The sequence below is a fragment of the Arthrobacter sp. NPDC058288 genome (assembly GCF_042880995.1).
Classification (GTDB): domain Bacteria; phylum Actinomycetota; class Actinomycetes; order Actinomycetales; family Micrococcaceae; genus Arthrobacter.
Map to the genome: position 1 here is coordinate 1 of NZ_JBHVYH010000010.1, position 55458 is coordinate 55458.

The following is a 55458-nucleotide window of genomic DNA, read 5'->3' on the forward strand; positions in this document are numbered from 1 at the left end:
CGGACAGTTGAGGCCCTTGAGCAAGGGCCTCAACTGTCCGTTCGCGCCTAATGGTTCTTCCGTTGCCGGGCCGCCGCCCCGGATTTCGGGGTGCCTGTTGCGGAGGGCGTGGCAGCCCGGCGAACGGAAATCTTTTCGGTTACCGCAGGATCAGGCGGCGACGAGTTCCGCGTCCTCCACAGGTTCCTCGGAACGGTCCCGGGCCTCGTGCAGGAAGCGGGCGTAGGCCGGCAGCGTCAGGAACGTGGGGAATGCGTCGGCCAGGGTGACTTCCTCGAAGATGTCCCGTGCGTCGGCAAAGCGGTCGCCCTCGAAGCGTTCCAGCCTGGCGAATTCCTCGTCCAGGAGGTCCTCCACCCACTCGCGGGTAATGATTTCGCCGTGGTCGGTGATGGCGCGGGAGAAGATCCACTGCCATAGCTGCGAGCGGGAGATTTCAGCGGTGGCGGCGTCCTCCATCAGGTTGTGGATGGCCACGGCACCGTTTCCGCGCAGCCAGGACTCGATGTAGCGGATGCCCACCTCGATGTTATTCCGGATGCCCTGCTCGGTGATGGTGCCTTTTGTGGAGGCGATGTCCAGCAGCGCGCGGTCGTCCGGGATGACATCCTCGCGGAGGCGGTCCAGCTGGTTGGGCTTTTCGCCGAGAACGGCGTCGAACACTTCGCGGCAGACGGGAACCAGGTCCGGGTGCGCCACCCAGGAACCGTCAAAGCCGTCATTGGCCTCGCGGGTCTTGTCCGCGCGGACCTTTTCGAAGGCGATGGCGTTGGCTTCTTCGTCCTTGCGGTTGGGGACGGCCGCGGCCATGCCGCCGATCGCCATGGCGCCGCGCTTGTGGCAGGCGCGGACCAGCTGCTCCGTGTAGGCGCGCATGAAGGGGGCCGTCATGGTCACCTGCACGCGGTCCGGCAGGACGAAACGCGGGCCGCGGGTGCGGAAGTTCTTGATCATGGAGAAGATGTAGTCCCAGCGGCCGGCGTTCAGGCCCGCCGCGTGGTCGCGGAGTTCGTAGAGGATCTCTTCCATTTCGAAGGAGGCCGTGATGGTCTCGATCAGCACGGTCGCGCGGATGGTGCCCTGCGGGATGCCCAACAGGTCCTGGGCGAGGATGAAGATGTCGTTCCACAGGCGTGCTTCGAGGTGGTTCTCGATCTTCGGCAGGTAGAAGTACGGGCCCTTGCCCTGGGCGAGCAGGCGGCGGGCGTTGTGGAAGAAGTACAGGCCGAAGTCCACGATGCCGCCGGCGATGGGTTCGCCGTCGATGAGCATGTGCTTTTCGGGCAGGTGCCAGCCGCGGGGACGGACCACGATGGTGGGCAGTTCGCCGGCCGGGCGGAGCTTGTAGTCCTTGCCCTCGGGGGAGGTGAAGTCGATCCGGCGTTCCAGCGCGTCCGTCAGGTTGAGCTGGCCCTGGATGACGTTGCGCCACGACGGCGTGGAGGAGTCTTCCATGTCCGCCAGCCACACCTTGGCGCCGGAGTTCAGTGCGTTGATGGTCATCTTCTTGTCCACCGGGCCGGTGATTTCGACACGGCGGTCCTCCAGGCCCGGAGCAGGCGGGGCAACGCGCCAGTTCGGATCATTGCGCACGGACTCGGTCTCGCGGAGGAACCGCGGGTCCTGGCCCTTGGCGATCTGCTGGCGGCGGTCCCGGCGGCCCTGCAGCAGCTCCTGCCGCCGCTCCGTGGTGGCCCGGTGCAGCTTGGCCACAAACGCCAAAGCATCCGGAGTAAGAACCTCGCCCTGCCGGCAAATCGGCTGTGCGGTCAGCGTGATCCCGTTGATGGTGAAGTTGTCAGTGAAGCTGTTCATTTCGGTCTCCTGGTGCAAGGCCCAACTGAGTCGCAGTAGGTGTCGTTTTGAGCCTTCAAAACGACACCTACTGCTATCTAGTTGGGGAAGAATTAGTGGAACTGGCCCTCTTCGGTCGATCCGACCAAGGCGAGGGTGGATGCGTTCGGGTTGAGCGCAGTTGCGATGTCGTCGAAGTAGCCGGTGCCGACTTCGCGCTGGTGCTTGGTCGCGGTGTAGCCGCGGGACTCGGAGGCGAATTCCTTTTCCTGCAGCTCGACGTAGGCGCTCATGCCTTCACGGGCGTAGCCGTGGGCGAGGTCGAACATCGAGTAGTTCAGGGCGTGGAATCCGGCCAGGGTGATGAACTGGAACGTGAAGCCCATGGCGCCGAGTTCACGCTGGAACTTGGCGATGGTGGCGTCGTCCAGGTGCTTGCGCCAGTTGAATGACGGCGAGCAGTTGTAGGAGAGCATCTGGTCCGGGAACTCGGCCTTGACGGCTTCGGCGAACTTCTTGGCAAGTTCGAGGTCCGGGGTGCCCGTCTCCATCCAGATGAGGTCGGAGTACGGGGCATAGGCCTTGGCGCGGGCGATGCAGGGTTCGATGCCGTTGCGGACCTTGTAGAAGCCTTCCGGGGTGCGGACCGGCTGTCCGCCTTCGCGGAGGATGAATTCCTGGTCGCGCTCGTCGACGTCGGAGGTGATCAGGGTTGCTGCCTCGGCGTCGGTGCGGGCGATGACCACGGACGGCGTGCCGGCGACGTCGGCGGCCAGGCGGGCCGCGTTCAGGGTGCGCACGTGCTGCTGGGTGGGGATGAGCACCTTGCCGCCGAGGTGGCCGCACTTCTTCTCCGAAGCGAGCTGGTCCTCCCAGTGAACGCCTGAGGCGCCGGCCTGGATCATGGATTTCATGAGTTCGTAGGCGTTCAGCGGGCCGCCGAAGCCGGCCTCGGCGTCAGCCACGATCGGCACCATCCAGTCCTCGACGGTCTGGATGCCTTCGGAGAACTCGATCTGGTCGGCGCGGAGGAGGGCGTTGTTGATGCGGCGGACCACCGTGGGAACGGAGTTGGCCGGGTAGAGCGACTGGTCCGGGTAGGTGTGGCCGGAGTTGTTGGCGTCCGCGGCAACCTGCCAGCCGGAGAGGTAGATGGCGCGGAGCCCGGCCTTGACCTGCTGCACGGCCTGGTTGCCGGTCAGGGCGCCGAGGGCGTTGGTGTAGCCGCCGGTCTTGTGCTCTTCGGTCAGCTGCTTCCACAGCTTCTCGGAGCCGCGGCGGGCCAGGGTGTGCTCTTCGGAGACGCGGCCGCGGAGGCGGACGACATCCGTTGCCTTGTAGTCACGGGTCACACCTTCCCAGCGCGGGTTGGCGGCCCACTCGAGCTCCAGTGCGGCGGCCTGCTGCTCGGGCGTCTGCTGGGTGGGCTCAAATGCTGCAGTCATCTTTGTCTCCTTGTTTGTGCTCCGGGGTGTCCTGGCCGGCCCCGCCCTGCGCCTTTGCAGTGGGGGACCGGCTGGACCGGTGCGGTGTTTCTTTCCGTGAGATCTACTTTTCTGCACTTTCAAGAGGGTTACTAGATGAAAACCATGGAAAGAAATGCGTTTCTTCGCGTATGCTCAATAAATGTCGCCTACGAGCTGGAACCGCAAAGCTGCCACCCCGCCGTCGTCCCCTGCCACCCCCGAACTGGACGTCATCAGCCTGGGCCGCCGCGTCCGCCACCTGCGAAAAGCAGCGGCAATGACACTCGATGACCTCAGTGCCGCCGTCGGGACCGCGCCAAGCCAGCTGAGCCTGATCGAGAACGGGAAGCGGGAGCCCAAACTGGGGCTGCTGCAGCAGCTGGCAGCCGCGCTGAATGTCAGCATCGACCAGCTGCTCGGAGCGGAGCCGCCCAACCGGCGGGCGGCCCTGGAGATTGAGCTGGAGCGTTACCAGCGCAGCCCCCTCTACGAGTCCCTGAACCTGCCCAAAATCCGCATCAGCTCGCGGCTTCCGATGGATGTGCTGGAGTCCATGGTGGGCCTGCAGCATGAGCTGGAGCGCAGGCTCAACGAACAGGTGGCGACGCCGGAGGAGGCCCGCCGCGCCAACGCGGAGCTGCGGGCCATGATGCGCGAACGCAACAACTACTTCCCTGAATATGAGGCGGAGGCGCAGAAGGTCCTGGCGTCGGTGGGGCACAAGAACGGCCCCCTGTCCCATCACGTCATTGCCGACATCGCCGGGCACCTCGGTTTCAGCCTCCACCATGTGGGCGATCTGCCGCATTCCACCCGCTCCGTGACGGATCTTAAGAATCGCCGAATTTACCTGACGCAGAATCAGCGCTCGGATCATGACCCCCGTTCGGTGCTGCTGCAGGCGCTGGGCCACTACGTCCTGGGCCATCAGACGCCGTCGAACTACGGGGACTTCCTGATGCAGCGCGTGGCCACGAACTACTTCGCCGCCGCGCTGATGCTGCCCGAGCAGGCCACCGTGGAGTTCCTGCAGAAAGCCAAGCAGGCCAAGGAAATCGCCGTGGAGGACATCCGCGACGCCTTTGCGGTGTCCTACGAGACCGCAGCGCACCGGTTCACCAACCTGGCCACCCAGCACTTGGACATCCGCACGCACTTCCAGAAGACGCACAAGAGCGGCATCATCTACAAGGCGTACGAGAACGACGGCGTGACGTTCCCGCAGGATCATACCGGCGCCATTGAAGGCCAGCCGTCGTGCAAGAACTGGACGTCGCGGGTGGTGTTTGATGTGCCGGACAAGTTCAGCGCGTACAACCAGTACACGGATACACCGGCGGGGACCTACTGGTGCACGGCACGGACCGAGCGTTCGGCCAACGGCGAATTCTCACTCTCCGTAGGCGTCCCCTACGCGCAGGTGAAGTGGTTCCGCGGCCGGGACACGACCGAACGGTCCAAGTCCACCTGCCCGGACGAGAACTGCTGCCGCCGTCCGCCGGTCTCGCTGACGTCCGAGTGGGCGGGCAACGCCTGGCCGTCGGCGCGGGCGCACTCACACCTGCTCGCCGCGATGCCGCCGGGAGCCTTCCCCGGCGTGGACGAGACCGAGGTCTACTCGTTCCTGCAGGCGCACTCGGGGAGCTGAACAAACCCCGGGAGGCGTGGGGGCCCTACCCGTGCAGGTCCCGATAGGCGGCAGCGGCTGCCGGGTGCAACGGCAGCCCGGCCGTGTTGATCAGGGATTCCGGGCTCAGGAACTGGACTCCCAGGCTGGAACGGGGGATTAGTTCCTCGGCATGGTCCACCAGCAGTTCGACGGTTCTCTTCACCGTCCGCTCGTCCAGGTCACTGCGGCACAGGAGCAGGTTCGCCACACCCACCGCCCAGACAGCCGGAATGCCTTCGTAGGCGCCTTCCGGAATCAGCACCCGGTCGTAGAACGCGCCGTACTTGGTCCGCAGCACCGGCAGCAGGGGCGAGAGGTCCAGGAATCCGAGCCCCACCTCTTGGTGGGTGGCGGCAATGGCGGCCGTAGGCACACCGCCGGACCAGAACAGCGCGTCAACCGATCCGTCCTGCAGCGCCGCAAGCCCCGCATTGAGTCCGAGGTTCAGAACGGTGACCGTCTTGTCGGCCCCGGCAGTGGGCGTGCCGCCCACAGCCACGGATGCCAGCCCGGCGGCCTCCAACAGGCGAGGAGTGGTGAGTGACGTCCCTGAACCGGGCTCGCCGACAGCAACGGTCCTGCCAGCCAGTTCCGTGAGGCCACGTATGCCGCTGGTCTTCCGGACGACGCAGTGGACGTAGTTTTCGTACACCCTTCCCAAAGCCGTGATGCGAATGTCCGACGTGCCATTCGCCGGCATCTTCTGCGCGGCGGCATCCGCCAGCGCGACGGCGAAGGTCGCTTGCCCGGTCAGGAGCTGCTGCAGGTTGTCCAGGCTGCCCCCGGTGGTCAGGGCTGAGGCGCTGCCGGCCACGTCGTGGCGCTGGAGCGACTCTGCCAGCAGCGTTGCGAATTCAAGGTAGAAGCCTCCAGACTCACCGCCGGCAACCGTCACGGTGCGCGGCTTGTCCTCAGCCGTGCAGGCGTTGAGGGCCGGGACGAACAGCCCGGCCAGCGCGGCAGCCAGACCGGCCTTGAAGGCTGATCTCCGTGACGGAAGGGCTTCGCTCAGCTCAGCCATGCCGGTCATGAAAGGGCCTCCGGCTCCTGGAATGCCGCGGCACGCGGAAATTCGATGCGAGCGATCAGGCCATGCGGTGAAGCCTCCGCCAGCAGCAGGCGGCCCCCGTTGGCTGCCGCCAGTTTGTCCACAATGGTCATGCCCAAGCCGTTGCCGCGGATTTCCCGGTGCTGCGGGGAGCGCCAAAACCGGCTTGTGGCAGCAGCCCGTTCCTCAGCGGAAAGCCCGGGGCCGGCGTCGGAGACCTCTACGGCAACCGCGTCCGGGCGTACGCGGACGGCCACGGATATCCGGGCGCCGGCGGCGTATTTGATGGCGTTGTTGATCAGTTCCCCCACCATCTGGGCCAGTTCTGCGGCATTGCAGGCGATGTGCACCGCCGGGTCCGGCGGACCCTCCAGCAGGATCGATGAGCCGTTGCGCCGCGCCGCAGGTCCTGCCCGTTCGGTTTCTTCCTGCAGCACAGGGTATGGGTCAATGAGGGCGGGGAGCCCGTGCGAAGCGGGACCCGGGCCTCCGGCGGAATCTTCGAAAGCCCGGTGCTCGGCCGTCGCCAGCTTCAAGACCCCGTCCAGGATCCCCTCCACTCGTTCGAGTTCCGCCAGGACTCCGGCCGCCGCATTGTGTTCCCGGGCTGTCTGCAGTTCAAGCTGCAGCAGGTCGATCCTCAAGCGCAGGGCGCCGACGGGATTGCGCAACTGATGGGACGTGTCGGCGATCAGCTGGCGCTGGGATTCGATGCTGTCACTGACGGTCCGGGCCATCCTGGTGAAGGAACGGCTCAGTTCCCGCAGTTCCGGTGGTCCGTCCTCAGGGAGCTGACCGGCCCGGCCTGTTGCCTCGAGTTCCGTTACCGCCGAATTAAGGCGGTGTACCGGACGCAGCACCCAGCGCGTCACGCGGGCCGCGCCGAGGAGGAGCACTGCGGCGAGGGCGGCCGCCGCCACTCCGACGAGAAGCCACCGTTCCCGCAGTTTCTGCCGGGCAGCATCCAGGTTGACCTCCAGGACCGCCTCGCCAAGAACCTGGCTCGCGCTGCCGAACGAGCGTGAGATTACCTGGGAGCCGGTTCCGAAAGGCTGGATCGGACTGAGGGTGGTGTCGCTAAGGTTCAGCTTTGCCCGGGCAACAGCATCACGGACGTCTGCCCTGTCCTCGCTCAGGCCCCCCGAGCGCAGGGTGCCCTGCTGGAGGCCGATCAGCACCCCCTCACCGTAGAGTTCCGAGTATCTGTCCATCTCCGCCTGCAGCTGCGTGGATTCCCCGTCGGTCGCGGCGTCGAACGCCACCTGCGCCAGCCTGTTGAGGGCGGCTGCCCTGTTGATCTGGAGTTCCTGGGTGAGCTCCCGGCTGGCGGAGGTCAGGAGGGCGGTGGAAGCGAAGATGACGATCAGGACGGACAGCACGCTCAGGATTCCGAGGACACGCAGCTTCACGCAGGATCCGCCTCGACCCTATAGCCCACTCCGCGCACGTTGATGATGAACCCGGGGAGTTGGAGCTTGGCCCGCAGGCCCGTCAGATGCACGTCAAGGGATCGGGAGGAGGCCAGGAAGGCGTCCCCCCACAGCGCATCCAGGATCTGCTCCCTGGTGACCACTGAGCCTGCATGGCCGGCCAGGAGGGCGAGGAGGTCGAATTCAGTGGCGGTCAGAGGCAGAACCCTGGGGCCGATGGAGGCCACGCGCCGTTCGAGGTCCACCTCGAGTTCCCCCAGCACAATGCTCCGCTGCCTGCTGTCCCTTGCGCGGCCCGCACGCCTTGTCACGGCTTCGATGCGGGCCAGCAGCTCCACCAGTTTCACCGGCTTGACGAGGTAGTCATCAGCACCTGACCGCAGGCCAAGGACCACGCTGCGCTCGTCGTCACGGGCGGTGAGGATCAGGATCGGAACCGGTGTGACCTGGCGAAGCTTCCGCAGCACGTCGAGGCCGTCCATGTCCGGAAGTCCCAGGTCCAGCAGGATGACCTCGAACCGCCGGTGTTCCAGGAGCGCATCGGCCCCGCGGGCAACCCGGAAGGAGGTGTGTCCGGCGGATACCACCGCCGCATCGAGGGCGGATGCCATCGCGTCGTCGTCCTCGACGATGAGCACATCCATTGCCTGTTCCTGTTCGTTGACGGGGCAGCTGCTATCTGCCCGCTGTGGAGATTATCCCTTGTCCCGGCGAAACCTAAGGAAGTGTTAGGAATTCCCGCTCCACGTTGGTTGTGGGGTGGATCACCCATAACTTGGATGGGTCCTCGCTTTCGGAGGACCGTCAATGTCGAGGAGGAACCATGAGCAATGTTGCCATGGACAGCACAAAAGTACGCCCGGAACGGTTGCCGGGAGCACCGTCAAGCGAGGTTCAGCGATGAGCACCCAGCAAGCAGAAGTCCGGAGTGAGTCAGCCCAGACCCGCCGCGCCGTGAGCAACATCCTCAAGGGCTCCGCCGGCAACCTGGTGGAGTGGTACGACCTCTACGTCTACACAGTCTTTGCCGCCTACTTCCAGTCCCATTTCTTCAATTCCAAGGACGAGCTGCAGGCCGGCCTGGAAGCGATGGCCGTCTTTTCGACGTCGTTCCTCATGCGCCCCATCGGCGCCTGGTTCTTCGGCCGCTACGCGGACCGCAAGGGCCGCAAGGCCGCGCTGACGCTCAGCGTGACGCTGATGTCCGCCGGATCCTTCGCCATTGCGATCCTCCCCACCACGCAGCAGATCGGCGTCTGGGCCTTGTTGCTGCTGATCCTGGTGCGCCTCATCCAGGGCTTCTCCGTGGGCGGCGAATACGGCACCAGCGCCACCTACATGTCCGAGGCCGCCACGTCCAAGCGCCGCGGCTTCTTCTCGAGCTTCCAGTACGTCACCCTGATCGGCGGCCAGATGATGGCCCTGCTGGTCCTCGTCATCCTGCAGAACGTCATGCCGAAGGGCGACCTGACTGAATGGGGCTGGCGCATTCCCTTTGCCATCGGCGGCGTAGCTGCGCTGGTGGTCCTGTGGCTGCGGCGCTCGATGGAGGAAACCGTATCGGCGGAGCAGGTCGAAGCTGCCAAGATCCCGGCTGTTGCGGGCGTGGCACAGCCTGGCACCATGAAGCTGCTGTTCACGCAGTACTGGAAGCCGCTGCTGATCTGCATCGGCGTCACCCTCGGCGGCACCGTGGCGTTCTACACGTACACCAACTTCATCCTGAAGTTCATGAACGATACGTCAGGCATTGCCAAGACCGACACCTCGGTCATCAACTTCTGGGCCCTCTTCATCTTCATGCTGCTCCAGCCCGTCTACGGCATCATCTCGGACAAGGTGGGCCGCAAGCCGCTGTTGCTGTGGTTCGGCATCACCGGCGTCCTCTTCACCTGGCCGCTGCTCTCCACCCTGGCCGGCACCAAGGACCCGTTCACGGCGTTCCTGCTCATGATGGGCGGCCTGCTGATCGTTGGCGGCTACACGTCCATCAATGCACTCGTGAAGGCGGAGCTGTTCCCCGCGTCCATCCGCGCGCTCGGCGTCGGGCTGGGCTACGCGATCGCCAACTCGCTCTTCGGCGGAACCGTCCCGCTGATCGGCGCCGCATTCCAGAAGGCCGAGCGGGTGGATCTGTTCTTCACCTATGTCACGGTGGCCATCGCCATCTCACTGGTGGTCTACATCTTCGCGTTGAAGAACAAGAAGTCCACCCATCTGGATCACGAACAGGGCCACGCCTGGTCGCAGACCCGCAAGGACGACGACAAGGACAAGGACCTCCTCAACGTCTGATCCCGGTAGTACGGCGGCGGTAAGAGTACGACGGCGGGTGCCCACCCGCCGTCGTCCCCTCACCACCCCAGGACGCTCTCTCAGATCCTGCAGGAAAAACCCGGACGCTCTCTCACTTTCTTGTGGAAAGTGAGAGAGCGTCTCGGGTTTTCTTGGATTAATTGAGAGAGCGTTCAGCTGGGAGCGGGTCCCCGGGGCGGCGGGCCGCCGTCGTTGGCTGAGAAGCCGGCGGCTTGGAACCTGGGAGGCACCCCAAGGTGGGCGGACTATATTGGCCCTGTCAGCTCATCGGACCCGATCGCGGGAGTGTGCACTCATGGCCAAGGAACTCGCCACCCAGCTCGTTGAACAACTGCAGGCTGCCGGTGTGCAGCGAATCTACGGCATCGTGGGCGACAGCCTCAACCCGATTGTCGACGCCGTCCGCAAGACGGGCGGCTCCCAGCAGGGCGGCATCGACTGGATCCACGTCCGGCACGAGGAAGCGGCCGCATTCGCCGCTGCTGCGGAAGCCCAGCTGACCGGAAAGCTGGCCGTGTGTGCCGGCTCGTGCGGGCCCGGCAACTTGCACCTGATCAACGGCCTGTACGACGCCAACCGCTCCGGGGCGCCCGTCCTGGCCATCGCCTCGCATATTCCGAGCAAGCAGATCGGCAGCGGCTACTTCCAGGAAACCCACCCGGACCGGCTCTTCAACGAGTGCTCGGTCTATTCGGAACTCGTCAGCACTGCAGAGCAGGCGCCGCGTGTCATGCACAGCGCCATCCAGCACGCCGTCGGCCTCGGGGGAGTCGCCGTCGTTACCCTTCCCGGCGACATCGCCGGTCTGGAGGCCACCGGCGAAACGCCGCTGCCCGCGACTTTCCGGCGCGCCACGCTCACTCCGGACGCCGCGAGCGTCCGGGAACTCGCCGATGCCATCAACGCGGCGGACAAGGTCGCCATCTTTGCCGGCGCGGGAACGCAGGGCGCCCACGATGAAGTGGTGGCCCTCGCGGAACTCATCGGGGCCCCGATCGGCCACTCGCTGCGGGGCAAGGACTTCATGCAGTACGACAACCCCTACGACATCGGCATGACCGGGCTGCTGGGGTACGGCGCCGCGGCGGAGGGCATCGAAGACGCAGACCTGCTGATCCTGCTCGGCACCGACTTTCCGTACGACCAGTTCCTTCCGGGCACCCGGACCGCCCAGGTGGACCGGGCCGCGCACAAGCTGGGGAGGAGGACCGACGTCGACATCGCCGTCCATGGCGACGTGCTGCCCACGCTCTCCGCATTGAAACCTTTGCTGACTCCCAAGAAGAGCCGCCGCTTCCTCAGCCAGATGCTCAAGAAGCACGACCGGCTCATGAACAAGGCCGTGGGCGCCTACACCCGCAAAGTGGAAAAGAAGCAGCCCATCCACCCGGAGTATGCGGCCTCGATACTGGACCAGGTGGCGGCGGAGAACGCCATTTTCACCGCGGACACCGGTATGTGCAACGTCTGGACTGCGCGCTACATCAACCCGCTGGGCACGCGCAGGCTGATCGGATCGTACCTGCACGGCTCCATGGCCAACGCCCTGCCGCACGCGATCGGCGCGCAGCTGGCCTATCCCGGCCGTCAGGTCATTTCGGTGTCCGGTGACGGCGGCTTGTCCATGCTGCTGGGCGAGTTGATCACGGTCGCGGCGCACCGGCTGCCGGTGAACGTGGTGGTCTTCAACAACTCCACGCTGGGCATGGTCAAGCTGGAGATGCTCGTTGACGGGCTGCCCGATTTCGGCGTGGACGTGCCCGACGCCGACTACGCCGCGGTTGCCCGCGCGCTGGGCTTCCACGCTTTCCGCGTCACCGATCCAGCCCGGATCGAGGACGCCTACCGGGAGGCGTTCGCCCACCCCGGGCCGTCGCTGGTGGAGCTCATCACGGATCCGAAGGCGTTGTCCATCCCGCCAAAAATCACCGGCTCGCAGGTCCTTGGCTTCGCAACTGCCATGTCGAAGGTGGTCCTGAACCGCGGCGCCGGCGAAGCCGTCAGCATGGCCCGCAGCAACCTGCGGAATATTCCGCGGCGCTAGGTCGACGACGACGACGACGGGCGGCGGCCGTCGTCCGCTCGCTATGTGGGTGGAGAGCCGCCGCGCTCAGCCGCCAGCAGGGCAGCGGTTCGTTCAATCAGTCCGTAAGGAACCGGCTTGCCCAGCGGGAATTTCAACGTTCCCTTGGCTGAGCGGTACGGGTCGATGTCAGCCTGGAAAGCGGGGTCGCCTGACGGCACCGGATACACCGAAATATGGTGCGCCCAGCCCGCGAAATACACCACGTATTTGCCGTTCAAGGTGATGGTGGGGATGCCGTAGCTGATCATCTCGCCGGACTCCGGGACAGCCGCGTGGCACGTGCGCCGGATCTCCTCAAAGATGCCCTGCACCTCGTCAGGGAACGACGCGATGTACTCCTCGACGGTGTTGAATTGCTGCGCCATCTAGCGGTCCTCCGTCATGTCACGAGGATACGCCGGTGCCGGAAGTGAGAGAGCGTTGCTGAAATCGTTGCAAAAACTGCGGGCCGCGTGGGAGGGCGAGACCAAAACGACGGCAAACCGTGACCCTGCGGGCATCGTGCTGCAGCGGGCAGGCTGGTTGACTGAAGGGGACAGGCGGATTCCCGCCGAGTGCCGGCATGGCATTTCCAAGGGGGAAACATGAAAACGTTCCGCGTGGCCCGGCTCGCGACGGCAGGTGCGCTGGCGGCGCTCACCGCGTGCTCGGCGTCGACTCCGGAGATCCTGAAGGCCGACGGCGTGCAGCGGGTAGCGGTGGACGGCGCGGCGTACGCCGCTGAACTGCGCTCCTTCCGCACATCCGCTTTCGGGCTCGGCGAAGCCCTGCTGGCCGACGGCGGCGACGGCGCCCACGGGAACGTGGTGTCCTCGCCCGGGAGCCTGCTGATAGCCCTCGCCATGCTCCGCGCCGGTGCTTCGGGCGAGACGGCCGCGGAGATGGACGCTGTCCTGAAACTTCCCGCGGAGAACCGCGACGAGGCGATGAACGCGCTGCTGAGCTCACTCGAGAAGTTCGACGGCGACCCCGGCGCGGTGGATGAGGACAACCCGCCGCGGAAACCCGTGATGCATGCCGCCAACGGACTGTTCGTGGACAAGGACGTCCCCACGGGCGAGGCATTCCTGGACACCCTGGCCCGGCACTACGGAACCGGTGTGTATCCCGTGGACTTCAGCAACGAGGGTGCAACGAAGTCAGCCATCGATGCCTGGGTGAACAGGAACACAGGCGGCCGGATCAAGGAAGCCCCCGCAAAGTACGATCCGGACAACTCGTTCAGCCTGCTCAATTCCCTGTACTTCGCGTCCGCCTGGAGCGCGCCTTTCGACCCGAATGACACCTCGGATCTGCCCTTCACCACGGCCACCGGCGAGGAAATCGAAGCACCGGCAATGCACAACGAGCTGGAGATGAAGTACGCCGAAGGGGCCGGGTGGCAGGCCGTGGACCTGCCTTACGCCGACGGTTTCGTCATGCGCCTGGTACTACCGGACCGGGGCGCCGAGGCCACATTCGGTGCCGCAGCGCTCACGGACATCGCGGACACGCTGGACAGCGCACCGCTGGAAACCGTGCAGATCCAGCTGCCCCGCTGGGACCACAAGTGCAGCTTCGACCTGCGCAAGGTCTTTGAATCGCTCGGCCTCCGTAAGACCCTCACCACCACCGAGGACTTCAACAACATCCAACCCAAGATGATGATCACCCAGGCCGCGCAGGCAGCCAACATCACTGTTGCCGAAAAGGGCACCGTCGCCGCGGCGGTTACGCAGATCAACGGAGCTGTCACCAGTGCGCCGCCGCAGCCAGAACGGACCATCACCTTCGACCGGCCGTTCCACTACCAGATCGTGCACATGGAATCCGGGCTGCCGCTCTTCATGGGGACGGTGGCCGACCCCCGCTCGTAACACCACGCCAACACAACGCTCTCTCACATCCTGCGGCTTACAACACGACGCTCTCTCACTTTCTTGAGGAAAGTGAGAGAGCGTCGTGGATTTTCGCACAAGAAGTGAGAGAGGGTTGTGAAGGGCCGGCGGGGGTTAGCGCGGGCCGCCCTGCCAGAGGGCATCGAACGGGGCGCCCGAGGCCACCCGGTTGCGGATCCCGGCGGTCACAAAAGCCTTCGCCGTCCGTGCAGCCTCAAGCGGGGTGGCACCCTTGGCCAGCTCTGCCGTCACTGCGGCGGCGAGGGAACAACCGGCACCGGACACAGCTACTTCGCCCACCTTGGGGGCGGAGAGAATTTCCAGGGTGTCGCCGTCGTAGTAGACGTCGACGGCGTCGGGCCCGGCCAGGCGCACGCCGCCCTTGGCCAGCACCGTGGCGCCGCTCAGCTCGTGAATGCGGATGGCGGCGGCTGTGAGGGACTCGACATCGGTGATTTCCAGGCCGGACAGCGACTCGGCCTCGAAATGGTTGGGTGTGACAAACGTGGCCAGCGGCAGGATCTGCGCCTTCAGTGCCTGGTCCGTGTCCAGTGCATGGCCCGGTTCCTGGCCCTTGCAGATCAGCACCGGGTCCAGCACCACGTTGGCGAAGCCGCCGTCAGCCAGCACGGACGCCACGGTCGAAATAGTGGCAGGGCTGCCCAGCATGCCGATCTTCACAGTGTCCAGCACGGACGGCGCGCCGGACGCGGCGCCGTACGCCGCCGTCGTCGCCTCCAGCTGGTCCGCGATGACCTGCTGGTCCACCGGGACAAAACGGTGGTTCCAGTTGTCGTTCGGGTTGAAGGAAACGATGCAGGTCAGGTTGGCGATGCCAAAGACACCCAGTTCCTGGAACGTCTTCAGGTCCGCCTGTGCACCGGCACCGCCCGTCGCCTCGGAACCGGCAATGGCCAGGGCGACGGCGGGATAGGTGTCAGCAGCAACAGAAGTCATCCACCCATACTGCCACTGGGCCCAAGAACGCCGCATTGTGCGGATGACCAATATGACTAAACCAGGCCTGCTACGGGACGTCGGGTGCGTATGCCGGCGGCCCGCCGTCGTCGTACTGCCTGGCAAGCTTCCATACAGCAAGGCGGCCCACCGCAGCCGACGTTCCCATCGCAGCCGCTGCGAACAAGTCCGGCGGAGAGCCGAACCCTCCAAACGGGGCTCCCAAGGCAACGCCTAGCAGCCCGAAGGCGGCCACGTGAAGCCACTGCCTGCTGACCGGCCGCATCAGCAGGCCAAGCGGCAAGGCCAAGGCCCAGCCGATGACTACCGCGGGGATGGCACCGACCACGAGGGCCGCGATCAGCAGGAAGGGGAAGTCTACGGCGCTCGGGGGCAGGAACAGAGTGCGTACGCTAAAGACCAGGCAGAACGTCACATGCGTCACGAGGATGCCGAGCCACACCGCGCCCGGCCCCAGCACCACGCGCTGCGGCCGGCTCATGCCCGCCGCCCGGTAATCTCCTGGAGGGCCCTGCCCAGCTCGGCATACCGGAAGGCGAACCCGGCGTCCAGCAGTTTCCGCGGCTGGACCCAGCGGCTCTTGAGGACCAGTTCCGTCTCGGTGCGGATCATCACGGCGCCGAGCTCCAGCAGCCAGCCGGGCGTCGGCAGGCCGAACGGCACACCATAGGCACGGCGTACCAGGCGCATCAGTTCCCGGTTGTCCACGACCTCGGGTGAGGCCACGTTGACTGGTCCCGTCAGGTCCGTCCGCTGGTGCACAAACAGCGCGCTGCGGTAGAGGTCCTCCACATGGACCCAGCTGAACTTCTGGCTGCCGCTGCCCATGTGCCCGCCGAGTCCAAGCCTCGCGAGAGCCGCGAAGGGCCGCATCACCCCGCCTCCCGGACCGAACACGATGGAGATCCGGAGCGGGACCTTGCGCGTGAGGGGCGTTTTGGCGGCGGCCAGGGCGGACTCCCAGGCCCGGGCGACCTCAACGGAGAACCCGTGGCCCAGCTCGCCGTCGTGCTCCGACTGGGGCGAGTCTTCCGCGTGGCGGTAGATGGTGCCGGTGCTGGCGTTGAGCCAGGTCGCCGGGGGAGCGGAACAGCGGGCCACGGCGCGGCCTAGTTCCGCCGTCGTGGACACCCGGGAGTCCAGGATTTGCGCCTTGTTCCGTTGGCTGTAGCGGCAGTCCACCGAACGTCCGGCGAGGTTCACCAGCAGTTCGGCGCCGTCAAGTGCCCGGGTGAGTCCGTCGTCGTCGCCCCAGCGGACTGTGTCAGCGCCGGTGCGGCCGACGGCGCGCACCTGCCAGCCGTCCTGCTCGAAGCGCGTCCGAAAATAGCCGCCGATGAAGCCGGAAGCGCCGGCCAGGACCACGGTCTTTCTGTTGTTCATGATTCCCCCCAATGATCGTTGCTGGCTCTGGTTGCCGCCGTCGTTGGTGCCCGGCTAGTCCCGGACGCTTCGGCTCAGGCTGAGGACATCGTCCAGGACCTTGCTGACGCCGGGAATCCTGGCGAGGGAAAGCCCGCGTGCAATCAGCGGCGCCACACCGTCGATCAGCTTCCGGGTGCGGCGGCGGTCCTCGGACGAGTCGTAGACCCAGAAGAGTGCCACACCCATGTAGCCGAGCCACAGCAGTTCCGGAAGGTCCGCGCGGAATTTCCTCGGAACCGCCGGGCTTGCGCCCTCCACGATGTGCCGGAAGATGGCCAGCGAGGCGTCGCGGGCGGCCGAGGACTCGCCGGAGAACGGGTTAACGGGCGACGCCGGCCGGATCGCCGTGGCAATGAATTCGGCACCGAAGCGGTGGTACGGCTCCATAACGTCGAGTCCGGCGTGCAGCGTCGCCTTGAGCCTGCCACTGAGGTCCTTGATGCCCTCGACGGCTTCGGCAGCCTTCGCCGCGTGCTCGGCCTGGACCTGGACGTAGAGCTCCTGAACCAGTTCGTCCTTGGATGCGAAGTAGTAATAGGCGTTCCCCACGGACACTCCGGCCTCGGTGGCGATGGCGCGCATGGTGGTCTTCTCGAAGCCGACCTCGCGGAACATGCGCAGGGCCACGTCCGCCACCAACTGCCGGGTCTGTTCGCTCTTGCTTGCCATGGGATAGCCGTCTTCCAGTTTTTGAACGTGTTCAAGCAGTGTGCCACGAAAACTGAACGTGTTCAAATCTGTTGCTGAATCCGCTGAAGTGGACCCTCCATCACCCGGTGGTGCGACAATGGAACACGGTTTCGGCGGCAGCACGCTGCGGGAACCTCTCCCAGTGCTAATACAGCCGGCCGCCGCAGCGGATCTCCTCCGCTACTTTTCCGGGCAGCCGCGCGAACCACTCCGAATGGATCACCCATGACTTCCGCCAAGACTTTCCCCGCCTCCGCGGCGCCGAAATTCGCCTCGATCGGTTCCCCCTATTTCGGCATCCTGCTGGCCGTCATGGCGGTGGTGCTGATCCTGTCCAACATCGGGGCATCAAAGGGCGTGGCGATCGGCCCGATCATCACCGACGGCGGCTTCTTCCTCTTTCCGCTGGCCTACATCCTGGGCGACGTCATCAGCGAGGTCTACGGGTTCAAGGTGGCGCGCAAGGCAATCATCACCACGTTTGCGCTGTCCGTGTTCGCCTCAGCCTGCTACTGGGTGATCATCGCGCTTCCCGGCTTTGACGACGAGTACGGTGCCTCCAAGCAGGCCGCACTCGAAGGTGCGCTGGGACCGGTTCCGCAGATCGTGCTGGCTTCCCTGCTGGCGTTCCTGGCCGGCCAGACCATCAACTCCTGGATCCTGGTGAAAATGAAGGCCCGCACGGGCGAGAAATCCCTGTGGGCAAGGATCATGGGCTCGTCAGTGGCCGGTGAGTTCGTGGACACCCTCATCTTCTGCAGCATTGCGGCGTCCGTCATCGGCATCACGGACGCCGGCAGCTTCGTCAACTACGTGCTGGTGGGCTTCCTTTACAAGACCCTGGTGGAGTTCCTCTTTGTCCCCGTGACTGCGTCCGCCATCGGCTGGATCAAGAAGCGCGAACCGAGCTACGGCGCGTAGCGGCCCCGGAGCCGCCCGCGCCGGTAATGCCAGCGGCAGCCAGCGGCGTCAGCCCTTCAGCGTGGAGTCGAGGAGGGCCCGCAGCTCGCGGTAGTGGCGCTCCGTGGCCTCGGCGTGGAATGCAGAGGTGTCGGCCATCGAATAGCCGTGGGAGGCCCCGGAGTAGATCTCGTTCGTAGCCTCGAGGCCCGCGGTGCGGAGCACCTCGCCCAGGCGCGCCACGGCGTCGGCATCCATGCTCTGATCATGATCGGCGTGGCCGAACACGAACCGGGCCGAGGCGTTGCCGAGTCCCAGATGGGGACTGTCAGCTGCGTCTGTGGCAAGTCCGCCGCCGTGGAAACCCGCGCATGCTGCGACCACCTCAGGATGGGCGGTGGCCGTGCGCACCGCGAGCCGGGCACCCATGCAGTAGCCGAAGGTGCCGATCGGGCCCGGTGCGACGCCGTCGAGTGTTCGCAGCGCGGCAACCCACGCGTCAATGTCCGGCTGCGCCTTGTCCGTAGTGAGGCGTCCGACCCGCGGGAACGCCGCTTTGCCGGCGGCAGCCCGGCCCTCCGGGGTGGTCATGTCCGTGCGCGGTTGGATTTCCGCGGCCGTCCCTTCGCGGTAGAAGGCGTTCGGCGCAAGGACTACGTAACCCCAGTCAGCTATGCGCTGCGCCATCTCCTGGATGCGGGGACGCAGACCGAAGGCGTCCATGTAGAGGATGACACCCGGCCACGGGCCCGGGCCGTTGGAGGGGCGGGCGACAAGGGCCTCGGCTGTTCCGTCTGCGGCTGGGATCTCGATGAGCATCCGGCCAGCCTATCCGAAGGGCCTAGGAGTAGTACCGGCCCAGGGTCTCGGCCTTGAAGTCGAAGAAGTTGCCGGCCTCGATGGCGAGCCGGGCGTCGTCCACCATCTTCACCACGAAGCGCTCGTTGTGGATTGAGATCAGCGTGGCCGAGACCATCTCCTTGGCCTTGAACAGGTGGTGGATGTAGGCCCGGGAGTAGTTCAGGCAGGCGTAGCAGTCGCAGCCTTCCTGCAGCGGGCCGAAGTCGCGCTTGTACTTGGCGCCGGAGAGGTTGAACCGACCCTCCGGGTGGTAGAACGCGGAATTCCGGGCCACCCGGGTGGGGGAGACACAGTCGAAGGTGTCTGCGCCGTTCTCGATCGCGGTGAAGATGTCATCCGGCTCGGAGATGCCCAGCAGGTGCCGCGGCTTGTTCTCCGGCAGTTCCTCGTTGCACCACCGCACGATCGTGCCCAGGTTCTCTTTCTCGAGCGCCCCGCCGATGCCGAAGCCGTCGAAGTTCATGGCGCCGAGGTCCCGGCAGGCCTGGCGGCGCAGGTCCTCGTACTGGGCGCCCTGGATCACACCGAACAGCGCCTGGTACGGCTTCCCCGCGCGGGACGCGGTCAGCCGGAAGTGCTCGGTGATGCAGCGTTCGGCCCAGCGCCGGGTGCGCTCCAGGGACTCCTCCTGGTAGCCGCGGGAATTCTGCAGGGTGGTCAACTCATCGAAGGCGAACATGATGTCCGCGCCGATCTGATGCTGGACGTTCATGGAGATTTCGGGGCTGAAGCGGTGCCTGTCCCCGTTGAGGTGGCTCTTGAACCACACGCCTTCCTCGTCCACGTGCGCCAGCCGTTCCTTGCCGGGCGCCACGGCGTCGTCCGGCCCGGAAGTGTCCACCGACTTCATGTCGATGACTTTCTTGAAGCCGGAGCCGAGGCTCATCACCTGGAAACCGCCGGAGTCCGTAAACGTGGGCCCGCGCCAATTCATGAAGGCTCCCAGGCCGCCGGCTTCGTCCAGGATCTCCGCCCCCGGCTGGAGGTACAGGTGGTAGGCGTTGGCCAGCACCGCCTGGGCGCCGAGTTCGGCGACGGACTCGGGCAACACCGATTTCACCGTGGCCTTGGTGCCCACGGCGATGAACGCCGGCGTCTGGATCTCGCCGTGCGGGGTGCTGATGGTACCGGTGCGGCCGAGGAACTCTCCGCCGTTGGCGGCCACCTGCTCCGGAGTCGGTGAGCACGTCTCGCTCAGCCGTTTGCCCACGGTGAAGGAGAACTCGGACTGCAGGGCTGCGGCGTCCGGCTCGACAGGCGGGAGTGACGGTTCAGTATTGTCAGTATTGGCTGGCACGGTTCAAGTGTGCCAGCTTGGCCTCGGGAAACTTAGCCGGCGGTCAGTGCACCGGGTCCGATGTGGGATAGTTCTCAGCCCGCCAGGTGTCCCAGCTGTTGCGGATTTCCTCCAGCCGGTGCGCTCCCAGATCGTAGGTGGACACGATCACCATGGACCCGCCGTCGGGCCTTATTTCGGCAATGGGCGGCTGGTCGGCAACGACCAGCAGGCCGTCGCCGTGCTCGGCGTAGCTGTGCACGGTGAGCCCCACCTGGTGGTTGGTCCGGTACCAGACCTTGCCGGAGATCTCCTCCCCGGTCGCAAGAGTCAGCGAATAGGGCTCGCCCGGCTTGGGGAGGTCCCCCAGGCCAAGCTTGTCGATTGCCGAACCTTCTCCTCCCGGAACGGAAAAGAACGCCGTGCGGCGTTTGCCGTGCGGGTGGTGTTCCAGTGCGAAGCGGAGCTGCTGGAGGAACGTCAGCCAGCTTTGGGTGATGTCCTCGTCCCAGGCAGCCCACTCGGAATTGTGGTCCAGGGCGGCCCGGGTCACGCTCACCTCGGTGCCGGCGGGGACGGGTTTCAGGGTGAACTCGTCCCCGCCGTCCACGGTGAGGCTGGTGTGGTCCCGGCCTTCCACCACGGTGTCCTTAAAGTAGATCTCGTTGATTTCGGCGGCAAGGTCGTCCGCCTCCCAGCCGTGCCACTGGGCAACTTTGGCCGGTTCACGCAGCATTGTCCAAACCTGCTGCGCATCGGAGTTGATCACAACGCTCAGATTGTTCGTCATGTGGCGAATCTACAACTCCCGGCGCCGCCCGGGTAGGGCCTAACGGGAACGGGTCAACGACCAGGGCCAACTGGCCTCAGGCCCGCACGGACTCCAGTTCGTTGCCGATCCGGCGTTCCAGTTCCTTCAGCCCGATGGTTTCCGAGCCGCCGTGCGCCCGCAGGAACATCAGGGCCTCCAGCCGCAGCAGCCGCCATTCGCGTTCGGCGTCCGGGTTCGAGTTGTCGATGGCCCGGAAGATTTCCTTGTCATACAGATTGGGTTCGTTCAGCGAGCGCTGGCGGACCTTGGCATTCATCCGGGCCTTGAACGGGTCCGTTTCCATCGCGTCCGGGGCGCGGAGGAGCTTCTCGTAGACCTCGGCACGTTCCTCCTGCCCGGTCTGGCGGCAGATGTAGCTGGACAGGGCAAGTGCCGCCTCGACGGACGTCCAGCGGCCCGGGTTGCCATCGAAGGGCAGCACGTTGAGCAGGTCTGCCACGGCGAGGGCACCTTCGGCATCCCTGAGTGCGACGAAAAGTTCGTGGGCGAGGTCGTTCAGGTCCTTGAGGCAGCTACCCGACTTGGTGTTGATGCCCTTGGCCAGGCGGTCGCTCAGCAGCATCACGCCCATCGCGTCCGGATGGGCGGACGCAACCGCCTCCACCACCGATTCGGGTGTTCCCGAAGGTTCCGGTATCAGCGCCAGCTCTTCCTCAGTCGGACCGGCCGCCGTGGCAGCCGCGGCCGGCGTGGTGGCGGGAAGGGGAGGTACGACGACGGCGGGAACCGCCGGCGCGGCGTCCTCCCCGGCGGAGTCTGCCCGGGCGGCGGGGGGTTCAACGAGCTTAAGCGGGGTGTCGGCGTCGGGCTCTTCGGAAACCGCCGTCTCTTCGCCGCCGTCGTTGACTGCGGTGCTGCCGGTGGAGGTTGCTTCCAAGGCCGCGCCGGTGCCCGCCACCAGCACTGTTGAGCCGGCGGCGATGCGGAGGATCCCGCCGCCGGTGAGCGTTGCGAGGACAACGGCCGGGGTGCCGAAGTCGTCGTCCTCAACGAGTACGCTCTGGACTTCGGCGGACCGTTCGCCGTCGGGTAGGAGCAGCAGGTGGCCGGTCTGCAGAGAGCCAGCCTGGAGCTCGCTGTAGTGCTGGGCGGCTGGGCGGTGGGTCATCGGGAGTCCTTAAGTTCTCTTGCGGTCCGCCCTACAGTCTACAAAGGAGCCTGCCTGAAATCGGGGACGCCCGGGATCCTTCGAGCGTCCCCGCTGACGCCGCGGGGCTTAGTTGCCGACTCCCGCGAACGCGAGTGCCTGCCGGACCAGCGCGCCGCGACCGCCGCTGAATTCCAGCTGCACGTCAGGGCTCAAGACCTCTTCGGGGGTCATCCAGGTGAGCTCCAAGGCGTCCTGGCGGGGCTCACATTCGCCCGTGACCGGAATGATGTAGGCCAGCGAAACGGCATGCTGGCGGTCGTCGGTGAACCCCGTGTGGGACGGCGCCGGGAAGTACTCGGCGACGGTGAACGGCACCGGGCTGATGGGCAGCTGCGGGAATGCCAGGGGGCCGAGGTCCTTCTCCATGTGACGGAGCAGGGCGGCGCGGATGGTTTCGCGGTACAGGACGCGGCCGGAGACGAGGGAGCGGATCATGGTTCCGTCCTCGTCGGCCTGCAGCAGCGTGCCGACTTCGTTCACGAACCCCAGCGGATCAAGGCGGACGGGTACGGCTTCCACGTAAACCATGGGAAGCCGGCCCCTGGCTTCGAAGAGGTCCTCATCGGACAGCCAGCCGGGATTCGGGTCAGGAGTGCGCACGTTCATGCTTAAGTTCTACCCCATCCCTGCCAGAACCCCGCGCTGGACCGCCCTTCAGTGACGGGAAGCAACCCAGAGCGCCTGGGCGTCCGCCGCTGCGGCGTCCGGATTGGCCACATGCAGAGTCCGCCCGAATGCCTCTTCCGTCATGGTCACTTTGATGCCCGCTGCGGCCAGACGGTCCCGCAGAACCGGCAGCTCGCCCGTGTACTCAAAGCCCAGACCCGGCCGGGCGGCGCCCTCGACGGGGCGCACCATCAGCACCCCGCCGTTCTTGGCGGTGAAATCCACGGTTTCGTCGTCATCCGGCACCGGCCGGAGCCGCGCGCCCATGTTCCGCAGGGTCTGTGCCGCCGCAGCGGCGTCCGGCGTGAACCAGACCTCGACGACGGCGAGTCCCGGATCGGCGTCCGCGCACTGGGCGCCGTGGGCGGCTTTGTCCGCGAAGAAGCTGAAACCGTCCTGGCCCGTGATCCGGCAGGAGGCGCCGTGATCCGCGTCGATAAGCTCGGCCGGGGTGGTCCCGTCCTCCACGGAGGCCAGGTTGGTCCGCCGGGCGAATTCGGCGAGGTCGCCCACCTCGACGCCGAACGACGTCGTGCCATCTTCGGCGGAGCCGGCTTCGGCGGGGTGCAGCGCCAGGCGGCCCGAACCGGCGTCGTACTCTTTCCAGGGACCGTCGTCGACGGTCTTCACCATTCCCAGCGCCGTGAGGAGATGCTCCCAATGGTCCGGGCGGGAAGTGAAATGGATGGGGCGGACACGCAGCATTGGATCTCCAAGGAGTAGGAATGACGGTGGCAATGCCATGATGCCACGCCTTGTTTAAGGAAAGCCGGAGGGCAGAATGTTGCCATGGCCATCGAACTTGAGGAACTGCTGGTGAAGGACGCTGCCGAATGGCGCAGTTGGCTGGAGCAGCACCACGACACGAGCCCGGGGGTTTGGCTGGTGCTGCACAAGAAGGGCGGCAACACCACCGAGCTGGACTATGAAGCGGCACTGCAGGAGGCCCTGTGCTTCGGGTGGATCGACGGACAGGGAAAAAGGCGCGACGACGACAGTTCCTTCCAGCGGATGACGCGCCGCGGACCGAAGAGCGTGTGGTCGGCGCGGAACGTGGAACGCATCGGAAAGCTCGAAGCAGCAGGCAGGATGACGGAGGCCGGCCGGGCCGCGGTCGAGGCCGCCAAAGCGGATGGCCGCTGGGAAGCTGCGTATACCGGGCAGGCGTCCGCGGAAGTGCCTGCGGACCTTGCGGCTGCCATCGCCGCCGAACCGCGGGCGCAGGCCATGTTCGACGTGCTGACCTCGGTGAACCGCTTTGCCTTGATCTACCGCACCAACTCGGTCAAGCAGGCCGCCACCCGGGAACGGAAGATTGCCGGGTTCGTGGAGATGCTGGCACGCGGCGAGACTCCGTATCCGCAGAAGAAGCGCCCCGCCGGGTAACGTGCAACCTCCCGCGGGTCAGGCGCTGGCGTCCTCGTCCACGGGGAAGGCCACGGCCTCGCCCACCACGCGCAGGCAGAGCTCCATGCCCGGCCGCGCGATGGAGGCGTTCCAGTGCCGGATGGTGATCACTTCGCCGCCGCCCGGGAATCGGTGGTCCGGGACGGCCCCGGCTGCCAGTTCCGGGGGCACGGCCAGCTTCAGGCGCACGGTGGTTTCCGGGCCGAAGTAGTCCGTGTCGACCACCACACCGCGGATGGGGCCGTCTTCGGCGATGCGGATCTGCTCGGGCCGCAGCATGAGCTGCACGCGGCCCTGGGCCGGGGGCCTGCGCACCGGAATGCCGCCGAGCGAGCACGTGGCCAGCGAGCCCTCCATCCACGCGTCCAGGATGACGGCGTCGCCCAGGAACTCCGCCGTGGCACGGTCCGCCGGGCGGGTGTAGACCACGAAAGGATTGCCGATCTGGGCCAGCCTGCCCCCGCGCATCACGGCCACCTGGTCGGCGAAGGAGAGCGCTTCGGCTTGGTCGTGCGTGACTAGGATGGTGGTCACACCGGCTTCATTGAGGACCTTGGCCACGGCGCGGCGGGTGGCCACGCGGAGGCCTGCGTCCAGGGCGGAGAAGGGTTCGTCCAGCAGCATCAGCTCCGGCTCGCGGGCCAGGGCGCGGGCCAGTGCCACGCGCTGTTGCTGACCGCCGGACAGCTGGTGCGGCCGGCGCTTGGCCATGGACGGATCGAGGGACACCATTTCCAGGAGTTCGGCGACCCGGGCCGCGACCTCGCGACGCCCGCCGGAGAGGCGGCTGGCGCTGAGGCCGAAGGAGATGTTCTGGCCCACGGTGAGGTGCGGGAACAGGGCTCCGTCCTGGGCGACGTAGCCGACGTGGCGTTTGTGCGCGGGCACCCAGAAACCGTCGCCCGCCACCTTGGCGCCGTTGAGGGAGATGCTGCCGGTGTCGGGATGCTCGAAGCCCGCAATGAGGCGCAGCAGGGTGGTTTTGCCCGAGCCGGACGGGCCCACGATTGCGGTGGTTCCGCCCTTGGCCACGGACAGGTTGACGCCCTTGAGGACCGCCTGGGAACCAAAATTCTTGGTGACGGCCTCGATCTCCAGATGGCTGTTGGTGCTGGGCGCCACGGACGGGGCTATCCGTGGTTCCGGAAGCCTGGAGGGGGATTGTTCTGTCACTGGCCGGCCACTTTCTTGGACTGCTGGAAGAGGAGGTAGGTCATGGGGGCGGAGATGAGGATCATCAGCAGCGCATACGGTGCCGCGCCGGCGTAATCGATCTCGCTGCTTTTGCTCCAAAATTCCGTGGCAAGGGTCCGTGTGCCATTGGGGGAGAGCAGCAGGGTGGCCGTCAGTTCGTTGACGATTGCTAGGAACACAAGGGCGGCCCCGCCTGCCGCAGCGGGCGCCGTGAGCCGCAGCGTGACGCGTATGAAGGACACCAGCGGCGGCTTGCCCAGCGCCTGCGCGGCTTCGTCGAGTTCCTTGGGCGCCTGGGACAGGCCGGCCCGGATGTTCACCAGCGCGCGGGGCAGGAACAACAGCACATACGCGGCAATGAGGAGCACGGTGGTCTGGTAGAAGCCCGGGGCAACCCTGATGCTCACGGTCACGAAGGCCAGGCCCACCACGATGCCCGGCATGGAACTGGTGACGTAGTTGGACAGCTCCAAAGCCTTGCTGAACCAGCTGGGGTGCCGCACGGCAAGGTAGGCCATGGGGAACGCCACCACGGTGGTGGCTAGCGCACCCGCCAGCCCGTAGCCCATGGTCTGTATCAGGGCCGGAAGGAATTCGTCGGCTACCCAAATATCGCCCCCGCCTGCGACGATCCAGCGCAGGACAAACGTCAGCGGCAACCCGAACGCCAACGCCGTAAGTCCGGCCAGGAAAAGCTGGGCCGGAGCCTGGTAGACGTGCAGGGGAAGCCGCAGCGCCCTGGCCTGCGCGCCGGAGCCCACACGGGCGTATCGGGCGGTGCCGCGGCTCCGCACCTCCACCAGGAGCAGGATGAGGCAGAAGAAGACGAGCACGCTGGCCAGCATGTTCCCGGCCGTGCCGTTGAACGTGGACTGGTACTGAACCATGATCGCGGTGGTGAACGTGTCAAAGCGGATCATCGCAAAGGCACCGTATTCAGCCAGCAGGTGCAGCGAGACCAGCAGCGCGCCGCCGGTCATGGCGATTCGGAGCTGCGGGAGGACCACCCGGAAGAAGGTGCGCCACGCGCCCAGGCCCAAGGAGGCCGCGGACTGCTCGATCGCGGGGTCAAGCCTGCTGAGGGTGGCTGCGGCGGGGATGTAGACGAGCGGGAAATAGGACAGCGTGGCGATCAGGACACCGGACCAGAGGCCGCCCATGGACGGCACGGCGGAAACCCAGGCGTAGCTGTTGACGAAGGCGGGGATGGCCAGCGGCGCGGCCAGCAGCACGGCCCACCACTTGTGGCCGCGGAGGGTGGTCCGTTCCACCAGCCAGGCCCCGCCCACCCCCAGAACCACGCAGAGCGGCACGGTGATTGCCATCAGCAGCACCGTGTTGAGGAGAAGCTCGCCGACGCGCTCACGGAAGATCAGCCCGACGGCGGTGTCCCAGCCCGTAGCGACCGTCATGACGATCACGTACCCCAGGGGGATCAGCGAAAACAGGGCAATGAGAATGGCGATGAGGGATACTGCGGAAACGCCGAAAGGCGGGCGGGGGCGCTTGCCCCTACCCGCCGTCGTCGTGCTTCCGGAAGTTTCCGGTGCCGCTAGGTCAGTTTCCACTGAGTTACAGGAGTCCTGCCTTGGTCATCAGTTCGGTGACCTTTTCGGAGTTGAGCTTGGCCGGGTCAACAGTGGGTGCCTGCAGGTCCTTCAGCGGGACCAGCTTCTCGTTGGCCGGGACATCGGATGCAATGGCGTACTCGAAGGAGGTGCCCTTCTGGAGGACTTCCTGGCCCTTCTTGCCGGTGATGAACTTCAGGAATGCCTGGGCAGCCGCCGCGTTCTTGGAGGTCTTCAGCACGCCGCCGCCGGAGACGGAGACGAATGCGCCCGGGTCCTGGTTCTTGAAGTAGTACGGAGTGACGTTCTTGGAGTTCTCGCCCGTCTTCGCCTGGTCGCCGTAGTAGTAGTAGTGGTAGATCAGGGCGGCGTCCACTTCACCGGCGTTGACGGCCTTCATGGCTGTGCTGTTGCCCTTGTACGCCTTGTAGTTCTCCTTCATGCCCTTGAGCCATTCCTCGGCCGCGGCTTCGCCCTTGAGCTCAACCAAGGCCGAAACGATGGCCTGGAAGTCTGCGCCGGACGGCGAGGCGGCCCACTTGCCCTTCCACTCCGGCTTGGCCAGGTCCAGCATGGACTTCGGCAGCTTGTCCTCACTCAACTTGGCCTTGTCATAGACCAGGACCGTGGAGCGGGCGGCGATGCCGGTCCACTTGTTGGTGGAGGGGCGGAACTCGGCGGGCACCTGGCCAACGGTGGCCTTGTCCACGTCCGCGAAGAGGCCAGCGTTCTCAACCTGCGCCATTGCGGGCGAGTTTTCCGTGAGGAACACGTCGGCCGGTGAGGCGGCGCCTTCCTGGATGATCTGGTTCGACATCTCGGTGTCATCGCCCTGGCGGAGGGTGACCTTGACGCCGGTTTCCGCGGTGAAAGCGTCAACCCATTCCTTGGTCAGGCTTTCGTGCTGGGCGTTGTAGACGGTGATTTCGCCGGAGACCTTGCCATCGGCCGCGGCGGTGCTGGCAGCGGGGGTGGAACTTCCGGAGCCGCAGGCGGCGAGGCCGAGGGCTGCGGTGGCGGCGAGTGCGATTCCTGCCAGCGCGTTGGTGCGGATCTTCATTGGGGGCTTCTTTCTGGAAAAAACTCTCGGTGGACCGGAGTCCGCATGAGGGGGAAGTTAGGGCATGCTCACTGCAAAAAACTGTAGGTTAGCCAAACCTAAGGAACCAAGCCGAAGCAGGCTTAAGTGATCAGGATCACATCAATTACGGAACTTTTACGTGACTTAATTACCGCCGCCCGGAGGGTGGGGGCGTTCGATTGTCAGGTCGGTGCCCCAGGCCGGGTGCCCTGGGGCACCGACCTGGGGCACCGCGGCGGCCTCCAGCACCATCCAGGCCTGGAGCTGGGTGGAAAGTTCGACGACGGCACCCGCCGGATAGGACCGGGCCGCCGGTGTCTCGGGGAACACCGGGAACACCACGTGCGCGCCATGGCGAGCCAGCGGTTCCTGCGGATCCACGGCGCGGCGGCCCTCCCAGAGCGCCTGCGCGGTCTCCGCAACCAGGGCAGCCGCAGTGGCGCGCGTCCGGTCGGGCAGCCGCCCGTCCGCTGCCGCGAGCGCAAGGTACCGCGCCAGGATTCCGGTAAACAGGCCGCCGTCGCCTGATCCGTCGCAACGGAGCACAGCGGCTGTCCTGCCGGACTCGAGGGCGGCGGGGCGGGTGAGGTTGCGGGACACGGCGCCCACCAGGTCGGCGGCCCGGTCAAGGTTCCCCCGGCCGCCGAGCTCCAGCAGCGCCCCGAGGACCGGGCCCTGGTTGTAGGTGTAAATGGCGGCTTCCAGCACCACTTCGCCGCCCGCGCCGATCCGCAGCCCGTCCTGGTACATGCCCTGGGCGGGGTCGAACAGCTTGGCGTGCAGCCAGTCCACCAGGGCCTGGGCCTTGACGGCATTACCGGTGCGGGCATAGTAGAGCGCCACCGGAGCCGTGGCGGGCGTGTTCTTGAAGTCCCTTTTCTTGCTCCAGAAGGTGCCGCCGCCAAGGTCATCCGTGGAGGCGGAATCGAACTGCAGCGTGAGGCTTTGCCGGATGCGGGCGTTGCGCCGGCTGCCCGGCTTTCGGCTGTCTTCGGCGAGTTTCTCCAGCCGGAGGGTGGACAGCGCGAGCCAGGCCATGTCGTCGTAGTAGCTGTTGACGACCGTAAGGAAGTTGCGCAGCCGGATGCCGGTGACCAGCTGCGAGGCCAGCCGTCCGGCACTGGGCCGGCTCCCGCCGTCGAACCTTGCCCCCCGCGCCAGCTCACGGCGGCCGGCGTCCACGAGGCAGTCCACGTAATGCGCCTGCCACCAGTAGTGCCAGGGGCGCATGAGGTTCTTCAGCCGGCTGGACGGACGTTCGATCGCCGCGATATGCGTTCCGGGCAGGAAGAATAGCCGCTGCCCGAACATCCGGGTCACGGACCGGGCGGCCTCGTCGGCGCGGGCGGACCAGTCCGCGGGCGCGACGGCGTCTGGGGAGGTCATGCTGCCAGCCTAGCGGTGAGTCCGGCCGCCATGCCTCGGGGACGGCCGCCGAACGTGCGGTTTCCGTCCATTCCAGTTAACATTCATTAACTAGCGTTATGGCGGGTTCGGTTCCACATCAAGGAGGATGCATGGACATCAAAGGTACTGTCGCGCTCATTACAGGCGGAGCCTCCGGGCTAGGTGCCGCAACGGCGCGCCGACTGTTCGACGCCGGGGCATCGGTGGTGCTGGTGGACCTGCCGTCGTCGCCCGGCGAAGCGTACGCAGCGGAACTGAACGCTACCGGCGGGGCCGGTGCAGGCGGCCCCGGACCCGGCGGGGTCGGGACTGCCGCCGGCGAGGCTGCCGGCGAGGCGAACGCGTCCAGAGCTTCCGTGCGAACCGCCGTGTTTGTCCCGGCCGACGTGACCAACGAAAACCAGGTCCAGGCCGCCGTCGACGCCGCCGTCGCCCTGGGGCCGCTGCGTATTGTGGTGAACTGCGCCGGGATCGCCACCCCGGGGAAAGTCCTTGGCCGCGAGGGCGTGCTGCCGCTGGACACCTTCAACCGCGTCATCCAGATCAACCTCGTGGGCACCTTCAACGTAATCCGCCTCGCGGCCGCCGCCATGGCCGCCACCGAGGCCGCCGTGACCGAGCTGGGCGGACCTGAGCGCGGGGTCATCATCAACACCGCGTCCGTGGCCGCGTTCGACGGGCAGATCGGCCAGCCCGCCTACGCTGCATCCAAGGGTGCCGTGGCGGCCATGACCCTGCCGATTGCCCGTGAATTGGCCCGGTCCCTGATCCGCGTGGTCACCATTGCGCCGGGCATCTTCGAGACACCCATGATGGCCGGGCTGCCGCAGGAAGCCCAGGATTCGCTGGGGAAGCAAGTCCCGCACCCGTCCCGCCTGGGCCGGCCGGCCGAATACGCCAACCTGGCCGCGCATATCGTGGACAACGCCATGCTCAACGGCGAAACCATCCGCCTCGACGGCGCCATCCGGATGGGACCGAAGTGACCCCGGCGTCGATCCCGGTGCAGCCCGCGCCGGCGGGCCTGGCGGATTCGCTACCCACGGCCGACTTTTTCGGGTTCGAATCACTGCTCAGCGACCGGGAGCGGCGGAAGCTGGAGGAACTGCGCGCATTCCTGGCCGCCGAGATCGCGCCGTTCGCCACAGAGTGGTGGAACAACGCCGAATTTCCCGCCCACATCCTGCCCAAGCTGGCCGCCCTCGAATTGAGCGCCCCGGCCCAGCGCGGCTACAGCCACCTGTTCGCGGGCCTGGTCATTGCCGAGATCACCAGGGTGGACACGTCCATCGCCACGTTCTTCCTGGTGCACCATGACCTCTTCGTGGAATCCCTCTATGGGTTCGGCTCCGACGAGCAGAAGGCCCGCCTTCTCGACGACGCCGCAAGCCTCCGCACCACCGGCGCCTTTGCGCTGACCGAGCCGGAGCACGGGTCCGATGTGGCCGGCGGAATGGAAACGCGGGCGCGGCGCGTTCCCGGGGGAGCGGACGACGGCGGCGACTGCTGGATCCTCAACGGCGCCAAACGCTGGATCGGCAACGGGACGTTCTGCGACTACATGCTCGTGTGGGCCCGGGACGAGGCCGACGGCGCCATCCGGGGATTCATCGTGGACGCGGCCCTCCCGGGCGTCCGCCGGAGCCGGATCGAAAACAAGATCGCCCTGCGCACGGTGCAGAACGCGGACATTGTCTTCCGGGATGTCCGGGTCGCGGAGGCAGACCGATTCGCCGGGATCGGAAGCTTCGAGGACACCAACGAACTGCTCCGCGGGTCCCGGATCATGGTGGCGTGGCAGGCGGTGGGCCAGCAGCTGGCGGCGTTCGACGTTGCCCGGCAGCACGCCGTCGAACGCCAGCAGTTCGGACGTCCGCTAGCCAAATTCCAGCTCATCCAGCAGCAGCTGGTGACCATGCTCGGCAATGCGGTGGCCAGCATGGGCATGATGGTGCGCATCGCGCAGCTCCAGCAGGACGGGGCGGCGGAGATGGCGCAGGTGGCGCTGGCGAAGTCGTACACGAGCGCCCGGATGCGCGAAACCGTGGCCATGGGACGCTCCATCCTGGGCGGTAACGGGATTGTGTCGGATTTCCGGATGGCCAAGATCTTCGCCGATGCGGAGGCGATTTACACCTACGAGGGCTCGTTCGAGATCAACACGCTGATCGTGGGCCGCGCCGTCACCGGAGTGTCCGCCATCGTGTAGCCCTGATGAGCGCGAACGGACACTTGGGGCCCTCGGAGGGTGGGCCTCAAGTGTCCGTTCGCGCTCAGCCGGCAGGGCTTATCTGTCCGTTCGCGCTCAGCCGGCGATCATCGGGTCCTTCTCGCCGGCTTCGATCCGGTAGTCCAGGCTGTTGTTCTTCACCGGCATGGGGCAGGTCCCGTAGGGCGTGAAGGCGCTCGGGTAGTTGATGGCGCGGTTGAAGTCCAGGACCACTGAGCCGTCCGGCCGGGGCCGCGCCGTGGACACCTTGCGCCACTCGTCCGTCGAGTCCCCGTTGGTTTCGTCGTGGAACGTGACGGTCAGGGCTCCGAGCTTCTCCTCTTCCGCCTGCAGGTGGAACTCGTGGTCCTTGCCGGGAAGCCGGAACACCAGCTCACCGACTGTGCGGTGCACGCCGTCCACCAGCGGGTTGGCGGTGCCGATGGGAACATCCACGGGCTCCGGATACGGGTGGAACTCGGCGTCGATCACCAGGTCGGGGCGGTACCCAAAGGTGGGCACGCCGTCGAACTCCGTAAACACCGGCGACCGGGAATCGCGGGTTCGGATTGCGTACTTGTCCGCGCGCATGGCCAGTTCCACCACCACCTGCCTGCCGTCGTCGCCGCCGAACTGGACCCACATCAGCGACTCCTCATCCGCCAGCGCGGCGGAAATGGTGCCGTCCACGGCTTGGCCCGTTGCCACCAGCGTCAGTCCGTCGGCCGCCGCAGCGGTGAGGAACGCCGTCGTCCCGTCCGTTGACCAGAGACCAGGGACGAGGTCGACGGCGGCGGGCCGGCTTTCCAGCCACTGGAACGATGTGAGGGTCAGCCAGCCGTGCTCGCTGGCCAGCGCCTTGTTGCGGTTGGAGCGGAACCGGTTCCAGCGTTCCAGTTGCGCGTCAGTGGAAGTATTCATGGTTCCTCGTTCGTTGTGCCTGGTCCCGGTTACAGGGCGCGGTCTGGTTGGTTCGGGGTGGACAGGGTGGCGGCTATCAGCTGTGAGGCAGCCTCCCGGGCTGTTTGTGCGGCTTCCGGGTCGCCGTCCAGCACGCCGCTTGCCAGGCCCCCGTCCAGAATCAGCGAGAGGCTTCGTGCAAGCCGGTCCGGTCGCGCGGCGCCTGCCTCGGCGGCCAGCCCCTCCATCCACGCCAGAACGGCCTTCTTATGGGCAACCGTGCGTTCATGAACCCGCGTCCCGGACGCTGACTCGGCGGCGGCGTTGATGAAGGCGCAGCCCCGGTATCCGTCGCGGCGGCACGCGGAAGCGAGGGCGTCGAACAGCCCGGCCAGCTGCGCCGCAGGGTCCGGACCCGCGGCCTCCGCCGCAGCGTGGAGCTGGGCCGTCCAGATGGCATCCACCTTGTCCAAATAGGCGAGGATCAGTTCGTCCTTGGCGGGAAAGTACTTGTAGAACGTGGCCTTGGAGATTCCGGATTCCGCGATGATGGTGTCGATGCCCGCAGCGCGCAGGCCGTGGGCGTAGAAGAGCCTGAAAGCGGTGGCCAGGATCTTCTCCCTGGCTGGTCCGGCCGGCGTTCGGACAGCCTGCGCTATGGGTGCTGGCGGCGTCATGACTCCATGGTACACAGACCAGTCTGTCTGCGCCTGCCGCTAGGGGTTTCCCGCCTTCGAAGCCTTTGATGATTGCTTGTCGTAGACAGATCTGTCTGATAGCGTCTTTGCCACTAGTAGACGGACCTGTCTACCCGTGCGCCTCACTACTGAGACGCATCATTGAGACGCACTATTGAGACCAGAATGAGGACGCCATGAAAATTGCAGTACTGGGAACCGGCACGGTCGGCAGGACCATGGCCGGGGCGTTGGCAGGTCTCGGCCATGAAGTAGCTATCGGGACCCGCGATCCGCAGGCCACGCTTGCACGCACGGAGCCGGATGCCATGGGTGCACCGCCCTTCAGCCAGTGGCTTCCGGAGCACCCCCACGTCCACCTGGCTGCGTTCGCCGATGTCGCAGCAGGTGCCGAGCTGGTGGTCAACGCCACCGAGGGGGCGAGCTCCATTGCCGCCCTCACCGCGGCTGGAACGGAAAACCTTGCCGGGAAGATCCTGGTGGATATCGCCAATCCGCTCGACTTCTCGCACGGAATGCCCCCTACGCTTAACCCGGTCAACACGGACAGCCTGGGAGAGCAGATCCAGCGGACGTTCCCGGAAACGAAGGTTGTTAAGACCCTCAATACGATGAACGCCAGCCTGATGGTCGACCCCGGGCGTGCGGCCGGAGGCGACCACTCCGTGTTTGTCTCCGGCAACGAAGCTGCGGCCAAATCCGAGGTGACCACGCTCCTCAAGAGCCTCGGGCACCAGGACGTCATTGACCTGGGTGATATCACCACGGCACGGGGCTCTGAGATGCTCTTGCCGGTCTGGCTGCGGCTCTGGGGCGCACTGGGAACGGCAAACTTCAACTTCAAGATCGCACGCTAGGCCGCCGACGCCCTTTCTCCGGTCAGGGTCCATCGGCAGCTTCCAGACCCTCCGCGGCGCCTCATAAAACAGGCGTCGCGGCGGCGTCAAGGGCGCGAACACTATCTGAGACAAATTCACAGGCCGCAACAGTGCCGGGTAACATCCCATAGGAACACGTAACCCGGCTCACAGTATCCAGCGCAGTGTACGAGCCAAGTCCGAACCCTCGAAAGATAGTTTCCATGGCTGACACTGCAGTAAATCCAGGCACCCATTCCGCAGGCACTGACGTTGCCAGCACCGATCTTGCGTCCGAGCTCCGGGCGGACGTCCGGCGCGTGTCCACGCTGCTGGGCGAATCGCTGGTCCGCCAGCACGGCCCCGAGCTCCTCGACCTCGTGGAGCAGGTCCGCCTCCTGACGAAGGAATCCAAGGAGGCCGCGCGCGGAGGCGCGGACGCCACCGGTCCCTGGAGCTCGCACGACGTCGTCGCCCAGGTCCGCGAACTGCTCGGCTCCCTGCCCATTGACCAGGCCACCGACCTGGTCCGCGCCTTTGCGTTCTACTTCCACCTGGCCAACGCCGCCGAGCAGGTCCACCGGGTCCGTGGCCTGCGGACCCGGCAGGAAAAGGACGGCTGGCTGGCCAAAGCCGTGGAGGAGATCTCCGGCCAGGCAGGGCCGGCCGTGCTCCAGGAAGTGGTCAACGAACTGGATGTCCGCCCCATTTTCACAGCCCACCCCACGGAAGCGTCCCGGCGCTCCGTCCTGGACAAGATCCGTAGGCTGTCAGATGTCCTGGCAGTTTCCACCGAGGAAGGCACCTCCGCCCGCCGCCGCCAGGACCGCCAGCTGGCCGAAGTGATCGACCAGATGTGGCAGACGGACGAGCTCCGCCAGGTCCGGCCCACCCCCGTGGACGAGGCCCGCAATGCCATCTACTACCTGAACAGCATCCTCACCGACGCCATGCCCGAAATGCTCTCGGACCTCTCCGAATTGCTGGCGGAGCACGGCGTCACGCTGCCCTCGCAGAAGGCCCCCATCCGCTTCGGCTCCTGGATCGGCGGCGACCGCGACGGCAACCCGAACGTCACCGCCGGCGTCACCCGAGAGATCCTGCAGATCCAGAACCAGCATGCCGTCCGGATCAGCATTGCCATGATCGACGAGCTCATCGCCATCCTGTCCAACTCCACGGCGCTGGCCGGGGCGGACCAGGAGCTCCTGGACTCGATCGCTACGGACCTCAAGAACCTCCCGGGCCTGGACCGCCGGGTCCTGGAACTCAACGCCCAGGAGCCCTACCGGCTTAAGCTCACCTGCATCAAGGCAAAGCTCCTCAACACGGCCAAGCGCGTGGCGGCCGGCTCCTCGCACGAGCCCGGCCGGGACTACACCTCAACCGCCGGCGTCCTCGCCGAGCTCGGGCTGCTGGAGAAATCACTCCGAAACCACCACGCCGGCCTGGCCGCCGACGGTGCACTCGCGCGGGTACGCCGCGCCATCGCCTCCTTCGGGCTGCACCTGGCCACCTTGGACATCCGCGAGCACGCCGACCACCACCACGACGCGGTCGGGCAGCTCATGGACCGCCTGGGCGGCCCCGGTGTGCGCTACTCCGAACTCAGCCGCGCCGAGCGGCTCGAAGTGCTGGGGGCGGAACTGGGCTCCCGCCGTCCGCTGTCCGGCCACCCGATCAAGCTCGACGGCGTCGCAGACGGCACCTACGACGTCTTCCGTGAGATCCGCCGCGCCCTGAAGACCTACGGCCCGGACGTCATCGAGACGTACATCATCTCCATGACCCGCGGCGCCGATGACGTCCTGGCCGCTGCCGTGCTGGCCCGCGAAGCAGGGCTCGTCAGCCTCTTCGGTGACGCGCCGTACGCCAGGATCGGCTTTGCCCCGCTGCTGGAAACGGTGGAGGAGCTGCGGGCCTCGGCCGAGATCGTGGACCAGCTGCTGTCCGATCCCTCCTACCGGGAACTCGTCCGGCTGCGCGGCGACGTACAGGAAATCATGCTTGGCTACTCGGACTCCAACAAGGAATCCGGCGTGATGACCAGCCAGTGGGAAATCCACAAGACCCAGCGGAAGCTGCGCGACGTCGCCGCCAAGCACGGAGTCCGCGTCCGGCTCTTCCATGGCCGCGGCGGCTCGGTGGGCCGTGGCGGCGGACCCACGTACGACGCGATCATGGCCCAGCCGAACGGCGTCCTCGAAGGTGAAATCAAGTTCACCGAGCAGGGTGAGGTCATCTCGGACAAATACTCGCTGCCGGAGCTGGCACGCGAAAACCTGGAGCTTTCCCTCGCGGCCGTCATGCAGGGTTCCGCGCTGCACCGCACCCCGCGTACATCCGAGGACCAGCGCGAGCGTTACGGCCACGTCATGGAAACCATTTCCGATGCCGCGTTCGCACGCTACCGCTCGCTCATCGACGATCCGGACCTGCCGGCGTACTTCATGGCCTCCACGCCCGTGGAACAGCTCGGCTCCCTCAACATCGGCTCGCGTCCGTCCAAGCGTCCGGACTCCGGCGCCGGTCTGGGCGGCCTTCGCGCCATCCCGTGGGTGTTCGGCTGGACGCAGTCGCGTCAGATCGTGCCGGGCTGGTTCGGCGTCGGCTCCGGTCTGAAGGCCGCCCGCGAAGCCGGCAACACGGAGCAGCTCACGGAGATGATGGACCGCTGGCACTTCTTCCGCTCGGTCCTGTCCAACGTGGAAATGACGCTGGCAAAGACGGACATGGACATTGCCGGCTACTACGTGTCCACCCTCGTCCCCGAAGAGCTGCACCACCTGTTCCGGGCCATCCGGGAGGAATACGACCTCACCGTCGCCGAGATCCAGAAACTCACCGGCGAGCACGTGCTCCTCGACGCGCAGCCCACCCTCAAGCGTTCCCTGGAGATCCGCGACCAGTACCTCGATCCCATCAGTTACCTCCAGGTGGAACTGATGCGCCGCATGCGAGCGGAAGGTTCCGAAGGGGAGAGCATGTCCGGGGCCGAGATAGACGAGCGCCTCCAGCGGGCCATGCTCATCACGGTCAACGGCGTAGCAGCGGGCCTCCGCAACACCGGGTAGCCCCCCTCGACTCCGGAGCGGTGAGCGCGAACGGGCAGATAAGGCCCTGCGGACGAGGATCTGCGGGCGTTATCTGCCCGTTCGCGCTGACGTTAGGGTGGATTCCATGCCTTCGTTCCAGACCAGACTCAAGATCACCGGGCTGAAGCCCGGCAACGCTCCCGAGGCCGTGATGGCCGCCGCCGTCGAAGCCCTTGGAACAAGGCACCATGTGGAGTCCAACCAGCTCCAGATCGCCGGCGGAGTGCCGGAACTGAACCTCCGCTTCCTGGTGGAGCCGACCGAGTACACCGGTGAGAACAGCCAGGCGCGGGAATCTGCAGCGATGATGCGCGACGCCGTCGAACGCGTGGCGGTGACCGGCGCACTCCTGGTGCTCCGCCGCAGCCGCGGCCGCTGGGCTCCCGTCTAAGCGGGATCGCCGGGTTCATCCACGGGGGACCGGCTGCCGCGGCGGCGGGTAACAATCATGCCCACCACGCCGCCGATCACCAGTCCGACCGCGACGCCGATCAGCGAGCTCGCCCAGAACGGCAGCCTGGTGGCGGAGCCGGTGAAGTAACCGAGCCCCGTGAGCCAGGTGCCCCAGAGAACTCCGCCCAATGCGGCACAAAAGCTGAACGCCCGGGTGGTGACGTCGGCAATGCCGGCGGCGGCCGACGTCGCCAGTCGCCCGCCCGGGATGAACCGGACGCCGATGATGGCGCCGTACGTGGTGGAACGGCCCGCTTTCGCGATGGCGGCGTGGATGCCGCTGTGGAATTTGCGGCCCCACCGCCACCGGTCCAGGACATGGCTGAGGCGGCGCTTGAACAGCTGGAACACCACAACGTCGCCGATCCACGACGCCAACGCGGCAAGGATTCCCACGAGCAGGAAGTTGGCGCGGCCTTCTGCGGCGAGCGCCCCGCCGGTGATCACCACCATCTCGGAGGGGATGGGCGGGAAGATGGCGTCGCCAAGGACGATGGGGATGATCCAGAAGTAGATCGCGGCGCCCCAAGTGTCAGCGTTGGCTAGGTCCATGGGCACAAGGTATCTTATTTTCGCGTCTCGGGACTTCCGGTCCCGGCCCGGACTGCGCCGGTATTACGCCGGGGCTTCGCTGAGCCGAAGCCGGCTGCGGTACTCCACCGGATGCCCGGTGATGGGGTCTACAAAACTGATCCCGCGGGCCAGCAGCTGGAGCGGCTTGGTGTAGTCGTCCGGTGCCTTGTCCAGCAGCTCGGGGTAGAAGGCGTCGTTCACGATCCCCAGGCCGAGCGATGCCATGTGCACCCTAAGCTGGTGGGTCTTCCCCGAGTGCGGCTCAAGGCGGTACAGCGCCCGCCGTTCCGGGGCCCCCGCCGAAGTCGGTTCACTTGCGTGAGTGCCGGCGTCGAACGTTTTCATCAGTTCAATGCGGGTTTCCGCATTGGGTTCGCCGTCCACCACCTCGGCCAGCAGGTAGCTGCGGGACTTGGTCATGCGGTTCCGGACCACCATGGGGAAGTCGACGGCGGGGTACCCGGCGGCCGGTTCCGCGGCGGACACGCACTCGTACTCCTTCTGGACCTGGCGCTTCTCAAAGAGGACCTGGTACTTGCCGCGGGTTCCGGGGTTGGTGGAGAGCAGGAGGATGCCGGCCGTCATCCGGTCCAGGCGGTGCATGGGGATCAGGTCCGGGAGGTCCAGCTGGTTCCGAAGCCGTACCAGGGCCGACTCCTGGATGTAGGTGCCGCCCGGAGTGGTGGGCAGGAAGTGGGGCTTGTCCACCACAAGGATGTGGTCGTCCTGGTGCAGGATGCTGAGTTCAACGGGAAGCCGCGTCTCCGGCGGGAGGGTGCGGTAGTACCAGATGAAGGTGTGGTCCTTGAGCCTGGTGCGCCTATCCAGCGGGATGCCGCCCTCGCCCACGATCTCGCCGGCGTCGAAACGGTCCTCGATGCCCTGCGGGTCGATGTGGCCCCACCGGTGCATCATGTAGTCCATCGCGGTGTCCCACGGCCCCTCGTCCGGGAGGCGCAGGCGGGTCGCGTTCACGCCGTCGCGTACGGGGAGGGGGGATTGCATCACCGGTCCATTCTACTTTGCGCGGGGGCGCCCCTTCATTTCCGGCAAACCCGCGACCGACGGTAAAAAAGTTCTTGACAAATAAAGTTGTCGGTATCGATACTTAAACCATGTTGGATATCGAAGTGATCGAGGACCCGGCCGCAGCGGAGGCCTCGCTGGACCCCATCCGGACCCGCATCCTTCAGGAGCTGGCGGAACCCGGCTCGGCCACGCAGCTCGCCGCCAAGGTGGGGCTGCCGCGCCAGAAGGTGAACTACCACCTCAAAGCGCTGGAGCGGCATGGCCTGGTGGAGCTTGTGGAGGAGCGGCGCAAGGGCAACGTCACGGAGCGCGTGCTGCAGGCCACCGCGGCGTCGTACTTGATTTCCCCTGCGGCACTGGCCTCCGTGGCGCCGGATCCGCACCGTTTCGCGGACCGCTTCTCCGCCTTCTGGCTGCTGGCGCTCGCCGGGCGCATGGTCCAGGAAGTGGGCAAGCTCATCGCAGGGGCGGCGGCCGCGCGGCAGAAACTCGCGACGTTCGCGATCGACGGCGAGATCACCTTCCGCACCGCAGCAGACCGTGCCGCCTTTGCCGAAGAGCTCGGCGTTGCGGTCACCCGTCTCGTGGACAAATACCACGACGACGGCGGCGCGGGCGGGCGGAAGCACCGGCTCGTTGTCGCGCTTCATCCGGCACTCAAGGAGCCGGCACTCAAGGAACCGGCACCCGATGAACCACGCAAAACCACCCCGTTCGGGGAACAAGGAACAGGAGCAGGGCAATGACTGACAACCGCAAATTCGAGATTGTTTACGACACCGACCTGCCGGGCACCCCGGAGCGGGTCTGGGAAGCCGTCACCAAGGGCACTCCAGCGTGGATGTTCCCCACTGACCAGTGGCCGGATGTCAAGACCGTGGAGGAGTATCCCCACCACCTGGTGTCCCGCATGGACGGACCGGACGGCTGGTTCAACCAGCTCGAGCATGTCCTGGAACCGCTCGACGGCGGCCGGGCAAGGCTGCATTACGTCCACAGCGGCATCTTCGCGGACAACTGGGACGAGCAGTACGACGGCGCCAGCAAGCACACGGAGTTCTACCTCCACACGCTGGGCCAGTACCTGCAGTATTTCGACGGCCGCCCGGTGGTCTTCACGGACATCCAGGGCCCCGCGGCCTCGCAGGTGCCGGACGGCTTCGTGCAGTTGAAGAAGGCGCTTGGCGTGGACGCCGCGTCGCAGGGTGACACGTTTGATGTGGAGCTCGACGGCGTGGGGCGGCTCACGGGGCAGGTGGACTTCTCCAACGAGAACTTCCTGGGCCTGCGGACAGCGGACACCATGTACCGGTTCTTTGGCCGCAACGCCTTCGGGGCGCCGGTGGGAATGACCGTCCACGACTTCAGCGGCCGCGATGATTCAGGGGCTACGGCCAAGGCCTGGGACGGCTACCTGGGGAAGGTCTACGCGTAGTCCCCGGACCGAGGGCCCGGCTGGGCCGGGTCCGGACGCCCTGCTCAGCGACGCGCAAAATGCCTGGCGACGCGCAAAATGCCTGGCGCTACCGGAATACCGGCGCGTCAGGCATTTTGCGCGTCATGAATTGATGTCCGCAGCGCCGGGTTGGCTGCTGCCGGACCGCATCCAGCACTGACCCCGCCCGCGGCCCTGGTCCGGCGCCGACCCTGCTCCGTGGTACGGCCCGGTCAGGCGATGGCGACGGCGGGCGTGCGGCGGAGGCTGCGGCGGAGCCGGGGTGCGGCGTCGAGCTTGTCCTGGGCTGAACGCAGGGCGCGCACCGCCGTCTCCAATTGCCCAGGCGGAAGCGTGAAGGGGAGGCGCAGGTAGTGCTCGAAAGCCCCGCCAACGCCGAACCTCGGGCCGGCTGCCAGCCTCACGCCGAAGTCGGGGCCGAGGACCGTCAGTGCGGTGCTGATCGGTGCGGGGAGCCGGCACCAGACGCTCAATCCGCCGTCGGGCCGCTCCGGCTCCCAGCCGGGGAGTATGCCGCCCAGCAGCTCAAGCAGCGCCGCCCGGTTCTCGCGGAGCGCTGCCAGCCGGGCCGGAAGCGGCTCGTCGAGCGACCGGACCAGGTGTGCTGCCGCCAGCTGTTCCACCACGGGACCGCCCAGGTCCATGGTGGTACGGGCCGCTGCGAAGCGCTGAATCAGCGAACTGCCAGCCCGGATCCAGCCGGTCCGCAGGCCGGCCCAATGCGACTTGCTGAGGGAGCCGATGGTGACCACTGCCGGACTGAAAGCGGCCATCGGGGAGGTGTCCATGGCGTCGAGATTGAGTTCCCGCAGGGTCTCGTCCACCACCAGCACTGTTCCCGCGGCTGCTGCGGCCCGGACAAGGCGGCGGCGCTGGGCATCGGACATCAGCCGGCCCGTCGGGTTATGGAAGTCCGGCACCACGTAGGCCATCTTCGGCCGCTGCTGCATCATGGCGGTTTCCATTCCGGCCACGTCCCAGCCGCGCCCGTGCGGGAGCACGACCGGCACCGGCCGGCAGCCGCTGGCGCGGACGGCATCAAGCGCGTGCGGGTAGGTGGGGTGGTCCACCAGAACTTTGTCCTGCCGGCCGGCCAGGGTCCGGAGCACGATATTCAGGGCATGCTGTGCCCCGGATGTCACCAGGATCTGGTCCGCCGTGGTGGGGGCCCCGGCCGCCGTGTACCGCGCAGCGATCGCCTCCCGCAGCGGTGCGATGCCGATGGCGTCATAGCCGAACCCCGGAAGCAGTGCAGGGAGCTCCGTCAGCGCGGCGGCAAAGGCCCGATGCACCACTTCGCCGCTGGCCGGCAGGGATGCGTAGGCGAGGTCGAGCAGGCCCGGCGGCGCTGCCAGTCCCGGCGCGCCGGCCAGCGCATTAGGGCTGATCAGCTCGGCGGCTGCCGGACCCCCCGCGCCCGCGGGCAGCTGGCGGGGAATGCAGGTCCTGCCGCGGCTGCCCTGGCGGCTGCTCAGGAACCCCTGCTCACGGAGGCTGGCGTAGGCAGCTGTCACCGTGGTCCGGCTGATACCCAGGGTTTCGGCCAGGGCGCGCTCGCTGGGCAGTGCCATGTCCAGCGGGACGCGTCCGTCCAGGATCAGGAGGCGCACGACGTCGGCCAACTCACGGTAGGCGGGCCCCGCGCCGCGGTGCCATCCGCCCAGGAGGCGCACCAAGGCAGTGGGGTTAAGGGAGCCGGACATGTAGCCAGTATCTCAAACTGGCTATGGATTACAAGGCCAGTTCTGGCGGAGGATGAATCCCATGATGACCCGAAGACTCCTTCAACTGTTCACCGGCCTGGCCATGTACGGGATCTCGCTGGCCATGTTCATCCGTGCCGGCCTTGGCCTTGACCCCTGGGATGTCTTCCATCAAGGCCTGGCCGGGAAGACCGGGCTCTCCATCGGAGCGGTGGTGGTGATCGTGAGCTTCCTCGTCCTGCTCCTCTGGATTCCGTTGCGGCAGTGGCCCGGCTTCGGCACCTTGTGCAACGCCGTGCTGGTGGGTGTTTTCGCGGATGTGGGACTCGCGCTGATTCCTGAGTTCTCGCATCTGGGCGGACAGATCGGCATGCTGGCGGGGGCTGTGCTGCTGAACGGCATCGCCTCGGCCTGCTACATTGGCGCCCGGTTCGGGCCCGGCGCCCGCGACGGGCTGATGACCGGCCTGGCGCGGCGGACGGGGTGGTCGGTGCGGACGTCCCGGACGGGCATCGAAATCGTGGTCCTGGCTACGGGATGGCTGCTGGGCGGATCCGTGGGCGTGGGCACGGTGGTGTATGCTCTGGCCATCGGTCCGCTGGTGCAGTTGCTGCTGCCGCGGTTCACGGTGCCGGAGGCCCGCCCGGTCGCGCTTCCGCTGGAGTCAGGCGCCGATCATGAAATTCCTGCCGGCGGCGGCTGGCAGGTGGGGCAGAAGTAGACGTCCCGCTCTTCGGTGCCCGAACCTTTGGCGAGGACACCGTGCCGGATGGGCGTTCCGCATTTGAGGCACGGCTGGTGCTCGCGGCGGTATACCCAGTACCCAGGTCTCCCGGCCATCCGCCCGACGGGCATTCCGCGCGAGTTGAGGACGGTGGTGCGGCGCCCCGGTCCCAGGTTGGCCTCCAGCAGCTGCTTGGCCGTAGCCATCATGGCGGGCAGGTCCGTCACGTCGGAGACGGGTGCCGCGGGATGGATGCCGGACAGGAAGCAGGCCTCGCAGCGGTAGATGTTGCCGATGCCGGCGAGGTTGCGCTGGTCCAGGAGGGCCACGCCGATGGGAACGTCAGGGGCAGCGAGCAGCCGCCGTTCAGCCTCCGCCATGTCCCAGTCCGGACCCAGCAGATCCGGCCCGAGATGACCGACGACGGAGTCCTCGTCAGCTGTGCGGACCACTTCCAGGATGCCGAGGGAAAACCCGACGGCGTCTGCCGTGGCGGTTCGCAGCACGCACCGGGCGGTGAACCCCGGCTTCCGCCACCGGCCGCCGGGCGGATAGACCTGCCAGGCGCCTTCCATCTTCAAGTGGGAGTGGATGGTCAGCCGTTCCTCCGCCGGACCTCGAAGCCGCATGAGGAGGTGTTTGCCGCGGGGCACCACCTCATCCACGGTCCAGCCCGCCAGCTTCAGGGTGGCGAACCGGGGCACCCGGAAGTCTGAGGCTGTGAGCTGCTGCCCGGCCAAAGCGGCGTGGAGCTGGGCCGCCGCCCGCCAGACGGAATCGCCTTCAGGCACGGATCCTCAGCCCCTTCGGAGTCGAATAGGCGCCGGCGTGGGTCAGGGCAGCGGCAGCGGGAGTGTCCAGGATGCCGTGGCCGTTGACCTTCTCCATGATGAGCTTGTCCACGGCGCCGCGCTTGACCACGCCCACCAGGGCTTCCGCCGCGGCGGCCAGCACGTCCGGGTTTTCATCGAATGCGAGCAGCGTCTTGCCGCCGCGCTCCACGTACAGGGTCAACGCGCCGTCGACCATCACCACCAGGGCTCCGGCCTTCCTGCCCGGACGATGGCCGCTGCCGGCTTCGACACTCAGCGCGGGCCAGGGCAGAGCCGCACCGTACGGGTTGGCGGGGTCCGTCGCGGCAAGCGCCAGGGCAACGGGCTCCGGCTTGGCCAGCTGGGAGTCTTCGGAGTAGGACCGCAACCGGTCCACGGTGGCCGGAACGGCAAACTGCGCGGCGCCGAGGTGCTCGATGAAGTAACCCCGGCGGCATCGTCCGGCCTCTTCCAGCCTGGCGAGGACTTTGTACATCAGGCCGAATCCGCCCAGGATGTTCTCCGCCATGACGGAGCCGCGGGTCACCACACCGTAGCGGTCCAGCAGAAGCTCCGCCGTGGCGCGGGCATGGATGGTGGGGTCCAGTTCCGGCAACGGCAGCGCGGACCACCGGCCGGCCGCCAGCGGCGGTGTAGGGGCGGCGCCGGTCACCGAGCCGTAGCGTCCGCCGGTCAGCCCGGCAGATCCCATCAGGCCCGTTCCGTGAGCCCGTCCCAGCCTGCTCATGCGGGGTGCGCGCGCCCGCGGGGCCCGGGCAACCTGCCGGTGCGCCGTGTGGCCGCCGGCGATCATGGCCCGGACCGGAGCGAAGGTGTCGCCGGTGATGCGGCCGGCCCACGCCAGGTCCCACAAAGCGGACACCACGTCCTGGTCGCTCAGCACGGAGTCCATGCCGCCGGCAATGTCGGTCAGCTGGCGGAAGAAGTACCCGCCGCCGTTGTTCTGCAGATGCTCCAGCAGCCGCTGCTGCGCGTCCCCGGGCTGGTAGTCCGGCGCGGGGTTCAGCGTGAGTTCGGCCGAGTCCGCGAGGTGCAGGCTCACCCAGCCGTCATTGCCGGGCAGCGCACCGGCGCCGGACCAGAGGACCTCGCCTGCGGCCATCAGCTCGTCCAGCATCGCCGGCTGGTAGTCGCTGACGCGGCTTGCCAGGACCAGCGGTTCCCACGCCGACGCCGGAACGGGCACGCCGGAGAGCTGGTCGACGGCGGTGATGATGCCGTCCAGCCCGCGCAGGGCGGACTGGCCCCGGCCGCGCCCCGGGATCCGGACGTTCTGCCAGGCCGGGAGGAATCGTCCGTAGGCGCCGGCATCCACCGGCTCCACTTCGGCCCGGAGCGCCGCCAGCGACCGGCGGCGCAGCTTCCGCAGCACCTCGGCGTCGCACCATTCACTGGTGCCGGCCAGGGGCGTGACGGAGGCGGCGGGCGCCGCAGGGGCATCCGCGCCGCCCGGCTCCGTCGTTTCGGGCGCGGACGCCTGCTGGGGCGGTGTGGCATGCGGGCGGAATTCGCCTTCCACCACGCGGCCGTCCGCGGCGAGCCGCTTGAGGGCGGTGCCGACGACGGCGACGCCGAGTCCCAGCCGGGCCGCGGCTTCCGTTGCGGTGAAGGGCCCGTGGGTGCGGGCGTAGCGGGAGACAAGGTCGCCAAGGGGGTCGGCCACCGGCTCGATGAACGCCAGGGGCACACCCATGGGCAGGGGCACCCCGATGGCGTCACGCAGGCGGGCCGCATCCTCCACGGCTGCAAAACGTTCGACGCCGCCGATGTTCACCCGGAGGGCGCGGTTGGCCCGTTGCAGGGCGGCAAGGTGGGCAACGGCATCGGCCAGGAGGGTTTCGGCAGGCTCAACCACCGGGGCAGGCTCAAGCTCCGCGGCAGGTTCAACCACGGGTTCGGCAGGTTCCAGCCGCGCGGCCACTTCCCCCGGGGTCAGCGGACCGAGCAGCCTGAGCAGGTCCGCGACGCCTTCCATGCCGCGCACCCTCCGGTCCGGGGCGAGGCGCTGCAGCTCCCGTTCGGTGGCTTCAATGACCTTGGCGTCCAGAAGCTCGCGCAGCTCCACCCGGCCCAGGAGCTCATTGAGCAGCGTTGAATCCAGGGCGAGTGCGGCTGCCCGGCGCTCGGCGAGCGGCGAGTCGCCCTCGTAGAGGAACTGGGCCACGTAGCCGAAGAGCAGGGACTTGGCGAACGGCGACGGCTGCTGCGTGGTGGTCTGCAGGATCCGCAGCTCGCGCCGCTCAATGGACGCCGCAATGTCCTTCAGCGCCGGGAGGTCGTAAACGTCCTGCAGGCACTCGCGCACCGTTTCCAGCACTATCGGGAACGTGGGGTACTTCCGGGCCACGTCCAGCAACTGCGCGGAGCGCTGGCGCTGCTGCCACAGGGGCTGGCGCTTTCCCGGGTTCTGCCGGGGCAGCAGCAGGGCCCGGGCGGCGCATTCACGGAAACGGGAGGCGAAGAGGGCGCTGCCGCCGACCTCCGCCGTCACGATCTGTTCGAGTTCCTCCGGGTCGAACAGGAACAGCTCGGCCCCGGGCGGCTCGTCCTCCATCATGGGCACCCGCAGTACGATGCCGTCGTCGGCGGCCATCGCGGAGCCGTCCATCCCGTAGCGCTGGTGCAGCCGCTGCCCCACGGCGAGGGCCCAGGGCGCGTGCACCGGCATGCCGAAGGGGCTGTGCAGCACCACGCGCCAGTCGCCCAGTTCGTCATGGAACCGCTCCACCACCAGGGTGGTGTCGCTGGGGACAACTTCTGTGGCCAACTTCTGTTCGGCCAGGTACTGGATCAGGTTGTTCGCGGCAAAATCATCAAGCCCGCTGGCCTTGCAGCGTTCCGTGGCAGGGCCGACGTCGGACGCTGAAAGTTCGCGCACAAAGGCGCCCAGGGCCCGGCCCAGGTCCACGGGCCGGCCCAGCGAATCGCCCTTCCAGAAGGGGAGTTTGCCCGGCTGGCCGAAGGCCGGGGAAACGAGGACACGGTCGTGCGTGATGTCCTCGATCTTCCAGCTCGTCGCGCCCAGGGCGAAGACGTCCCCTACGCGGGATTCGTAGACCATTTCCTCGTCGAGTTCACCCACGCGGCGGCCGCCCTTGGCGGCGGAGGCGCCGGGGCTGGCGGCCTTTCCGTCGGCGGACGGCGACGCCGAGCCTTCCACCTCGGTGCCGATGATGTAGACACCGAAAAGCCCGCGGTCCGGGATGGTGCCCCCGGAGGTCACGGCCAGCCGCTGCGCCCCGGGGCGGCCTTCGATGGTGCCGGCGTTGCGGTCCCAGATGATCCTGGGCCGGAGCTCAGCGAATTCGTCGGACGGGTAGCGGCCTGCCAGCAGGTCCAGGGTGGCCTCGAACGCCGAGCGGGGGAGGGACGCGAACGGGGCGGACCGGCGGACCGTGGCGAACCATTCCTCCACATCGATGGAGCCCAGCGCCGTGGCGGCCACGGTCTGCTGCGCCAGGATGTCCAGCGGGTTGGCAGGAACACTGAGCCGTTCGATCTTGCCGCCCAGCATGCGTTCCACGGTGATGGCCGTATGCACGAGGTCGGCACGGTGCTTGGGGAACAGCACACCCTGCGACACCTCGCCCACCTGGTGCCCGGCGCGGCCCACCCGCTGCAGGCCGCTGGCGACGGACGGCGGCGACTCCACCTGGACCACCAGGTCAACCGCGCCCATATCGATGCCAAGCTCAAGGGAGGACGTGGCAACAACGCACCGCAGCCGGCCCGACTTGAGGTCGTCCTCAATCAGCGCCCGCTGGTCCTTCGACACGGAGCCGTGGTGTGCCCGAGCCAGCACCGGGTCGGCGCCTGCGGTACTCCCGGCCTGTGCCATCATGTGAGCCGGGGTCGCCGTGGACGTCGGTGTGCCGCCCGCCGGCCCGCCGGCCGGCACCCTCTCAAAGTCCGGGGACCCGGCGCCGAACTCTCCCCAGCTGCCGCCCGCGGCCACCAGTTGGCGTTCGGCGTAGATTTCGTTGAGGCGCGCGGTCAGGCGTTCTGCGAGGCGGCGGGAGTTGGCGAACACGATGGTGGACTGGTTGGCCATCACCAGGTCCACGATCTTCTCTTCCACATGCGGCCAGATGGAGGCCTGCGGCTGCAGCCCTGAGGCAGGCCCGGAGTCGAAGGCGCCGGCGGCGCCCTGAAGATCGGACATGTCCTCCACCGGCACGGAAACTGTCAGGTCCCAGTTCTTTTTTGATGGCGGGGCAACGATTTCCACCGGCGCGGAACCGGCCAGGAACTGTGCCACGAGTTCGCGGGGCTCCACTGTGGCCGAGAGGCCGATCCGCTGCGCCGGTTTGGGCAGGAGGGCGTCCAGGCGTTCCAGTGACACGGCCAGGTGCGCGCCGCGCTTGGTGCTGGCGACGGCGTGGACCTCGTCCACGATGATGGTGTCCACCTCGGCCAGGGTTTCCCGGGCTTTGGACGTAAGCATCAGGAAGAGGGATTCGGGCGTGGTGATGAGGATGTCCGGCGGGTGGCTTAGCAGCGCGCGGCGGTCCGCCGTCGTCGTATCTCCCGAACGGACGCCCACCGTGATCAGCGGAGCGGGCAGTCCCAGCCGCTTTGCTGTCTGGGTGATGCCGATGAGAGGCGCGCGGAGGTTGCGTTCGACGTCGACGCCAAGCGCCTTGAGAGGCGAGATGTACAGGACGCGGGTTTTCCGCTTGGGCGTCTTTGGCTTCCTGCCTTTGGCGGCCGGGTCCAGGCCCGGCAGGGCTTCCGGCTCGGCGGGAGCGGATGACTGGAGGCGGTCCAGCGCCCAGAGGAACGCTGCGAGCGTTTTGCCGGAGCCCGTCGGGGCGACCACCAGTGCATGGGACCCGGACGAAATAGCGTTCCAGGCGCCGTTTTGTGCGGGCGTGGGTGCGGAAAACGCGCCGAGGAACCATTCCCTGGTGGCCTGGCTGAACCGGTCCATGGTCCGCGCGGAAGCACGCCCGGCGGCCGGCGTTCCTGATGGTTTGTCGCCTGGCGGCATGCCGCCAGCGGACTCCTTCCCCTGCATTCCTCCATCATGCCCTACGGCACCGACACTGTTGGCCGCGCCTGCAGGGTCAGTCAAGCTGACGCAAATTTCGGACGGCGGGTCCTTCCAACACCGTGCCGTCGCTGCTGAAGCGGGAGCCGTGCAGCGGGCAGTCCCAGGACTTTTCGCTGTCGTTCCAGCGCACGATTCCGCCCAGATGCGTGCAGGCGGCGGACAGTTGGCATCGGACGCCGTCGACGGTGGACACGGCTACGGGTTTCCGGCCGCGACGGGTCACTCGGCCTGCCCCCTCAGGCGGTGGCTCGCGCGACTCATCCAGGCGCTTGAGTCCCACCTGCCCCCAGTCCCGTGCCACGGTGGCCGCAACGGCAGCATTAAGGGAGACCGCGGAGGCGGCCCCGGCCGGGGACGTGACCCGGTGGTCGATGATGCTGGCCCAGGGGAGCCGCGTGCCGAGGATGTCGGCGGTGATGTCCAGTGCCGCACCCACGGCGTTGGTCATGCCCCATTTGTTGTAGCCAGTGGCGAAATAGACCCGGCCCTGCCCCCGCGGGAGCTTGCCGAAGAACGGCATCAAGTTGGTGGCCTGGTAGTCCTGCGCGGACCAGGAGTGGGTGAGGCTGGCCCCCGGGAACTGGGCCGTTGTCCATTCAACCAGGGTGTCGAGGTAGGCCTGCGCTGACCTGGCGCGGCCCACAGGGTGACCGTTGCCGCCCACCAGGATCAGCCGGCGGCCGTCGCCGGGGTAGTCGCGCAGGGAACGGACCGGCTGCTCAACCGAAAGGAACATGCCGTCCGGCACGGCGGTTGTCCCAGGCAGTTCGAATGACGCCGCATAGGACCGCAGGGCCTTGAGCTTGGCGAAATAGAGCCCGCGGTCCAGGACCGGCGTGCCGGTGGCGAGCACCACCTCCCGGGCGTGAACGGGGCCGTGATCGGTCTGGACTACCGCCGGCCCCGGCCCCGTCAGTCCCCGGAGCCCGTTCAGCCGCACGCCGGAGACGATTTGTCCGCCATGCGAGCGGACGTCGTCCACGAGGGCGTCGATGACTTCCAGGGGATGAATCTGGGCCTGTCCGCGAAGACGGACGGCACCTTTGACAAGGAAAGGCAGTCCGGGATCGGTGACGTACTCGGCCTCAATCCCGGCGGCCCGGGCAGCGGCCAATTCGAGGCGGAGGGTTTCGGTTCCGTCCGTGGAGGTGGCGTAGGTGTAGGCATCGCGATGCTGGAACGGCACACTCCGCTCTGCCAGGTACCGGAGCAGCCATGCCTGGCCTTCGCGGTTCATCTCGACGTAGGCACCCACCACTTTCTCTGAATACTGCTGGCGCAATGCCGACAGCACGGTTCCCTGCAGCAGGGAAACCTTCGCCGTGGTGTTGCCGGTGGTGACGGCGCCCGGGCTCCGGGCTTCGACAACCAGCACTTTCTTGCCGGACCGGGCCAGCAGCAAAGCGGCCACCAGCCCGGTCAGCCCGGCCCCTGCCACCACGGTGTCAACCGTGCTGCGGGGATGGAACTGGTCGCTGCGGAAGGAGTGGTTACGGTCCAACCAAAGCGAGGTCACAGTCCTGCCTGCCTTTCCCGGTCCCCGAAGACCCATGCCGTGGCGTTAGCAGGGGACTCCGAAGGGGTTCATAAGTAGACTTATCATGTCATGAGCAGCGTGACCGGGGAACAGGAGCGGCACCATGAAAACATCCGAAGCCGCCAGGGCCCGATTCGGTTTGCGGAAGAACGTCCAGAAGTCATCACTTATCGCGGGGGCGGCGGTATTTGTGCTGGGCGTGCTGGGTTTCATCCCGGGCATCACCGCAAACTACGGCACGCTGGCGTTTGCCGGACACGGCTCGGAGGCCATGCTCCTTGGCGTCTTCCAAGTGTCCGTCCTCCACAACATCATCCACTTGCTGTCAGGAGTGGCAGGTGTGCTGATGTCACGGCGTCCGTTGCCGGCCCGGAATTTCCTCATCGGCGCGGGGGTCGCCTACATGGTCCTTTGGACCGTCGGGCAGTTCCTGGCAATGGACTCGCCCGTGAACATCCTTCCCGTGAACAGCGCAGACAACTGGCTGCACCTCCTTCTGGGCATGGCGCTGATCGGGTTCGGGGTTGCGTTCTCCCGCGATGCGCCCGCAAAGCTGCGGGAATCCCGGGCGTAGGTTCGGGGAGTCCCGGCAGGCCCTACCGGGCGTGGAATGCCCCGATGGTCAGCAGCTCGATCGCATCGTTGCTGCACGCGGTCCGGGGTTCGGCGAGGAACAGCGAGGCGGTCTCCTCCGGCGGATAGATCCGGTAGCCGGCAGCTTCCGTAGGCGTGCAGTCGGTGTAATTTCCTGCCTGCGTGTAGCGCATGTCCGCGGCTCCGGCCTGCCCCGGAGCAAGCAGGACGTCCGCAACGGGCGAGGACCCGTCCTGCCGGGCGGGGGCACCGATGGGGGCGCCGTTGGCGTCTGCGGTGAGGGACACTCCCGGGAAGCCCCGCAGAAGGCAGGGTTCGGTCCCGGAGTTGGTAAGGATGAGCTTGGAATAGACGCTGCCGGCGGCGCCGCCACCTGAGGAATCCGATGAAACCGTCAGGTTGGCTGCCTTGCACCGCGACGGTCCCGCGGACGACGGCGACGTCGCGGACGAGGACGACGCCGGAGTGCTGGCCGCCTGGCTGCCGGCCGGGGTGGACGTGGCGGGCGGGGCGCTGGAAGTGGAAGCGCCCGCGGAGGTTCCCTGGGGCTGCGGCTGGCTGGGCCCGCATGCGGTGAGCAGGAAGGCGGCGGCCGCAACCGCCGTCGCGATGGCAAGTCCGTTTTTGATTGGCTGAGACCTCATGGGTCACACTTTATGCCCGCCGTTGCCTGAGTCAACGATGCCACGACCGCTGCAGCGGATTGATGCCCGGATTGTGATTTCCGGGCACCAATCCGGTGCGCTACTTTCCGGGTTCCGAGGGGGTTCCTGAAGCGGCGGCTGCGGCGGGTTTCCGGCTGCGCATCAGCGCCACCCCGCCCAGGGCGAGTCCTCCGACGCCGGCCACCAGGCCCGCCCAGCTGCGTGCCTGGGATCCGTCGTCCGCGCCGGAGCCCGTCACCGAGGAGGCCTGGGCGGTGTCTGCCGCGGTGTCTGTCGACGCCGACGCATGGCTGCCGTGTCCGTCCGCCGCGTCCGCCGCGGCGGCCGTGACGGTGAGCGAGGGCGCAGGCGCCTTGAGCGAGTGCGGGTCCTGGCCGTCCTTGGCGATCTCGGACCAGTCCGTCTGCCCCTGCTCGCAGTTCTGCAGGGTGGGGAAATGGAGGGTCTTGCCGGCGGCGTCGGGGAGCTTGACCGAGAGCACCAGGGCGTCCCGCAGCTCGGGGTTCAGCGGAGCCTTGGCGGTGTAGACAATCTTGCTGGTCCGCTTGGTGATGGTGGCGCCGTCGGCCAGCTTTTTCGGTTCGGGCAGCTGCTCCACCACTTTCTCCACGGTCCAGTTCGGGTTCACCGTGGGCTGGGCGTCGTTGAGCTCGTCGGGCAGCGTGATGGTCACCTTGGTGGTGCCCGATTCGTCGCAGCCGTGCGGGATCCCGAAGGTGAGCAGTGCGTAGGAGTTGGCGTCGGTCTTGTCCGGGGTGACGCCGACGTGCGCTGAGGCAGCCGTGACGCCGGCCAGCATGAGGGCCGCGGTGCCGCCGGCGGCTGCCGTTGCGGAGAGGGCACGGCGGAAGGACAGGGGTGAGGACTTTTTCAAAGGAAGTGCCTTTCAAGGTGCACGACGCGCCAAAGGCGGTGCACAGGAGTATGGAGGAGTGTCCGGCGACGGGCGGGGGACCGCCGGGAACGGCGGAGCAGCGGGCAGCAGGGGCCGGACGGGTGTCAGGAAAGTACGACGGCGGCGGGTGGGCCCCGCAGGCTGTCAGCCCTGAGGTTGCGCCAGGGGAGGGGAGCTGAATCCTCCGGCCAGCCAACGGCGGCGGGAGCCGCGACGACGTCGGGCATTGTCGCCCGGGGGAGCCGGACGAGCGGCCGGAGCCACGCCGCGAGCGACCACAGCGCAGCTTCGCCTTTGGCCAGCAGCAGCGCGCACGCGAGGGTGGCCAGGGCGTGTCCGCCCAGCATCAGGCCGGCAGCCCAGCCTGATTCGTAGTGGTGCAGGTGGGTGGCCGCGCTGCCGGCGGCGTCCAGCGGGAGGCCTGGGAACGCCGCTGGCGCGGGGTGGTGCCCCGCCGTTCCTGCCGGTCCCGTTCCTGCCGGGGAGCTGAAGGCGCTGAAAGCCTCATGGAGGACCAGCTGACCGGTGCCCAGGAGCGCGGCCATCGCGGGGAAATTCAATTTGCGCCGGGTGGCCGCAGTGGCCGCCATGCCGGTGAGGGCCAGGACCGCCGCCATGATGCCGGGCGCCGGCAGGGCACCGCCGCCAACCACGTGGGCTGCTGCTGCAAGGGTCACGATCATCGCGGCGACCATGGCCGCGCGGAGGGAATGGAAAGGAGTCCGGGCGTGGTGAGTGCGCACGGAGTCCTCCCTTGGGGTCGGTTCGTTGCCGGCTTCGTTCCGCGCGCCCTGGCCGCAACGCTGGCGCGGGACAGGACGACGGATCCCTGTCATTCTAGCCGGGAAATGGCGGCCGGCCGGCTAGTCCGTTTCGGGCCCCGAGCAGTAGTGGCAGTCATCCTCGCAGTGGGTGGTGACGGAGCCGGCCTGCTGCGCTGCGTCGGTTGTCGCCGTCACGAGTTGCTCCCCGCCAGCTGGTAGCCGTCGCCCGCATGGAAGAGCCGCCTGCGGCCAAGGCTGGTCTTGATCCACACGACATCACCGTCCGCAGTGCGGTCGTCCACCTGCCCGGTGTATTCGATCCGGCCGTTGCGGCTCAGCTGCACGCTGTCGCCCACCTGCACGTCGTCCCAGCCTGTAGTGCTGGTCACCGATTTGTTCTGCGAAGTCACGTATTGTCCCCGTTGTCCGTTCCTGAAGCCTGCTTGATTCCCGGTGCCGGCAACTGGTGGTCAGCGCCGATATGACTCATCTAAGCCGCCGGGCGGCGGTGTGTTCAATGGATGAAGTGCCGATGCTGGGCGGAATGAACTGTGCAGGCGCCCAGCAGTCCCTTTGCCGTGTCCTGAGCCCGGCCTAGACTGCTGGCATCAGCAGCCACCAACCCGAGGAGATAACCATGGACTACGCAGGTACGGGCAATGAGAAAGCCGTTGCGGCCGGAGAGCTTAATCGGACGCACGTCGGGCACACGGTCAGCTTCCAGCCGGATGAGTTCACGCTGGTGTTCGGCAGGATCGGCGCCATTGCCCGGAAGGAGGGCGGAGTGACCATTGCCCTGGACGGGGTTGACGGGGCCGGCGGGCTGCAATCGCACTACAGCCTGCCCCCGACGCAGAATGTGTACGTCCAGCCGGACATGCTGACCAACACGGAGTCCACCATCAAGGATCTCTTTGGCAAGGTCCAGGAAAACCTGCGGGGTAGCAGCCACAAAGGCGACCAGCGCCCGGACGTGCCGTAAGGCCCGGGCGCCCCGCAAGGCCCGGGCGCCCCGTATGGTCAGCGGTGCGTTATAGAGGGCCGTCCATGGCGTCGGGGAACGACGCGTGGAGTGCCGCAAGCAGCCTGTCGAAGACCTTATCCTCGGGGCCGGTGCCTTCAACGCTCAGGAGGATCCCGCGCTCTGAGTAGGCCGCGGCCACCGGCTCCGTCTCGCGGTAGTAGAGCTTAAGGCGGTGCCGGATGACCTCCTCGGTATCGTCGGTGCGACCGGTCACGGTGGCGCGGTGAAGCAGGCGGCGGGCAAGTTCGGCGTTGTCAACCGTTAGTTGGAGTGCGACGTCCAGGGCATGTCCCTCGGCGGCAAGCATGATGTCGAGTTCAGCCAGCTGCGAGGTGTTGCGCGGATAGCCGTCCAAGAGGAAACCGTCCCGGACATCGGCCTGGGCAAGGCGGTCGCGGACCATGCGGTTCGTGAGGTCGTCGGGGACGAGGTTGCCCGCGTCCAGGTGAGCCTTGACGTCGCGACCCAGCGGCGTCAGGTCCTTTACATGATCGCGGAAGACCTCGCCGGTGGACACTCCGTTGATGCCGAGGCGCTGTGACAACCGTTCGGCCTGGGTTCCTTTGCCGCACCCCGGAGGGCCCATAATCAGCATTCGCATCGTTGAGACCGCTCCCCGGGTGCCGTTGACAGGTGTCCCCCCTATGGTGTCCGCCCGGAGGCCGCAGCACAAGGGACGGCCTCAAGCCAGGAAGGGGATGCTGTCGAACCCGGCCCGATGACCAAACGGCCTGTCAGTGGCCTGCTGACCGCTTATGCGGGGTTCACGCCACGCTGCGGGTTTCATAGGTCAGTCTTTTTGTCCCAGCTCCAAGAGATTTATGTCGACGTTGCCGGTTCCGGGTTTCGGTGAGCCGCGGCGCTTCCGGAGTTGGGTAGCGCGGTATTCATCGCGTGAGAGGTTGAATGCATAGGGAGTGAAAAACCCTGAGATGCCGATGATCCACAACGCGCCCCATTCAGGTCCGGCTCCCTCCCACAAAGGGCGCTGGAACAGCCAGCAGCCCACGATGAACATGCAGGCCGAAAAGACCGCGAGAATCCCCATACCCCACCAGGTGCTGACCTGGGCTTGGCCGCGGCCGGGCGTAAAACCAATCTCATCACCTGGGTAGCTGTGCAGCTCGCCGGTGCTGGTCGTGCGGAGAACACGCTTCTCACCGGCAGCGACAGCCTTCTTGTGCTCTGCGTAGACGGCATCGTTGCGCCGCTCCCGCTCACGGTCGTAAACCATGGTCGGTCCTTTCCGGTGCAAGGTATCCCGGCTCTCCAGGG

At 67.0% G+C, this 55458-nt stretch carries 51 protein-coding genes (1 of these 51 only partly in view); 16 read left to right on the top strand and 35 right to left on the bottom strand.

Annotated elements, in window-relative coordinates; genetic code table 11:
• Positions 1-150: 150 nt before the first annotated feature.
• Positions 151-1815, bottom strand: coding sequence for a malate synthase A (gene aceB, locus ACFVWT_RS20495; RefSeq protein WP_390251121.1), 1665 nt, complete (start codon positions 1813-1815; stop codon positions 151-153).
• A gap of 92 nt (positions 1816-1907) precedes the next feature.
• The gene (gene aceA, locus ACFVWT_RS20500; protein WP_390251123.1) at positions 1908-3239 is read right to left on the bottom strand and encodes an isocitrate lyase; all 1332 of its coding nucleotides are present in this window, start codon (positions 3237-3239) and stop codon (positions 1908-1910) included.
• A gap of 181 nt (positions 3240-3420) precedes the next feature.
• On the opposite strand from aceA, the gene ACFVWT_RS20505 reads away from it, so the two are divergent.
• Positions 3421-4908: a helix-turn-helix domain-containing protein gene (locus ACFVWT_RS20505; protein WP_390251125.1), complete on the top strand. Its 1488-nt coding sequence runs from the start codon at positions 3421-3423 to the stop codon at positions 4906-4908.
• Between the two features lie 25 nt (positions 4909-4933).
• Here the strand turns inward: ACFVWT_RS20505 and ACFVWT_RS20510 are convergent, their stop codons facing one another.
• Genes ACFVWT_RS20510 through ACFVWT_RS20520 form a run of 3 tightly spaced genes read right to left on the bottom strand, consistent with a single transcriptional unit; the run spans position 4934 to position 8051 of the window.
• Entirely contained in the window at positions 4934-5959 is a 1026-nt protein-coding gene (locus ACFVWT_RS20510) for a TAXI family TRAP transporter solute-binding subunit (RefSeq protein WP_390251127.1), read from the bottom strand.
• On the bottom strand, positions 5956-7386 hold the full coding sequence (locus ACFVWT_RS20515; protein ID WP_390251129.1) for an ATP-binding protein: 1431 nt from the start codon (positions 7384-7386) through the stop codon (positions 5956-5958). The genes ACFVWT_RS20510 and ACFVWT_RS20515 overlap by 4 nt, the downstream gene beginning before the upstream one ends.
• Positions 7383-8051 (bottom strand): response regulator transcription factor, encoded by a 669-nt coding sequence (locus ACFVWT_RS20520; protein WP_390251131.1) that lies wholly within the window; start codon positions 8049-8051, stop codon positions 7383-7385. The genes ACFVWT_RS20515 and ACFVWT_RS20520 overlap by 4 nt, the downstream gene beginning before the upstream one ends.
• A gap of 256 nt (positions 8052-8307) precedes the next feature.
• On the opposite strand from ACFVWT_RS20520, the gene ACFVWT_RS20525 reads away from it, so the two are divergent.
• Positions 8308-9702, top strand: coding sequence for an MFS transporter (locus ACFVWT_RS20525; RefSeq protein WP_390251133.1), 1395 nt, complete (start codon positions 8308-8310; stop codon positions 9700-9702).
• A gap of 316 nt (positions 9703-10018) precedes the next feature.
• Positions 10019-11767, top strand: a complete 1749-nt coding sequence (locus ACFVWT_RS20530) for a pyruvate dehydrogenase (protein WP_390251135.1) — start codon at positions 10019-10021, stop codon at positions 11765-11767.
• 41 nt (positions 11768-11808) lie between these two features.
• On the opposite strand, the gene ACFVWT_RS20535 is transcribed toward ACFVWT_RS20530, so the two are convergent.
• Complete coding sequence (locus tag ACFVWT_RS20535; protein ID WP_390251137.1) at positions 11809-12174, bottom strand: iron chaperone; 366 nt, start codon at positions 12172-12174, stop codon at positions 11809-11811.
• A gap of 219 nt (positions 12175-12393) precedes the next feature.
• Between ACFVWT_RS20535 and ACFVWT_RS20540 the strand changes: the two genes are divergently transcribed.
• On the top strand, positions 12394-13665 hold the full coding sequence (locus ACFVWT_RS20540; protein ID WP_390251139.1) for a serpin family protein: 1272 nt from the start codon (positions 12394-12396) through the stop codon (positions 13663-13665).
• A 135-nt stretch (positions 13666-13800) separates the two neighbouring features.
• Here ACFVWT_RS20540 and ACFVWT_RS20545 read toward each other — a convergent pair whose 3' ends face one another.
• The 4 genes from ACFVWT_RS20545 to ACFVWT_RS20560 form a co-directional block, all read right to left on the bottom strand.
• Complete coding sequence (locus ACFVWT_RS20545; protein ID WP_390251141.1) at positions 13801-14643, bottom strand: hydroxymethylpyrimidine/phosphomethylpyrimidine kinase; 843 nt, start codon at positions 14641-14643, stop codon at positions 13801-13803.
• A gap of 70 nt (positions 14644-14713) precedes the next feature.
• Entirely contained in the window at positions 14714-15145 is a 432-nt protein-coding gene (locus tag ACFVWT_RS20550) for a hypothetical protein (RefSeq protein WP_390251143.1), read from the bottom strand.
• Positions 15142-16047: a TIGR01777 family oxidoreductase gene (locus tag ACFVWT_RS20555; protein ID WP_390251145.1), complete on the bottom strand. Its 906-nt coding sequence runs from the start codon at positions 16045-16047 to the stop codon at positions 15142-15144. Before ACFVWT_RS20555 ends, ACFVWT_RS20550 begins: the two co-directional genes overlap by 4 nt.
• Positions 16048-16101: 54 nt before the next feature.
• Positions 16102-16758 (bottom strand): TetR/AcrR family transcriptional regulator, encoded by a 657-nt coding sequence (locus ACFVWT_RS20560; protein WP_390251147.1) that lies wholly within the window; start codon positions 16756-16758, stop codon positions 16102-16104.
• A 246-nt stretch (positions 16759-17004) separates the two neighbouring features.
• Between ACFVWT_RS20560 and ACFVWT_RS20565 the strand changes: the two genes are divergently transcribed.
• Positions 17005-17700 (top strand): queuosine precursor transporter, encoded by a 696-nt coding sequence (locus tag ACFVWT_RS20565; protein ID WP_390251149.1) that lies wholly within the window; start codon positions 17005-17007, stop codon positions 17698-17700.
• A 48-nt stretch (positions 17701-17748) separates the two neighbouring features.
• On the opposite strand, the gene ACFVWT_RS20570 is transcribed toward ACFVWT_RS20565, so the two are convergent.
• From ACFVWT_RS20570 to ACFVWT_RS20595, 6 genes are all read right to left on the bottom strand, one after another.
• The gene (locus tag ACFVWT_RS20570; protein WP_390251151.1) at positions 17749-18498 is read right to left on the bottom strand and encodes a dienelactone hydrolase family protein; all 750 of its coding nucleotides are present in this window, start codon (positions 18496-18498) and stop codon (positions 17749-17751) included.
• A 22-nt stretch (positions 18499-18520) separates the two neighbouring features.
• Positions 18521-19774: a tRNA guanosine(34) transglycosylase Tgt gene (tgt, locus tag ACFVWT_RS20575; RefSeq protein WP_390251346.1), complete on the bottom strand. Its 1254-nt coding sequence runs from the start codon at positions 19772-19774 to the stop codon at positions 18521-18523.
• A gap of 106 nt (positions 19775-19880) precedes the next feature.
• A complete protein-coding gene (locus ACFVWT_RS20580) occupies positions 19881-20606 on the bottom strand; it encodes an SRPBCC domain-containing protein (protein ID WP_390251153.1) in 726 nt (241 codons plus the stop codon).
• Between the two features lie 76 nt (positions 20607-20682).
• Positions 20683-21756, bottom strand: a complete 1074-nt coding sequence (locus tag ACFVWT_RS20585; protein WP_390251155.1) for a DUF6707 family protein — start codon at positions 21754-21756, stop codon at positions 20683-20685.
• A 108-nt stretch (positions 21757-21864) separates the two neighbouring features.
• Positions 21865-22404, bottom strand: a complete 540-nt coding sequence (locus ACFVWT_RS20590) for an NUDIX hydrolase family protein (protein ID WP_390251157.1) — start codon at positions 22402-22404, stop codon at positions 21865-21867.
• Positions 22405-22452: 48 nt separating this feature from the next.
• Positions 22453-23169: a VOC family protein gene (locus ACFVWT_RS20595; protein ID WP_390251159.1), complete on the bottom strand. Its 717-nt coding sequence runs from the start codon at positions 23167-23169 to the stop codon at positions 22453-22455.
• An 84-nt stretch (positions 23170-23253) separates the two neighbouring features.
• Here ACFVWT_RS20595 and ACFVWT_RS20600 point away from each other — a divergent pair, with 84 nt between their 5' ends.
• Positions 23254-23850 (top strand): YdeI family protein, encoded by a 597-nt coding sequence (locus tag ACFVWT_RS20600; protein ID WP_390251161.1) that lies wholly within the window; start codon positions 23254-23256, stop codon positions 23848-23850.
• Positions 23851-23868: 18 nt separating this feature from the next.
• Here ACFVWT_RS20600 and ACFVWT_RS20605 read toward each other — a convergent pair whose 3' ends face one another.
• The 4 genes from ACFVWT_RS20605 to ACFVWT_RS20620 form a co-directional block, all read right to left on the bottom strand.
• Complete coding sequence (locus ACFVWT_RS20605; protein WP_390251163.1) at positions 23869-25044, bottom strand: ABC transporter ATP-binding protein; 1176 nt, start codon at positions 25042-25044, stop codon at positions 23869-23871.
• On the bottom strand, positions 25041-26633 hold the full coding sequence (locus ACFVWT_RS20610) for an ABC transporter permease (RefSeq protein ID WP_390251165.1): 1593 nt from the start codon (positions 26631-26633) through the stop codon (positions 25041-25043). The genes ACFVWT_RS20605 and ACFVWT_RS20610 overlap by 4 nt, the downstream gene beginning before the upstream one ends.
• 4 nt (positions 26634-26637) lie before the next feature.
• A complete protein-coding gene (locus ACFVWT_RS20615; protein WP_390251167.1) occupies positions 26638-27693 on the bottom strand; it encodes an iron ABC transporter substrate-binding protein in 1056 nt (351 codons plus the stop codon).
• A 165-nt stretch (positions 27694-27858) separates the two neighbouring features.
• Positions 27859-29100 (bottom strand): glycoside hydrolase family 76 protein, encoded by a 1242-nt coding sequence (locus tag ACFVWT_RS20620; protein ID WP_390251169.1) that lies wholly within the window; start codon positions 29098-29100, stop codon positions 27859-27861.
• 131 nt (positions 29101-29231) lie between these two features.
• On the opposite strand from ACFVWT_RS20620, the gene ACFVWT_RS20625 reads away from it, so the two are divergent.
• On the top strand, positions 29232-30107 hold the full coding sequence (locus ACFVWT_RS20625; protein ID WP_390251171.1) for an SDR family NAD(P)-dependent oxidoreductase: 876 nt from the start codon (positions 29232-29234) through the stop codon (positions 30105-30107).
• On the top strand, positions 30104-31330 hold the full coding sequence (locus ACFVWT_RS20630; protein WP_390251173.1) for an acyl-CoA dehydrogenase family protein: 1227 nt from the start codon (positions 30104-30106) through the stop codon (positions 31328-31330). Before ACFVWT_RS20625 ends, ACFVWT_RS20630 begins: the two co-directional genes overlap by 4 nt.
• A gap of 96 nt (positions 31331-31426) precedes the next feature.
• On the opposite strand, the gene ACFVWT_RS20635 is transcribed toward ACFVWT_RS20630, so the two are convergent.
• Together ACFVWT_RS20635 and ACFVWT_RS20640 are read right to left on the bottom strand one after the other, a co-directional pair.
• Positions 31427-32251 (bottom strand): DUF1684 domain-containing protein, encoded by an 825-nt coding sequence (locus tag ACFVWT_RS20635; protein WP_390251175.1) that lies wholly within the window; start codon positions 32249-32251, stop codon positions 31427-31429.
• A gap of 29 nt (positions 32252-32280) precedes the next feature.
• Positions 32281-32907 (bottom strand): TetR/AcrR family transcriptional regulator, encoded by a 627-nt coding sequence (locus ACFVWT_RS20640; protein ID WP_390251177.1) that lies wholly within the window; start codon positions 32905-32907, stop codon positions 32281-32283.
• A 197-nt stretch (positions 32908-33104) separates the two neighbouring features.
• Between ACFVWT_RS20640 and ACFVWT_RS20645 the strand changes: the two genes are divergently transcribed.
• The 3 genes from ACFVWT_RS20645 (at position 33105) to ACFVWT_RS20655 (ending at position 37271) form a co-directional block, all read left to right on the top strand.
• On the top strand, positions 33105-33785 hold the full coding sequence (locus ACFVWT_RS20645; protein ID WP_390251179.1) for an NADPH-dependent F420 reductase: 681 nt from the start codon (positions 33105-33107) through the stop codon (positions 33783-33785).
• 224 nt (positions 33786-34009) lie between these two features.
• Positions 34010-36859 carry a phosphoenolpyruvate carboxylase gene (gene ppc / locus ACFVWT_RS20650; protein ID WP_390251181.1) on the top strand — a complete coding sequence of 950 codons (2850 nt, stop codon included), beginning with the start codon at positions 34010-34012 and terminating at the stop codon, positions 36857-36859.
• A 106-nt stretch (positions 36860-36965) separates the two neighbouring features.
• Positions 36966-37271 carry a hypothetical protein gene (locus ACFVWT_RS20655; protein WP_340531566.1) on the top strand — a complete coding sequence of 102 codons (306 nt, stop codon included), beginning with the start codon at positions 36966-36968 and terminating at the stop codon, positions 37269-37271.
• Here the strand turns inward: ACFVWT_RS20655 and ACFVWT_RS20660 are convergent.
• Together ACFVWT_RS20660 and ACFVWT_RS20665 are read right to left on the bottom strand one after the other, a co-directional pair.
• On the bottom strand, positions 37268-37885 hold the full coding sequence (locus ACFVWT_RS20660; RefSeq protein WP_390251183.1) for a DedA family protein: 618 nt from the start codon (positions 37883-37885) through the stop codon (positions 37268-37270). The genes ACFVWT_RS20655 and ACFVWT_RS20660 overlap by 4 nt on opposite strands.
• A 63-nt stretch (positions 37886-37948) precedes the next feature.
• Positions 37949-38911 (bottom strand): RluA family pseudouridine synthase, encoded by a 963-nt coding sequence (locus tag ACFVWT_RS20665; protein WP_390251348.1) that lies wholly within the window; start codon positions 38909-38911, stop codon positions 37949-37951.
• A 110-nt stretch (positions 38912-39021) separates the two neighbouring features.
• Between ACFVWT_RS20665 and ACFVWT_RS20670 the strand changes: the two genes are divergently transcribed.
• Both ACFVWT_RS20670 and ACFVWT_RS20675 read left to right on the top strand, forming a co-directional pair.
• Positions 39022-39681, top strand: coding sequence for a helix-turn-helix domain-containing protein (locus tag ACFVWT_RS20670; RefSeq protein WP_390251185.1), 660 nt, complete (start codon positions 39022-39024; stop codon positions 39679-39681).
• Positions 39678-40370: an SRPBCC domain-containing protein gene (locus tag ACFVWT_RS20675; RefSeq protein WP_390251187.1), complete on the top strand. Its 693-nt coding sequence runs from the start codon at positions 39678-39680 to the stop codon at positions 40368-40370. Before ACFVWT_RS20670 ends, ACFVWT_RS20675 begins: the two co-directional genes overlap by 4 nt.
• Positions 40371-40603: 233 nt before the next feature.
• On the opposite strand, the gene ACFVWT_RS20680 is transcribed toward ACFVWT_RS20675, so the two are convergent.
• On the bottom strand, positions 40604-42094 hold the full coding sequence (locus tag ACFVWT_RS20680; RefSeq protein ID WP_390251189.1) for a PLP-dependent aminotransferase family protein: 1491 nt from the start codon (positions 42092-42094) through the stop codon (positions 40604-40606).
• Between the two features lie 61 nt (positions 42095-42155).
• On the opposite strand from ACFVWT_RS20680, the gene ACFVWT_RS20685 reads away from it, so the two are divergent.
• Positions 42156-42815, top strand: a complete 660-nt coding sequence (locus tag ACFVWT_RS20685; protein ID WP_390251191.1) for a YitT family protein — start codon at positions 42156-42158, stop codon at positions 42813-42815.
• Here ACFVWT_RS20685 and ACFVWT_RS20690 read toward each other — a convergent pair.
• From ACFVWT_RS20690 to ACFVWT_RS20700, 3 genes are all read right to left on the bottom strand, one after another.
• Positions 42770-43609, bottom strand: coding sequence for an Fpg/Nei family DNA glycosylase (locus tag ACFVWT_RS20690; protein WP_390251193.1), 840 nt, complete (start codon positions 43607-43609; stop codon positions 42770-42772). The two genes, ACFVWT_RS20685 and ACFVWT_RS20690, sit on opposite strands and share 46 nt — an antisense overlap.
• Positions 43602-48581: an ATP-dependent helicase gene (locus tag ACFVWT_RS20695; protein WP_390251350.1), complete on the bottom strand. Its 4980-nt coding sequence runs from the start codon at positions 48579-48581 to the stop codon at positions 43602-43604. The genes ACFVWT_RS20690 and ACFVWT_RS20695 overlap by 8 nt, the downstream gene beginning before the upstream one ends.
• A gap of 136 nt (positions 48582-48717) precedes the next feature.
• The gene (locus ACFVWT_RS20700; RefSeq protein WP_390251195.1) at positions 48718-50220 is read right to left on the bottom strand and encodes an FAD-dependent oxidoreductase; all 1503 of its coding nucleotides are present in this window, start codon (positions 50218-50220) and stop codon (positions 48718-48720) included.
• 124 nt (positions 50221-50344) lie between these two features.
• On the opposite strand from ACFVWT_RS20700, the gene ACFVWT_RS20705 reads away from it, so the two are divergent.
• Complete coding sequence (locus ACFVWT_RS20705) at positions 50345-50815, top strand: DUF4383 domain-containing protein (protein ID WP_390251197.1); 471 nt, start codon at positions 50345-50347, stop codon at positions 50813-50815.
• 22 nt (positions 50816-50837) lie between these two features.
• Here the strand turns inward: ACFVWT_RS20705 and ACFVWT_RS20710 are convergent, their stop codons facing one another.
• The 4 genes from ACFVWT_RS20710 to ACFVWT_RS20725 form a co-directional block, all read right to left on the bottom strand.
• Positions 50838-51479, bottom strand: coding sequence for a DUF4232 domain-containing protein (locus ACFVWT_RS20710; protein ID WP_390251199.1), 642 nt, complete (start codon positions 51477-51479; stop codon positions 50838-50840).
• Positions 51480-51579: 100 nt separating this feature from the next.
• Positions 51580-52374 (bottom strand): YcnI family protein, encoded by a 795-nt coding sequence (locus ACFVWT_RS20715; RefSeq protein ID WP_390251201.1) that lies wholly within the window; start codon positions 52372-52374, stop codon positions 51580-51582.
• A 125-nt stretch (positions 52375-52499) separates the two neighbouring features.
• On the bottom strand, positions 52500-53138 hold the full coding sequence (locus ACFVWT_RS20720) for a hypothetical protein (protein ID WP_390251203.1): 639 nt from the start codon (positions 53136-53138) through the stop codon (positions 52500-52502).
• A gap of 212 nt (positions 53139-53350) precedes the next feature.
• Complete coding sequence (locus tag ACFVWT_RS20725) at positions 53351-53548, bottom strand: hypothetical protein (protein ID WP_390251205.1); 198 nt, start codon at positions 53546-53548, stop codon at positions 53351-53353.
• A 248-nt stretch (positions 53549-53796) separates the two neighbouring features.
• On the opposite strand from ACFVWT_RS20725, the gene ACFVWT_RS20730 reads away from it, so the two are divergent.
• A complete protein-coding gene (locus ACFVWT_RS20730) occupies positions 53797-54141 on the top strand; it encodes a hypothetical protein (RefSeq protein WP_390251207.1) in 345 nt (114 codons plus the stop codon).
• 49 nt (positions 54142-54190) lie between these two features.
• Here ACFVWT_RS20730 and ACFVWT_RS20735 read toward each other — a convergent pair whose 3' ends face one another.
• The 3 genes from ACFVWT_RS20735 to ACFVWT_RS20745 all read right to left on the bottom strand — a co-directional run.
• The gene (locus ACFVWT_RS20735) at positions 54191-54784 is read right to left on the bottom strand and encodes an adenylate kinase (RefSeq protein WP_390251209.1); all 594 of its coding nucleotides are present in this window, start codon (positions 54782-54784) and stop codon (positions 54191-54193) included.
• 189 nt (positions 54785-54973) lie between these two features.
• Positions 54974-55417: a hypothetical protein gene (locus ACFVWT_RS20740; protein ID WP_390251211.1), complete on the bottom strand. Its 444-nt coding sequence runs from the start codon at positions 55415-55417 to the stop codon at positions 54974-54976.
• Positions 55401-55458, bottom strand: partial view of a hypothetical protein gene (locus ACFVWT_RS20745; RefSeq protein WP_390251213.1) — the final stretch only. The gene runs 518 nt beyond the window's last position; only the last 58 of its 576 coding nucleotides appear in the window; its start codon lies beyond the right edge, outside the window; it ends in the stop codon at positions 55401-55403. The genes ACFVWT_RS20740 and ACFVWT_RS20745 overlap by 17 nt, the downstream gene beginning before the upstream one ends.

Bases quoted from the DNA above. Each gene is read 5' to 3' on its own strand.
- aceB (WP_390251121.1), bottom strand. From the start codon at position 1,815: ATGAACAGCTTCACTGACAACTTCACCATCAACGGGATCACGCTGACC.
- aceA (WP_390251123.1), bottom strand. From the start codon at position 3,239: ATGACTGCAGCATTTGAGCCCACCCAGCAGACGCCCGAGCAGCAGGCC.
- ACFVWT_RS20505 (WP_390251125.1), top strand. From the start codon at position 3,421: ATGTCGCCTACGAGCTGGAACCGCAAAGCTGCCACCCCGCCGTCGTCC.
- ACFVWT_RS20510 (WP_390251127.1), bottom strand. From the start codon at position 5,959: ATGACCGGCATGGCTGAGCTGAGCGAAGCCCTTCCGTCACGGAGATCA.
- ACFVWT_RS20520 (WP_390251131.1), bottom strand. From the start codon at position 8,051: ATGGATGTGCTCATCGTCGAGGACGACGACGCGATGGCATCCGCCCTC.
- ACFVWT_RS20525 (WP_390251133.1), top strand. From the start codon at position 8,308: ATGAGCACCCAGCAAGCAGAAGTCCGGAGTGAGTCAGCCCAGACCCGC.
- ACFVWT_RS20530 (WP_390251135.1), top strand. From the start codon at position 10,019: ATGGCCAAGGAACTCGCCACCCAGCTCGTTGAACAACTGCAGGCTGCC.
- ACFVWT_RS20535 (WP_390251137.1), bottom strand. From the start codon at position 12,174: ATGGCGCAGCAATTCAACACCGTCGAGGAGTACATCGCGTCGTTCCCT.
- ACFVWT_RS20540 (WP_390251139.1), top strand. From the start codon at position 12,394: ATGAAAACGTTCCGCGTGGCCCGGCTCGCGACGGCAGGTGCGCTGGCG.
- ACFVWT_RS20545 (WP_390251141.1), bottom strand. From the start codon at position 14,643: ATGACTTCTGTTGCTGCTGACACCTATCCCGCCGTCGCCCTGGCCATT.
- ACFVWT_RS20550 (WP_390251143.1), bottom strand. From the start codon at position 15,145: ATGAGCCGGCCGCAGCGCGTGGTGCTGGGGCCGGGCGCGGTGTGGCTC.
- ACFVWT_RS20555 (WP_390251145.1), bottom strand. From the start codon at position 16,047: ATGAACAACAGAAAGACCGTGGTCCTGGCCGGCGCTTCCGGCTTCATC.
- ACFVWT_RS20560 (WP_390251147.1), bottom strand. From the start codon at position 16,758: ATGGCAAGCAAGAGCGAACAGACCCGGCAGTTGGTGGCGGACGTGGCC.
- ACFVWT_RS20565 (WP_390251149.1), top strand. From the start codon at position 17,005: ATGACTTCCGCCAAGACTTTCCCCGCCTCCGCGGCGCCGAAATTCGCC.
- ACFVWT_RS20570 (WP_390251151.1), bottom strand. From the start codon at position 18,498: ATGCTCATCGAGATCCCAGCCGCAGACGGAACAGCCGAGGCCCTTGTC.
- ACFVWT_RS20580 (WP_390251153.1), bottom strand. From the start codon at position 20,606: ATGACGAACAATCTGAGCGTTGTGATCAACTCCGATGCGCAGCAGGTT.
- ACFVWT_RS20585 (WP_390251155.1), bottom strand. From the start codon at position 21,756: ATGACCCACCGCCCAGCCGCCCAGCACTACAGCGAGCTCCAGGCTGGC.
- ACFVWT_RS20590 (WP_390251157.1), bottom strand. From the start codon at position 22,404: ATGAACGTGCGCACTCCTGACCCGAATCCCGGCTGGCTGTCCGATGAG.
- ACFVWT_RS20595 (WP_390251159.1), bottom strand. From the start codon at position 23,169: ATGCTGCGTGTCCGCCCCATCCATTTCACTTCCCGCCCGGACCATTGG.
- ACFVWT_RS20600 (WP_390251161.1), top strand. From the start codon at position 23,254: ATGGCCATCGAACTTGAGGAACTGCTGGTGAAGGACGCTGCCGAATGG.
- ACFVWT_RS20615 (WP_390251167.1), bottom strand. From the start codon at position 27,693: ATGAAGATCCGCACCAACGCGCTGGCAGGAATCGCACTCGCCGCCACC.
- ACFVWT_RS20620 (WP_390251169.1), bottom strand. From the start codon at position 29,100: ATGACCTCCCCAGACGCCGTCGCGCCCGCGGACTGGTCCGCCCGCGCC.
- ACFVWT_RS20625 (WP_390251171.1), top strand. From the start codon at position 29,232: ATGGACATCAAAGGTACTGTCGCGCTCATTACAGGCGGAGCCTCCGGG.
- ACFVWT_RS20635 (WP_390251175.1), bottom strand. From the start codon at position 32,251: ATGAATACTTCCACTGACGCGCAACTGGAACGCTGGAACCGGTTCCGC.
- ACFVWT_RS20640 (WP_390251177.1), bottom strand. From the start codon at position 32,907: ATGACGCCGCCAGCACCCATAGCGCAGGCTGTCCGAACGCCGGCCGGA.
- ACFVWT_RS20645 (WP_390251179.1), top strand. From the start codon at position 33,105: ATGAAAATTGCAGTACTGGGAACCGGCACGGTCGGCAGGACCATGGCC.
- ppc (WP_390251181.1), top strand. From the start codon at position 34,010: ATGGCTGACACTGCAGTAAATCCAGGCACCCATTCCGCAGGCACTGAC.
- ACFVWT_RS20655 (WP_340531566.1), top strand. From the start codon at position 36,966: ATGCCTTCGTTCCAGACCAGACTCAAGATCACCGGGCTGAAGCCCGGC.
- ACFVWT_RS20660 (WP_390251183.1), bottom strand. From the start codon at position 37,885: ATGGACCTAGCCAACGCTGACACTTGGGGCGCCGCGATCTACTTCTGG.
- ACFVWT_RS20665 (WP_390251348.1), bottom strand. From the start codon at position 38,911: ATGCAATCCCCCCTCCCCGTACGCGACGGCGTGAACGCGACCCGCCTG.
- ACFVWT_RS20670 (WP_390251185.1), top strand. From the start codon at position 39,022: ATGTTGGATATCGAAGTGATCGAGGACCCGGCCGCAGCGGAGGCCTCG.
- ACFVWT_RS20675 (WP_390251187.1), top strand. From the start codon at position 39,678: ATGACTGACAACCGCAAATTCGAGATTGTTTACGACACCGACCTGCCG.
- ACFVWT_RS20680 (WP_390251189.1), bottom strand. From the start codon at position 42,094: ATGTCCGGCTCCCTTAACCCCACTGCCTTGGTGCGCCTCCTGGGCGGA.
- ACFVWT_RS20685 (WP_390251191.1), top strand. From the start codon at position 42,156: ATGATGACCCGAAGACTCCTTCAACTGTTCACCGGCCTGGCCATGTAC.
- ACFVWT_RS20695 (WP_390251350.1), bottom strand. From the start codon at position 48,581: ATGGACCGGTTCAGCCAGGCCACCAGGGAATGGTTCCTCGGCGCGTTT.
- ACFVWT_RS20705 (WP_390251197.1), top strand. From the start codon at position 50,345: ATGAAAACATCCGAAGCCGCCAGGGCCCGATTCGGTTTGCGGAAGAAC.
- ACFVWT_RS20710 (WP_390251199.1), bottom strand. From the start codon at position 51,479: ATGAGGTCTCAGCCAATCAAAAACGGACTTGCCATCGCGACGGCGGTT.
- ACFVWT_RS20730 (WP_390251207.1), top strand. From the start codon at position 53,797: ATGGACTACGCAGGTACGGGCAATGAGAAAGCCGTTGCGGCCGGAGAG.
- ACFVWT_RS20735 (WP_390251209.1), bottom strand. From the start codon at position 54,784: ATGCGAATGCTGATTATGGGCCCTCCGGGGTGCGGCAAAGGAACCCAG.
- ACFVWT_RS20740 (WP_390251211.1), bottom strand. From the start codon at position 55,417: ATGGTTTACGACCGTGAGCGGGAGCGGCGCAACGATGCCGTCTACGCA.